Origin of the sequence: Deinococcus radiotolerans, from assembly GCF_014647435.1 — a bacterium.
Taxonomy (GTDB): Bacteria; Deinococcota; Deinococci; order Deinococcales; family Deinococcaceae; genus Deinococcus; species Deinococcus radiotolerans.
In genome coordinates, this window is record NZ_BMPE01000023.1 from 1 (window position 1) to 50824 (window position 50824).

Here is a 50824-nt window from a genome sequence, read left to right on the forward strand (position 1 = left end):
TGCTGTCCAAGTTTCCAGTTGGTGCGGTCGAGAATGAGGTCGACTGGGCCGGGCGGGAGAAAGGACATGGCGAATCGGGGGAACAGTGCCTCAGGAAACGGGAACTGGACGAACCGGCAGAGCCGCTGATATCGAGTCGTCAACGACCCTGGGAGAGCGACGTGCGTCTTCAAGCTGTACAGGACGACGGTCCGCGCCTGAATGACCGCCAGGATCAGTGCCGTGAAGACGACGAGGCGGCGAGCGTCCACAGGGAAAGCAGACCGCAAGGCGGTCTGCAAGGTATCGTGAGGTGGTCGGCTCCTAAGGGTTTTCATCGCAGAAATACCGTACAGGAGCCGACTTTCTGCTGCCTACTGCGCGTTTTGATGGGTAGTCAGGCGTGAAACACAAGGTATATGGCGGTTTCCGCTCGGCGGCAGGCAGACAGAACTTTGCGCGCATCAGGAGCTATATCTCGACGCTGGGCAAGAAGGGCCTGCAAGCAGATCAAGTGGCACAAAAGCCCAAACCATCCTTGACCAACACGCCATAGTCAGCGTGTTCACGGGGGGATACCCTCAATTCCAATTTCTTTATCTGATCGTCCTCTACTGAGCAGTTGCAGCAGATCTTTCAGTTGAGCCCAAACGCGGTTAAGGACGCTGCGTCAGGGTGTGCGGCGGACTCGTTGCTCTGCGTTTGCCGACTGAATGGTCGCGTGCATGACCTTCACCAGCTGGCGACCCTGGTTGGTCAAGTCTGGGTCGTCAATGGACGTGTCTGGCGTGATGTCGGACTTCGCCGCGTTCGCCAGCAACCCTGCGAGCTGCACATGACGAATGGCGTCATGAGCTGGATCCCCGGTGATCCGCAAGACATCCAGAACGTACGCCGCCAGCCCAGGCGTGTACGGCTCCTCGTACCGCTCGATTTCCAACCAAGGATAGTCGTCTACGAAGACAAGTTTGAGTCGGCGGCCCAGGACGTAATCGAAGTAGATGTGGCTCTTTTGCTCACGCCTGTGCCGCTGAAGTGCCTCCTGACCTTGAGCTGCGGTCATGGGCGCCGTTTCATAGGCGAAGACGCCTGCGTTAATGGGATACGCCGCGTTATAGAGCGCTGCCAGCACCGCACCCTGGTCAAGATCGCCAATAGGAACAAACCCGGCATGCGCTTTGGCCAGATGCGTAGCCACCCGCTCTGGCGTCCCGAACATATGTTTGTAGCCGTAATACTCCACAGTGCCACGAACCTCGCGCAGGTGCCGTGCCTGGACACCGGCCAAGTGTGTGGCCGTCACGTCATCGCCCTCCAAGAAGGCTCTGGCCCAGCCATGGGGCGGCTGCAACTCATTAAAAAATGAAGTCAGTTCTTCGAGCATCGCTACCACTTCAGGGTGCAGGCCTTCTGGGTGCGCCGTGTCCCGGAGCCACCAGGGAATGATGAGCGCGTCCCGATGCCGAAATGGCGGGTGGCCAGTCGGAAGGCGCGTCACGTAAGCAGCGGTAAACTCGGGCAGGGCAGGGGACGCCTTTGTGGTGGCCTCGCGGGCGAAGTACCAGTTCCGGTATCCGTGCAATGTGGCGACGGCCTCTAACGCCTTGGTGTGTTTGAGGGGCATCCCCAACATGGACAGGAACGTTTGCAACTGCCGGGCCTGCCGCTTGAGTTCGGCGGCATTCAGCGGTTCCGAAGCGCCTTGCATGGTGGCTGAGGCGGCCTGTTTGGCCTGGGCATCAGTCAGAAGGAGATCCGCGCGGCGCAGGCGAGCAATAAAGGGCGCGAGAGAAAGGTCGGACATGAAAACTCCTTGTGTCCGGAGAGTGTTCGAGGCCCCGCGATGTCGAACGTCCAGACGCAAGGAGCGGGTCTGAGGAGTTCAGAAGTAGGCTGCGGTTTGCCAGGCCAAAATGGCGCGGGGAGCTCGGGCTGCAGCGGCCCTTTGATCTCCACGATACACCATCGCCCCGGCTTTGAGAACCGCTCCCCGGATACGCTCGGCGCGTCTGTCGTGAAGTCCCAGGCCACCGAGGCTGACGTTCGGTATTCCATGCCGTAGCCTCCCTGGTATGGCGTTTGATCCCACAGACCCCGCCAGCTTAGAGGCCTTCCTCCGGGAGCAGATCAAGCGCGGTCGGGAACGCGACAAGCTGGACTTTAAGCAAGCCTGGCTCAGCGGGGCCGAGCAGCCGAAGAAAGGCGTGAACCAGCAGGCGAAACTGGAGCTCATCAAGGACATCAATGCGATGGCCAACACCTACAGCCTGGATTTCGAGGACTACGGCTTTTTGATTCTTGGCGTGACCCGGGCCGATAAACGCATCACGACCGACGTGCCCAACCTGCGCGACCCTGGCGTGGACAATCTGGAAGCGAGCATCGCGCAGTGGTTAGCGGAACATATGGAGCCGCAGCCCGATTTTTCCTTACACGCCTTTGAGGAACCGGGCGTGGGGACCTGGGGCGCGCTGATCATTGAACCCAATCAATCACCGCCGTTCGTATTCAAAAAGGACGGGACGTATCAACTGCCCTCTGGCAAGACGGACAAGATGTGGCATGAAGGGGAGTGGCGGCTGCGGCGCAATGCGGTAACCATCCGCCCGCAGCCCCGGGATTACACCGAAGTGCTGCGCATTCGGATTCAGAGCGCTATGGAACCCTTGCATCGGGAAGTCGCTGCCCTACGCCAACAGGTATACCAGCTTGAAGGACGCATACAGGGCCTGCAACAAGCTAATCAGGCGGAGATCGAAGTGGCATTGGAAACGTCTGGGCAGCCTGTGGATGCAGTGACCTTTACGACGGCGCGGCAAGCGGGCGAGGGTGTTCTGGCGGAATACCAGCCCAAAATCAAGGCACTGCACGAGAAGGTCGCTTCACGACCGCCTGAGCGGGCTGAACGTCTAGAAAGGCAGATGCGTACCCAGTATGGGTGGTACGACCTTGTGACGTTATTTGACGCTTTCTTGAAAGATCCCACTTCAGTCCACAGAGGTTCGTGGAATATGAGTGAACTGCTCCCATTCATGCACACTTGGAACTTGGACGTTCAAGAAAGTGACCGTTTATTTCCTCAGGCTGGGTATTACCGGCCTAATAACCGCGACTCGAGTCGCCCAATGGCGCTCCTGGGTCCAGACACGGCACGTGCAGAGGCCTATCTGGAACTTTTGACACTCAGCCGGGACTTGAAGCCGCAGGTCGAAAAGGCTGCAAACAGGGCACCGTACCGGGAATTTCAACTGCGATTTGCCAATATCAGTGCCGTTTCTGCGGGGGCACTGCGCTTCGAACTACGCTGTATCAGTGGCGCTTCGATCTACCAGTTCGCTCCTGGACCGAAGGGGAGTGGATCGGTCTTCGGTGCAACACTTACGAAGGACGCCCCAATGCGTCTTCCCGTCTTTGAAGGCGCCAGACCGGAACTGTTCCCCGGAGACGTGTGGATTCCACCAGTCTTTGCATTGAAGTTTGGCGAAGCAGCCAGCACCGTTCTTCTTGAAGGCACACTCTGGGCCGCTAATCTCCCGACGCCTAAAACCTTCCGACTTGACTTTCAGGCCACACCTACTGCCCAGACCGACTGATGCTGGCCTGCAGGGGCTTTGCTTGTCCGCCGCCATGTCATTTCTGTCCAGCCGCTAAGGTGAGTGGCATGCTTGAGCCGCGCCATCCCCGCACCCTACCCCGCCTCACGGTGAACCTTTCGGGCCGGACGGTTGTGCTGCTCATTGATGCCAACGTCATCATCAAGGACCTGCGAGCCGTGGTGAAGCAGCCTGGCGCGTCCCCCGCCCTCTTTGAGTTGCTTGACGCGCCGCACGGCCGCCTGGTCATGTCGGCCGGGGACGTGGCGGAAGTGGCCCCAGGCCTCACACGCCTGGAGCGCACCATCCGCCTGAAATTCCCTCAGGAGGCCGACGCCATGTGGCACCTGTGGATGACCCGAGTACAGGATCGGATGTTGTTTCTGGATCCGGCCGGGGTACCAGATACGACCCTCAGCGCGGCCGTGCGCGCGCCGAATCGAGACCCAGACGATGCGGACCTTGCCCTGCTGGGCTGGGTGCTTGATGCGGACGGCCTCCTGACCTATGACGGACAAGCGTTCGGTGGGCTGGTGACGACGATGGGTACCCCAGGCGTTGGGGGGCATGGCACGTATCTGTGCGCGTTCCGGGATGACCTGCGGGTGGATGAAATCGTGGCCATGATGGTGGGTGTTCCGCTGCAGGTCCTGGCCGTCGGGACCGTAGGGATTCACGAGGCCCTGAAAAAGCGGGGGGTCAGCCCCGCCCTGCAGGCGGTTGGGGCGCTGGGCCTGGGCGCCATGCTGGCCCTGTGGCCCGCGAGCCGGGCGGTGATTGGGCGGGCAGTGATGCAATATGGCGAACTGACCATGAGCATGACGCCCACCATGGAAGTCAGGAATCAGCTGCAAGAGGTACGGGCGCGGGTGAAGCCAGCGTGGCCCGCCACCGATGATCCGGTGATCCGCTGTGCCCGTTACCTTGTGCGCGTGCGGGGCACGCAGACCTGCACGGAACTGGTGACGCATCTCAAATTGCCGCTCACAGCGGGCGAGTTGTACGGCCGTCTGCAGGCTTACCCGGGGCTGTTCCAGGAGCAGGAGCGTCGGCGCTGGATTATCCGGAGGACTCCGATGACGTCGCCGTCCGCCCTAACTTGAGGCAGTAACTCGCGACGGTGGGTACCAGGCTGACCCAATGTCCCCCCACGCTCAGGCGAACGTCGCGCAGCTCGCGCTGCTGAGCACCCCGCTCACCGACGCCGCTGAGGCTCCTAAAACTGACATGCACAACCCCTGGATGAGTTTGAGAACGAAATCCTCGACATCTTGATCGTGGGTCGGAGGGGGTCGCAGCGCGCCGTGCCGCCCATGCGCTGGCGGCGCTGAGCGTGGTAGTCCCCGAGCATCGCCTCGCTGTACGGGATGAGCCGCACCCGCACGGCGTCGTTCAGGTGCACGCCGGTCACCAGTGAACCCTCACTGTGGCGAGGCATCCGGGCTGGTGGGTGGGCGCGTCGAGTTCGAACCCCCTGGTGCGCAGGGCGCTGGCGAGGTCCTCGGGCACGGGGTAGGGGAGATCCACGTTCCGCTCGTCGTCCTGCTCGAACGCGTTCATCAGCAGTTCCAGGCACGCCTGGAGGTGGTTGCGGCCCAGTTGCGCCCGGCGGAGCTCTGCGGCGCGGCGCACCTCCAGCGCGGTCGGGAGGCTGCTGATTGTGATCAGCGGGGTATTGGTGTCGCCGGTCATGCTTGCTCCGGGTCCAGGGCGAGGTGGGCGGCTTTCAGCTGCTCGCCTGACACCACCGCGCTATGCTCACACGACACCACGGTGTCAGTCAGGCTGGGGCGCCACTTGTGCTGGGGGCAGGCGGACAGCGGCTGATTGGGGTTGATCTCCCCCAGCACCACGCGGCCCACGCGCAGGTCCAGGCTCACGCGCTCGGCGTGCAGGCCGGGCAGGAGACGCAGCCGGGCGGGCTCGCTGAAGCTCGGGTCGTGGGCGGCGCCGCGCTGGTGCTGGGCCAGGACGCGGATGCCGGACGGGGCGAGGAAGGCAGCGACGAGCAGGGAGAGCAGGAACAGGGTCATGTGAGCCTCACTTGTGTCCGAGCGGGGGGAGGGGATGGTCGTCGAGGGGGGTCTTGCTGCGCGGCGTCCACCGGGTGGCAGGCGGGGCGGGCAGGAAGTACTCGAGGAGCACGCGCCGCGCGTCGCGCCAGCCCCAGGCGGCGTCGGCGTGGTACCCGGCGTGGCGCAGGTGCACGATCCAGGCGCGCTGGTCGGGGCGGAGGGTGCCGGTCAGGCTTTTGAGTTCCAGGCGCAGCCCGGCGCGGCCGTGGATGGGGTGGTCGAGGGCCAGGTCCGGGTACCCGGTGCGGGTGCCCATGCGCAGCAGCCGGGCGGCCTCGGGGCTGTAGCGCTGGCCGCTACGACTGACGCGCTGCTCGCGTTTGCCGCCGTTCGGCACGTGGAACAGGAGGGCCAGGGGCGGCAGGTCCGGGATGTGCGCGGCCGCCCAGACGATCAGGTTGACGTGGTGCCGTTCCTCGTCCCACGCCTGCTCGGGCACGTCAGTGCGCAGCCGCTGGGCGCGGTTGTCCTCACTCCGGGCCTCCTGCAGGAGGCGCTGCGCGGCGGCCGTGACGCTCACGACTGGCCCTCGAGGTGCGCGGCGACCCGCTGGGCGACCTCGTCGCCGTGCTCGGCGCGCACCGCGCGCAGGTGCGGGGCGATCACCTGCAGGTCCCACAGGGTGCTCAGGCGGATCTCGCCCGTGCCGGTCAGGACGTACCCGTGCCGGGCGCCGCGGCGGACGCTGCGGGTCCAGCTCTCCTGGCCGAGGTTTTCCCAGGTGCGGTACGCGAGGCTGGTGGGCCGCGCCGGGTCCTGCCCGAAGCGCAGGTAAGGCGTGCCGGCCCGCGCGCTGCGCTTCAGGACGCGGGTGATGGCCGTTTCGAGGTCGGTGGGTTCCTCATCGACCAGGACGCGCAGGAGGTGATGTTCGGGGCTCAGGGCCGCGTAGTTGAGGGGCGGGAGTGTGAACGGGTCGGTGGTCAAGGGTCAGTCTCGCTTGTGGGGGCTGGGGCTGGCCTCGCCGGAGCGGGGCGGACGCGGGGTGCGGGTGCGCTGCACGAAGTCCTGGCAGCCCGCGTCGGGGTGGGTGTAGAGGGTGGAGCCGTGTGAGGTGGCTAGGCCGCTGAAGTTGCGATGCGCCCAGTGCTTGCAGGCGCGGTACCCGTCGTATTCAGCACCGATGTTTTTCGGGGCGGCCTGGCCGTGCTGGGTGCAGTCGTGGCAGCAGCCGGGGCGTGGGATCACGTCTGCTCCGGGGTGAACGGGATGAGCAGGAACTGTCCGCCGGCGTTCGCCTGCCGGCGCTTCAGCGCGGCCTTTGCGTCCTTCTCGCTCCGGGTATCCGTGCGGCTGAACAGCGGGCAGGTCCGGTACCCGTTCGGCGTCCGGTACCGGAGGGAGGCGACCGGGTCACCGGTGGGCACCAGCCCGGCTTTCTTCAGGCCGGTGCGGCTGGCGAGGCTGGGCGGGCAGGTCTCGTACTCGGGCAGGTCGGACATGGGCAAACCTCCGTCAGGGGAAAGGGGGCCAGATCTGGGTCCAGTCGCCGTCCACGCCGAGGCGGACGATGACGCCGGTGGGGCGGGCGACCGCCTGGCTCTGCACGGGGAGGCTGGCGTTGCCGAGCGTGATGCCCGCGAGTTCAGCGGCGCCGCGGAGCAGGCCGATCGGGGCGAGATCCGTCCACGTGTCGGCCACGCCGCGCTCATCCAGGGCGAGCTGCGCGAGGGTGGTGAGGGCGGCCTCGAAGCGCTGCGCGTCCCACACGGTGTGGATCTGCCGCGCGGCGAGCAGGTTCAGCAGGGCGGCGGTGGCGGCCGCGCCGGACGTGTCCCCGGCGATGACCTGCGGGGCGACGTCCGGCAGGAACGACGCCCACCAGTGCGCCAGGGCGGCGGCGGGTGAGTCTGGGGTCACGGGTTGTCTCCAGGCGTGCGGTCACCCGGCCGGGGCGGGGCGGGTGGGGGAGAGGGTCAGTGGACGGTGGGCGCCCCAAGGAGGTGCCGGACCTGATCCAGGGTGCTGCGGCTCATGCCGAGGGCCGCGGCGATCGTCTGCCGGTTGTCCGCGGTGAGGGGCGCGACGTGCTGGAGCAGACCGAGGCGGTCAGGGACGCCCTGCCGGTCGCTGCGCATCAGTTGCACCTGCAGCAGCACCGCCGCGAACTCCGCCTCGCGGGGGCTGGCGGTCCAGGGCACCACGCGCGTCCCGGCGAGGCGCTCCGTGTCGTGCGGGGCGAGTTGGTCGGTCAGCGCGCGCGGCAGGGCGCTGATGCCCGGCCAGGTGCTGCCGGCCGTGAAGGTGACGGTGTCGTCCGCGCCGATGATGACGACGGCGCCCTCCAGCACGGTCCACGCGTGGGCCAGATCCGGCCCGCGGCGCTTTGGGTTGTAGGTCATGGGTGGGCCTCAGCTGGCGGTGGCCACCGGCTCGTACTGGCGGTGAAGGTCCATCAGGCTCAGGGTGTCACCGTCGAACAGCGTGACCTTCGGGCCGTCCACGGCCAGGATCATGACCACGTGTCCCTGGCGCTTGTGCCGCCACTGCTTGCCCTTGGCGACGTGCTCGGCCTGCGGGACGGGGATCTCCGGGACGTAGTCCAGGCGCTGGATGCGGCCCAGCTGGGCGTGCACGCTGCGGTCGATGGTGGACGTGTCGTGGTTGACCAGCTGGACGCGGTACGTCGCGGCGGTGACCAGTTCGACCACGCCGTCGATGCCGCCGATGCGGACGCCGTCGCCGGGTTTGAGCATCGGGTCGGTCCCCAGGGCGCTGGAGGCACCCTCCGCGGCTTTCTCCGCGCCGACCGCGCCGATCAGGCGGTCCAGGGCGCGGTAGAACAGCGTTTTCATGTTGGCCGCCTCGCGCTGCGCTTCGCGGCTGGCGGTCAGTCCGGCGAGGTTGATCTCGTCGGCGGTGAGGCGCGTCCACCACTGCGCGCGGGGCAGGTCTCGCACCGGGGTGTTCTCGTTCAGCGTCTTGTTGACCAGGGTGCCGCCGTACCGGATCAGCAGCGCCATCTCGTTACTCTTGCGGCCCCAGCTGGTGCGGGCGGCCAGTTCCGCCTGGGGGACCGGGCGGATCTCGCTGACGCTGGCCAGCGCCGCGGCCGCCGCGCCCGGAACCTGTGCAGTACTCGTGGCGGTATCGATCCGACCACCAGCGGTGCCACTGTCCAGATCCTGAGAGGGCGTGTGACCCCTGGCCGCGCCAGCGGCCGCGCCGTCAGGCGCCTGCCCTTGATCCGTTGACCCTCCTGCCCCTGAGGAGGAGAAGGCGGCAGTCCCGGGGCTGGGGGGACGCTCCCCTTCTTCTTCTCTTTCCTTTCCTTGTTCTTCCCCCTTTTCTTTGAGTGTTCCACTGGTGAGAACAGGGGTGTTCTCAGTGTCGGAACAGGGGTGTTCTCGCATTGAGAACAGGTTTTTTCCGAAATTGGTCTTGGTGCCCAGAAAACCTGTACTCACAGTGAGAGCAGGTTTTTCTGCCGCTTCCGGAATACCTGTACTCACAGTGGGAACAGGTTTTTTCGGGCGGCCCGGACCCCGCTTCTGCGCCTGTTTGGCTTCGAGGCCTGCGAGGTACGTGGCGTGCAGGCGGCTCAGTTCATCGAAGTCGACCCACCAGATCTCAGGGCGCGACGTCTTCTGGTCACCGGGCTGGAAGCTGAACACCTGGGGCAGGGCCTTGAGGACGTCCGCCTTGGCCTCGTCGAGGCGGCGGGCAGTCCACTTGGTGATCGTGCGGGTGTACCGGGTGCTCAGGCGGGCACCCCGGTCCCCTTCGCCCGCCCAGCTGATGATCAGGTAGGCGAACGCGAAGGCGTCGGTCCCGGCGACGGGCATGAACTCGTCACGCAGGTAGTTGGGAATGATCGTGAAGCCGTAGTTAAAGCTGCCCTTCGCCTTGACGGCGAGGGTGGGGGTGGTGACGCCGTTTTCGGCGGCCTGTGATGCATTCACGGTGGTTCCTCGGACAGCCCACCTTCCCGGGTGGCGAGGGCCTGCGGCGTGGGTGCCGCTTCAGTCAATTGACCGGAGCACGTATGCCGTCTAAGATACGTGCAGGCCGACAGCCTCGTAAGAGGCCGTTTTGGCGCAGAGGGGTCTCAATCCATCCGCATCAGCTGTATCCCGCTCCGTGTTTCCCGACACGGGGCGGGTTCCTTTCAGGCAGATGTCAGCGGTGCCTTACCGGGATGATGCGAATGTATCACGCTCATGTGATCAAGGCTCCTTTTTCACGAGGTCCTGGAACTCCTCTGGCCAGCGCTGGGCGTGCCACTTCAACTCCCAGCGCAGATCACCCCCCTTCAGGCCCTTCAGGGCGTCCAGGCGGGCTTCCATCATCTGCGGGGTGAAGTTCGTCGGGTGCCACGGTGCGCCGGGCCGCAGCAGCACAGCTCGCACCTCGGCTTCGAACGCAGCGACGCGTTCTTTGCGAGCGTCCGCCTCATCCTTCGTGACCGGCGCGGCCGGACCTGGCGGGGCGAACACCGGCGGATCGGGATCTTCCGCCTCGAGGCTCGGGGTGACGATCAGGTACCGCGTGCCGCTGTGGTTGTCTAGGCGCACGTCGTGCAGCGTCCAGCCGACCGCCTCGGCGACCGTTCGGGCTTCCTCCGGGCTGGGCTCCCCGCCGCGCGGGCGGGATAGGACCATCCGGTCGCCGTCAACGTCGGCGATCACCCGGACGCGCAGGCCGTTCGGGAGGTTCACCGGCACCTGCTTCGTGTCCCGGCGCGCCTCGGCCATGGCCAGCGCGAGCTGCTCGGCGAGGCGGTTGGCGCCCGCTTCCGCCTTGAACGTCTCGGGCTCGTCGAAGAGCGTCACGGGGGGCCCTGCCGGGTCAGGGGGTTCGCCTCGCGGTCCACCAGGGCGCGCGTGGCGTCGAGCAGCAGGGCCTGCCCGGCCGGGGCGTGCACGAACGCATGCACCCGGTCGACGTCCTCGTCGGGGTTGGGGTCGGTGCGGACCACCACCACGAGCACGGCCACGTTCGGCAGTTGTTGCGCCTGGACGAGCACGTCCTCCAGGCCGTCGATGACGCGCCGCACGCTCACGGCTCGGTCGGGTCCTGGGGCAGGTCCTGCAGGAGCTGGTCGACCTGGCGGTTCAGGGTGACGGTCTGCCAGACGAACAGGCCGAGCGCGCCGCCCATCGTGCCGATCAGGAACGCGACCAGCAGCAGCAGCGCGTACTGCCACGCGGCCAGCACCACCACCTCGCCGGTCACGCCTGCACTCCGCGCGGGCCGGGCGTCAGGTCCGCCAGGGCGGCGTCCAGCGCGTCGAGGCTCAGCACGCCGTACGGGTCCTCGATCAGGCCTTCCTCGGCGAGGAGCATGGTGCTGAGCAGGCTGCTCCTCGCCACCAGGACCTGCGCGGCGCTCATCGGCTCGGGCAGCTGCTGATGCGCGCGCAGGTGGTCGCGCAGCGCCTCGAAGGCTCCCGTGGGACTGCCGTGCTCCCCGGCCAGTTGGAGGGAGACGTTCAGGCTGCCGGCCAGGGTCAGGGCGGTCGAGCGGACCGGCAGGTCCGGGTGGGGGGGCGGGGTGGTGGGCTGCAGGGTGGGCATGGGTCACCTCGGGGATGGGTGAAGCCCCAGCCGGGTGGCTGAGGCGGTCTGGGTCAGGCCGGGTGGTCAGGCAACGTCACATAATCCGTATTACGTGATGGCGTTACCCGGTCCGGCGGTTTGAGGGGGGGACGCTGACCTGCAGGTGGGCGGGGCCGCGGCCGTGCTTGATCTTCAGCACGTACCCCTGCGCTTCGAGGTGCGCCCGGGCGTCGGGGGTGAGGGGCAGGTCGAGGGAGAACGTGTCCTGCCCCCGCCGCAGCGCCCGCTGGAGTTCGTACTCGGCCCGTTCGAGCTGCGCGTCGGTGGGGTTGATCCCGCCCTGCTGCGCGCGGGCCTGGGCGGCCGGGGTGACGGTCACGGTGCGCGTCATGAGGCGTCCTGGGTCTGCCGGGCGGCCTGCTCGAACAGCTGGGCGGGTGTCTGGTCGAGGCGGCGCAGGTCGGCCGCCCACAGCCAGACGTCCTGGCCCGGCGGGATCTCGTGGCGGCGCCGGAGGTCGGCGCGCAGGCGGTCGAGTGGCGCGGGCGGTTCGGGCACGTCGAGCAGCTGCACCCCTGGGCCTTCGGCGTCCACGCGCTCGGCGTTCTGGCTGTTCACGCGGGTGTAGCGCGCCAGGAACGTCGGGAAGTGCTGACGCATCCAGCCCTCGCTGACGTGCAGCATCCCGGCGTTCAGGGCGTCCTCGTGGGTGAGGTCACTCAGGCGCACCAGCCGGACGTGGGTGGGCTGCGCGGCGAAGCGGGCGAGGTGCGCGCGCAGCGTGTCGGGCTTGCGCCAGCGGGTCGGGGCGCGCCCGAAATCCCAGCGGTAGTCGCCTTCCTCGTCGGGCTGGTACCCGGTGCGCTGGAGGTCCTCGATGCTGCCCCGGATCAGTTCGGACAGCAGGGGCTCACGCACGGGCAGCCACTCGGCGCGCGCGTACCCGTCCGCGCCGTAGTCCACGGCCACGTGGCCGGCCTTCCAGGCGCCGACCCGCCAGCGTTCCTTGATGGCCACCGGTCGGCCGACCTTCAGGGCCGGGCGGAGCACCAGGACCTCGTCGGGCAGGTGGAACGCCACGGCCGCGCTGTCCGGCTCGGGGACGGCCTGCACGTCGGCGGGAACGGGCGTGCCGTCAGGCGTGTGAAGCGGCCGGCTGAAGTGCGTGACGGCACCTGCGGTTTTCAGCTGGAGGATGAGGGGTGTGGTCAACCGGAGGCTGTTCATGCGGTCTCCTGTGCCGCCCAGCTGAGGCTGGGGCGGGGGGGGGCGGTGTGGGGGGCTATGCTGGGCGCATGTCGCTCGCGCTCGTGCAGCACAACCTGGAGTTGCAGGCCCGCGCCGACCGGGTCGCGGCGCTCGAACCCGAAGCGCGGCGCCGCGAGGCGGTGCGCGCCGCGCGGGACTCGGACGTGGAGGCGCTGTGGGCGCTGGTGGAGTCGTTCCTGGTGACGCAGGGCCAGCGGGGCGCGCGGGTGAGTCACCACACCCTGTCGAGTTACCGCACCGGCCTGCAGGTGTTCCTGGACTGGGCGGGCCCGGCGGGCGTGAGCCTGCTGCGCCCGGGCGGCAGTGACGGGTACCGATTTACTCGGCACCTGGAGGGCCTGAAGCTGGCGCCGTCGAGTGTCCGCACGCGCCTGGCGGCCGCGCGGGCGCTGTACGGGGCGCTGCGCTGGAGTGGCGCGACCGACGCCGCGCCGTTCACGGACGTCCGCACCGCGCCTGATCCGACGCCGCGGCACGAGAAGCGCAAGCCGTACAGCGACGCGGACCTCGCGGCGATGCTGCTCGCGGCCGGGCCACAGGAGACGGTGATCGTGCTGCTCGGCGCGCACTGCGGGCTGCGCAACGCGGAGATGCGGTCCCTGGCGTGGGGCGACGTGCACCTGGAGGGTGAGGCGCCGTTCGTGAACGTGCAGGGCAAGCGCGGGCGGCGCCAGGACGTGGCGCTGTCCCGCTCGGCGGCCGCGGCGCTCCGGGCGTGGCGGGGGATGCGGGGCGCGGTGAAACCGAGCGACCCGGTGCTGCTGATCCGCTCGTCGCGGAACGTGGGCCGCGCGGTCGAGCGGGTCTGCCGGGCCGCGGGCGTCACGTACGAGGGCCGCGAGGTGCACGGCCTGCGCCACAGCGCCGGCACAAAGGTCTACGTGGCGACCAACGACCTGCTGGCGGTGCGGGACACGCTGCGCCACCGCACCATCGACAGCAGCGAGATCTACGTCGATTACGCCCGCGCGCAGAAACCGAAGGTCAACGCGGACTGGTGAACGCCCGTCGCCCGGGTATGACATCGTACTCGGCGGAGGGAAAACTGCATGTCAAACTTCACGAGCTGGTGGCAACGCACTCCGAAGGCCAATAAGCAAGTGCTGCTGGTGCTCTGCTACACGTTCATTGCAACGCTTGGCATCAACATAGGCCGGGCGTTGTTCCAGGCCCTGCACGGCTGACCCTCATCGATAGGCGTGGCGTGGCATCTGCCACGCCACGCTTCTCTATCAGCGCCGCCTGCGGCCTTTGTTCTTCGGGCCTTTCTTGCCCGCCCGGACGGCCGGGCGGGCCTGTGGGGGCTTGGGTTTGGCCTGGGGCGGCTGGGGCGGGGCGGGCGCGGCCGCGCGGGCTGGTTTGGGGGGCGGCCGGTCGGGGATCTCGCGGCCGCCGTGGATGGGGCCGTGCTGGCCCCAGAAGTCGATGCTCTCGTTCGGGTGGGGCGCGCGGACCTCGCTCTGCGCGACGACCAGCATGAAGGTGCGCGGCGCCTGGCCCGCCTCGTGATGCGTGAACGCCCAGGCGTACGCGGTGACGCCCGGCACCAGGCGGTGCGTGCCGAGTTCTGAAGGTGCGATGGGCCGCAGGACGCGGGTGGGTACGCCCCGCTCGATTCGCACCACGAACACCTGCAGGTGCGCGATTGCCTCGCGCATCAGGGTCAGGCCGTCACTGGTGTGACGCGGGGGCAGCTGGGTGGGCGTGAAGTGAATGCGCGCGAGGTCCATCCGGGGCAGCAGGGCGGACAGGAGTACGGGACTGATCATGGACGGCCTCTCTGAACGGGGCGGCGGGCGGGGCGGTCTGCGGGGGCACCTCCAGGGGTGGACTGGCCAGGGTGGGCCGCTGGCCTGCGGCGGGTGGTCGGGCGGCAGCGGCGGTGGCCGCCTGAGCCCGGTGCGGGAGGGCGGGGGGCCCTCCGGAGGGGAGCGTCAGCGGATGCGGAGCAGACGCAGCACGCGGCGCCACGGCGTGAAGGTCTGGACTTCGCGGGGGAGCGGCACCAGGCGGGTGTCGCCGGGCGGATCTGGCGCCTCGGGCCACGTGACGCGCAGCTGCCCAGTGGGCTCGTCATCGAGCAGCTGGTACGTCACGCGGTACCCGATGCGGTGGAATTCGAACGCCAGCCGGACGACCTGCTCCGGCTGGACGTGCAGGTCCAGGAACGTGGTCCTGCGCGCGGCTTCGAGCACCTCGCCGTGCAGGAGCTGCTCGAACTGCGCGGCGATCTGTTCGTCGGGCGTGAGGAGTGGGTTGTGCGCCTGGTGGATGCGCGCGGCCTCCTGCGCCGTCAGGTGCGGCTCGTCCTGCGTTGTCTTGATGAGCGCCATAAGGTCTCCTGTGGGTCCCGGTGGCGGGAGTCGAACCCGCGCGGTCCGGCCTGGACCGGGATAAACCCCCCGGTGACGGGGGGTGTGCCATGGCTCAGTGTCGTCTGGGCGGGGGGCTGCGGGAACGGGGGTGGGGTGTGTTCAGCGTGGATCTCCGGTGCCGGGTTTGACCCCCCGGCGGGGCGGTGGGGCGGCCTGCGGGCCGTCGCGTATGGAGGGGCCGCGCGGTGCTGGGGCATGGGCGGGCGCCCTCCACGGGCGAGCATCAAGAGGTGGGGCCGCCCTCGTCGGTGGGCGGCCCCTGAGGACCGTGCAGCCTGGGGGCTGCGGCGCTGTGCTGGAGGTGGGTCCGCGCGTTTGCCCAGGCGGGTGGGGTGACATCCCGGTGTGCAGGGCCGCCAGGGGCGGTTCGCTGCGGGTGGGGGGGCTGTCCACGGGCCGTGCACCAGGGGGTGCGTGCCTGCCGGTCCATGCCCGGCTCAGACTCCTGCGCGGCTGATCGGCGCGGGCGGGACGCCTGCTCACTGCGGACCGGTGCCGCCGGTCGCGGGACGCACCTGACCCACGGCGTCATAGGCGGGCTCAGCACTTGTCGGGCTCCCCCGTGCACGGGAGGCGCTGAGCACCCCAGATCTGGGGGCGGGGCTCGCCAGGGCCCCTCTTTGGGAGTTCCGAACCTGAGTCCCGGCGCAGGAGGTTCGCGCGGTCAACCGGGGGCCGGTGCAGGAGGCCGCTTCGGTGTCTCGCTGGTCGCCGCTCTGGGGAGCGGGGGGAAGGCCTGGGCGCACGGTGCGCCTGGGCGGAGGTGATCACGCCGCTGCCTAAGCGGCGCCGATTCCGTCTCCGACTTACCAGGGTCGGGGGGAGGCGGTGTGGAGCGGGCCGGACTTGAACCGGCAGCCCACCAGCTGGGGCCGCTCCGTGACGCGCCCGGTCATCTGGGCGCGAGGGGTGAGTGGATCGGGGCGGCGTATCGCGCCGCTTCGCGCGCCCAGTTCGGCCGGGCGCCAGCCCACGCTTTGCTGCTCTCGGCCGCGGGGTGGCCTCTAAAGTTCGCCGCGCATGCCGGGTCGAGCCTGACTCGGGAGTTCGCGGTGGGGGGGTACTTCAGCGCAGCGGACCGTCGGCTGTGGGCTCCAGCAGGGTGCCTTCAGGGGGGTGTCGTGGTGGGTGTGGCCATCCGCTCGGCCATCCAGTCACAGGCCCTGAAGCCCTGCTGTCACGAACCTGGACGTTCCTGCCCGGCCCGCGGATGGGGCTGGGCGCTCGTCGGGTGACGCTGCGGGGATCTGGCGATGTCATGCGTCTCGCACGGGGTGCGTGCTGGTGGGCGTTCGCCCTGGAGTCCCGTCGTTGCGGCGGTCGGGTTATCGCCTGAGGAGGCATGAAAAAGACCCGCTGGGCGCGGGTGCGTTCAGGATCGGGTTACGGACCACCCAGGTGTGGCAGCCCTTGGAGTCGCAGCATGCGGTCGACGATCATGACGGCACCTGATGCTGAGGGGATGGTGCCGATGCGTTCGCCGGCGCGGGTACGGGTTCAATCAGGTCGTCGATGGCCACGCCGTAGTAGGCGGCGATGCGGTTAATCGTGTTGTACCGGAATTGTTCGGTTTTCCGGCCAGCTTCAAGACCGGCCAGTGTGCGCTTATCCAGTTTCAGTTCGGCGGCGACATCGGCCGGGTCTTTTGAGCCGCGTAATTCCACCAGCTTCAGGTGTTTGACGCGCATCTCTGGTGACAGTGGCATGCACAGAGTGTAGGGTTACCCGCCACTATTGGCAAGCGTGACTGTGTAGGTTCACCCGACATAACGGGGGAAGTCTACCCCCAGAAACAGGAGAAAGTTGACACTTCTGCACGCGGCACACACACTGTGTGCACACGGTGTCCCACGACGCTGTTCCGGTGCCAGGGCGCGCCCGCGAGGTTGTTTTATGCCGAAAAGTGCGCGATATCGAAATAGAGGGGCAGTCACGCAACGCCCCGCTGTCATTGCAAATGGGGTAGACCGGGGCCAGGCTTTACGCCACTGGCTCGATCTGCACAAGATGTCGATCAGCGCGTTCGCCGAAGCGATGGGTATCCACAGATCCACACTGAACGACTACCTCTCTGGCACCATCGATATCGCCTCTATCTCCCCGAAACGCGCCGCCGCGATGATTCTGGCTATGGGCGTCTACGACAAAGACGCCTGGGAGATCCTTGGGTTGGAGGGTGAGGCGCGCGAATCGTTCAAGACGTACCGTCCGGCGCCAGCTGGCCATGGCCCCAGCCAGTCGACCGACGAACCGATCACCCTGCCGACCCCACTGCTGGGCGAGCAGCCGCTCCCGGCCGGGGCAAAAATTTACCTGGACCCTGCCGCAACCGACAAGGTCCAGGTCATTCGATTGGAAGATGGGCGGTACTACAGCGTGACGGCCCTACTCCTCCAGCGTGCCGGTGGGATTCACCTGGGCGGCCTCGTGCGCGTGGATTTCTAACTGCTCAGCGCGGAACGCGACCATGCGCGTGGATCGGATGTAGTGCTCCGCCTGATCGCGGTGCTGCTCGGTCTCGAACTCAGCAGTGATTGACTCTGCACCATAAAGACGACGAAAGAAAAAACGTTGCGCCAGATCATCCGCCTCAGCGGGGGTGAGCGGCGTCAGCAGGGTAAATGGCATGAGTCACCTCGTACTGCACTTTAGGTGCTCTGCCAACAGGGCGCGTACCAAGCGCGTACCAAACAGGCGGTCAGTAACAGCGTGGGCAGTCGTCCTGAGTGGTCACCGTCCCTGAACCCACGATGGGCTGAGTGCAATCACTGATGATAAGGACTCGTGCTGCGGTCGCAAAACCCGAGAAAGCCAGCATCGCGACGGTGAGGGACATCCGTATGGTTTTCACATCTCAGAGTAAGAATTCTCAAGCTCATTTGCAAACACAGATTGCGCGTCCGGCGTGAGGAGCCCCCAGAGATGCCGGTACGTTTTTGCCCATGCCGCCGCGCTGGGATGGCCGTCCTCCACAGCGCCCCCGTGCAGCAATTCCGCGTACCGCAGTGAAACGCCGATATTGACCACGCCGGGAAAGCCCCGCAGCGCCTCCAGCAATCGACCCTTTTCCGACCGGCTGATCTCGATCTTCTCCTTGTGCCGGGCACCTTCCAGCACGAGGGCCCGGCCGGTCCGACCCGGCAGCTTGATCCGGTGAGGTCCTTCGATGACCGCCTGGCCCACCAACAGAGGCAGTTGGGCGAGGCCGGTGAATACCTCGGAGAACGGCCCGAGCGCCATGGTGACGTACAGGGCCGGGTCCGTTCTGAGGACCTCGTCGGCGACGAATCCGGCGTGTCTCAACCTCATCATGGCGCCGGAGAGTTCGACGAGGGCCTGATGAGCACTTTTCGCCTGCCGGTCCTCAAGTGCCGCGACGGCGCGGTACACACTCCACAGGACAGCCTGGGCTGGGGTGTTGGGCCGGGTCGGCCCCAGGATGGCCAGCACCGTATCGGACATGCCCTTGACGTTCAGCAGGCTCCGGCCTTCGATGATCCTGGCGTACCCCTCGAAGGGTCGGCCGCGCAGATCCCGTAGCTTCACACCAGCACACTGCTTGGCTTCGCGGTACGCCTCGGCCAGCCGGTGGTAGGGCAGGGCTGGATCGATCAGGGGATCATCCGCCAGCCGGGCAGGGGGCAGGTGCATCAGCGCGTGCAGGAATTCCCGCTGGGCGGCGTCTTGCGGGCCGTCGAGGGTTGGCATGCCGAGGGAGCGTAGGGCGTCTTCCGGCGCGCCCAGTTCCAGCAGTGCCTGCGCCCGGAGGCGCTGCGCCCAGCGCTGTGTGCGGTCAGAGAGGTCGGGCTGCATCATCAAGGCGTCGAGGCTGGGCAGGTCGAGGTCGCCGATGTGCTCCCGCGCGCGGTGCCAGTCGAACTGCATGGCCTGAACGCGCCGCCTGGTGCCGAGCGCGCGGCCGAGCGTGATGGCCGCGCGCAGGTGCTCGAGCGCTAGGTGCGGCCGGTCGAGGTTGAGCGCCGCAATGCCGATCATTGCGTGGGCGCGACTGGCGTCCTCCAACTCCAGCGCGTCGATACCGATCGGATCGGGCGTGGCCTTCAGCACCTCCTCGTAGGCGCGCTGCTCAATCCGGATCATTAAGCGCGTGCCGCGGGTGGGGACGGTCAGCAGCTGATCGAGTTCGTCCTCAAGCTGAAGCAGGGGATAGCTCGGGTCGTGCGCGAACAGGATCTGCACGCGGCGCAGTCGACCGAGTTCCGTGGTGGGCGCGACGGCCAGTGCGGCGAGACTCTCTGCGCGATCGCTCAGAAGGTCGTCGAACTGAGCTGGATTGTGCAGGGCATCCAGGAGCACGTCTTCGCCATTTTGCCGGACTGAGCGACTCCTTTCCGCGCAAATGTGTTTTGACGTTCGGTCATTCACAATAATGTCTGGTGAGCCGTCAGTGGGCATGCGCGCATTGTATGCATAATTTGCACACTGTGTCGGGCTACCGTACACTGTGTGCAAGCCAAAAGGCGTCCCCCACTCCATCCGCCGGCTAGCGAAATCAGGGAGTGGGGGAAACGGAGACAGGATGCACCACGCAGACCCCGCGCGCAAGGTCACGCCAACGCTCATCCCCACAGAGCAGCTTCCCACCGGTGCCCTCACCGGCGTGCTGATTGGCGGCGTCGCCGTCTACCGCACGAGTAGCACCTGGGTCGTCGACCCGGCCCACACCGCCGCCGCCTTCGCCCAGATCCGCGCGGATCTGCCCGCGCAGGACGGCGAGCACGTGCGCAGCGGCTACCTCGGCGCCGCCCGCTACAGCGGCCTGTTCACCGACCGGCAGGCCAACGCGCTGAGCGCCTACCTGCGCCCCCTGGTCGCCGCCGCCCGCCGCGCCACCCGGCCCGCCCGCGACGCCAAACGCCAGGCCCGCGCCGACCGCGCCCAGATCCTCGTCGATACCGCCTTCCCCGACCGGTGCGCGTGACCGCGCCGCTGCTCGGCAGCGGGTGGAACCCCACCGTCTGGTGCACCAACCCCCGCTGCCGCCGCCCCATCAGTCCCGACCTCACCCGCTGCCCGCACTGCCACGCCCAGCAGTCCCCCCGACAAGGAGCCCCGCGATGACGCACGCCCAGCCCGTCCAAGCCACCCCCGCCCTCCGCCTCACCGAGCTGACCCACAAGGCGCCAGCTAATACGACACCGGTCTGCGACGGCTGCCAGGTGGAGCCCGTCACGCACCCCGGCTACTGCGCCCGCTGCCGCCCCCTCACCAAGAGCGGCCAGGGCCTCGGCCGGGGCGCGATCGGCATCATCCTGGTCATGATCAGCAGCGGCGCCGAACCGCTCGCACTCGCGCTGCTCGGGATGCTGATCGGGGTCCTGCTGATGTCCTGGGGGGCCGCGCGCCTCGACGGCGTGCGCACCCCCGACCTGCTCGCCGCCCTCGCCGAGCAGCTCATCCTGCTCGCCGCCCGCGTCAAGGCCAGCAGCCTGTGAGCCGCCAGCAGGTCACCCACCGCGAGGCCACCGGCCTGATCCGCGCCCGCGCGCGCGCCCTGCAGCGCCCGCTGAGCACCCTGCGCGCCCAGGCGCAGGGCGGCGGCCTGATCACCCCCAGCGGCTACCTCACCCACTGCGGCGCCACGTACGACCTCACGCCCACCTGCGCCTGCGTGCGCCGCTGCACGCCAGAACTGCACTGCCGCGCCTGCCGCGGCACGGGGCAAGCGTGAGGGTCTGACCCGCAACGCCGAGCGCGTCGCGGCCCTGCTGGGCCGCACGCCCGGCCAGCCCTACACCGCCACCGAACTCAGCGAAGCCCTGGGCGGCCTCACCCGCGCGCAGTGCCGGTCCGCCGCGCAGCACCTGGTCCGCAGCGGCGCCGCACAGCAGCGCGTCAGCACCCGCGCCGCGGTCCGCCGACGCAGCGCGGAATACCTCGTGCCGGCTGTGCCTGCCCCCGAGGTGCCCCGTGACGCCTGCCCTGCCGCGAACAAGCCGTCACACGCTCGGTTCAGGTGAGGTGTGCCACGCCCGCCAGGCCGCGCTCCGTCCACCAGACCTCAATCCACGGTTCGCTCCGCTCAAAGGTCGTGAGCAGGAGCCGCTCCCCTCGGCTCTCCCGTGTGTCCCACGCTTCGTCCGGCCAGCCCCAGGCCCAACCCCCCAGCTGCGCGGTCACTCCGCCTGCCCACAGAGGGTGCGCGGACCGCAAGCGCTGATCCAGTCCGTCGAGTGTGGGATGCCGGTACGCGCCGATATCACTCCTGGCCAGCAGGGCTGCAGGGGTCTCGCCAAGAAGCTCCGCCATCCACGCCTGCAGTGCAGGCGTGCCAGAGCGGAACAGGGCATTGATGTGAGGCAATTCGATCCCTGGGTGAGCGTAGAGTGGCGTCCCGCCACTCATGTCGAGGGTTGCCTCAGGATTGTGCAGGAGAAGCGGCTCCACACTTTGCTCGTAAAGGCTCAGGCAGCCTGGGAGTGGCACGGGCAGCCGTCGCGCATCAATGCTGAGCCAATGGTCGAAAAAGGCGCCGTCCTCGAGGTCGTCCTCATCCGTGACGACCAATTCGGGCGGGAGAGGCACGCTCGGCGTCCCGCCCCAGAGGGCGACTGGCGCGCCCTCCCCGGAGGGCCGCAAAAACGTGACGGGGCGGGCCAGCCGCTGGGCTTGTCCCATCACATCGAGATGGGCGGGTAGGGCCAGGTCAGCGGACATGCCCTGAGTGTAGAGGAGCCGCCTTAAGCGGAGCGAGTTGATGGTGTCGTGACTCACCCCTGCGGCCCTGTTCTGTCCTCAGGCGCTTATGTGCTTCCAATGGTAGCAGCGTCCCGCTTAACGGCCTCAGCGGTCAGCGTCTCACCAGACGTTTCCAGCACGAAGGGAACCCCCAGCTCATGAAAGTGCGCGTGGCCGCACTCGATCTTCAAGTTCTCCGAGTTACGGAGTTTGGTCGAGTCCTTGGTGCTCTTGGTTTCGCAGACGAAGTACAGCTTCTCCTGCCCGGCGTCCTCGATCACGACCGCCCAGTCCGGCTCATAGTTGCCCAGCGGCGTGGGCACAACGAACCACTTGGGCAGTTTCACGAACAGCTTCACGTCTTCACGCCTATCCAAAGCCTGAGCGAATTGCAGCTCAACAGTGGAATCGTATGCGACAGCATCGTAGATTCCGTGTTGAACGTCCAGCGTCTTGCTGAGGTACGTTTCCAACTCGCCGCTCTCGAACTGCGTCATGTCGTAGTTCTCACCGATGCGCTCGTATTTGATGCCGTCCACCATTGCCCCCTGCAGGACGTACTTGATGCTGTGCAGGGCCATGTCCAAAAACTTCTGCGGGTTGAGCCTGAAGCTGTCCATGCGCCCGCTCTTTTCTAGAACGCTCACCAGCGTTGAACGGGTCAACTCCGTTTCGCGCTGCAGGTGACCTAGAACGTCCGGCATGAAGGGCGTGTAGCCTCGAATGGACGCCTCACCGCTACCGGTCAACGTCACTGAGCCGCCGTCCTTGAACGTGTCAATGCGACCCCGCTGCACACTGTAAGCGGGCGCATGAACAGCAGGTAGTTTGCGAATCTGCTCGGCGGCCTCCTCGATGAACTTCGGGGTGTTGAAGTTGACCTTGTAGCGCGTCTTGGGCTTAATTCGTTCCCACAGCGCCTGAAAGTCCTCGTCCAGCAGCACTTCTTTTTTGAACTTGATGGTGCGCCGCTCGCGGGCGTTCTTGGTGATTTCCCTGGTCGCCTTCTCGCCCGTGTCAGCCTCAATTTCCTGCTGCAAAGCCCCAGCAAAATCCTTGTAGGACTCGTTAGCGACGATCAGTAGGCGGTTCACCTGCTCATCAGTCGAACGCTCGCCGTTCTCACGCACCGGCAGCCGCAGCCCACGCCCGATCTCCTGACGCTTCTTCACGTCAGAGCGGCTCTCGTTCAGGGTGCAGATCTGAAACACATTGGGGTTGTCCCAGCCCTCGCGCAGAGCCGAGTGCGAGAAAATGAAGCGCAGAGGTTCGTCCAGAGACAGGAGCTTTTCCTTGTCCTGCATGATCTTCTCGTAGGCGTCTGCGTCTGCCTGCGAGTCGCCGCGCGTGTCCTTGGCGTTGCCGCTACGATCCTCCGCAAAGTACCCAGCGTGTACCTGATCAAGCGCGGGAAGCTTGAGTCCCCTAAAGCGCTCCTCCTGGCTCAGCTCGGTGTAAGCCTGCTCGAAAAACCGCTTGATCTTGGCATCCTCGCCCCGGTAGTTCGCCACGCGGTCAATGAAGAACAAAGACAGCACTTTCAGACGCTCTCCGGCGGGTAGCCGTGACAGGCGCAACTCGCGGCGCAGATGCTCGCGCACCGTCTCGAAGATCTGCGCCCGCATCAGGTCGTCCGGGTTCACGCCAATGGTCTGACCCGGCACCAGAAACTGACCGTTGCCGAACTCGATGCCGTCGTCTACAGAGATGTCCGTCACCGTAAAATCACGGTACACCTCGCGTCCACCAGACAATGCGAATAGGTCACTGTCCTTGCCGATAGTGACCGCCCTGCGCTTGATGCCAGGACTTCCCTTCAGATTTGCCCAGGTATCGATCTCCACCTTCGCCTTGACGGTGGCTTTGCCGGGCGTGACCGACACCAGCTTGATGTAAGGCTTGTTGAAATCCTCGGCGTCCAGCACGGACAGCACTTCAATCTGTTTGACCAGCCTCAGGTCATAGGCCTGCACCGGCCCCAGCTTATAGACGGTGTTGAAGGCTGTGCGGTGGGTCGCGGAATAGCGCATCAGCGCCGACGGGCGCATGCGGGCCAGACCGCGCCGGGCCTGATCACCCTCGAAGTTCTGCGGCTCGTCCACGATGACTACTGGACGCACCGCCTGAATAAAGTCGATGGGTGCCAGACCATTCAGATTGTCGTCCTGCCGGTACAGCAGGTTGCTGTCCTTGTCGAAGGCCGACACGTTGATAATCAGGATTTGAATGTCGCGGCTGCTGGCGAACTGCCGGAGTCTGGACACCTGGCGGGAGTCGTAAATCCAGAAATCCACCGGCACGGCCCCATACAGCAGCTTGAAGTGATCTTCGGTCAGGCGCAGGCTGGATAGGACACCTTCGCGGATGGCGATGGACGGCACGGCAATCACGAACTTGGTGAGGCCGTACTGCTTGTTGAGCTCGTAGATCGTCCGCAGATAGACGTAGGTTTTGCCCGTCCCTGTCTCCATTTCCACATTCAGGTTGAGTGTGACAGGCGGCTCGCCCTCAGTGACTGTCTCTATCAGAGCCTCACTCTGCGGCAGACCGTTCCGCTCCTGCACGGCCTGAATATTGGCGAGCAGGTCTTCTCCGGTCAGCGTAACCACGTTCCGCACACTGGGCAGCTCGAACAGCGCGTCGTCCGTGAGGGGAGCGCCCTGGTCCGACACTCCCGTCAACTGCCCTGCAAACACGTCCACGACGCTCTGCACAGCGTCCAATTGGTAGGTCTGGTTGGGGTCAAACTTGATCTTGACGGTCACTGCCTCACACCGTCCTGAACTGAATGCCGTGGTCGCGCATCTCGGAGACGATGTTCATCTTGACCGCATCGGGGTTTTCGGATTCGAAGGCCACGTCCAGGCACACCACCTGCTCGGGCTTGGGCGAATGGGTGAGCATGGCCCGCAAGGTGCCTTCGTGGATAGGCCGCGCCAGGCAGATCAACAGCTTGCCGCCCTGTACGCTGTACACATGCTGCCCGCCGATCCGCACCACCTCGTACCGGCTGGACAGCGGCAGGCCTGCCCGAAGCAGAATCTCGAACAGTTGATCCTCAGTGCTGCGGCCCTCCAGCACGTTCTGCTGCAAGGCCTTCATCATCTCCATCTGATCTTCGGCGTGGGGGTCGTACTGTTTGAAGTTGCTGGTATCCCAGCGGAAGGCCCGGAAGCCGAGGTCAAGCGCACCTTCCATGCCCAGCGAGCCATTCACGGCTGCCCTCTTGGCCTCTCCTACCTTCCGCACCCGCGCTCGCGTGACGCTAGTGATGGTGGGGTAGTTGGTGTTGTTGAGCGGTTCAGGGAGTTGGATGAGGATAAATCGACGATTGCCCCCATCCTTCATGTTTGCCTCGAATACGGCCTGCCCTGTGGTCCCCGAACCAGCAAAGAAGTCCAACACAATGTCGTCTTGCTTGGTTATTTGCTCAATTATTGTTTGTATTAGCACTACCGGCTTAGGAAAGTCAAAAGCCCTCTCTCCAAAGATTTCAGTTAAATCGCGTGTCCCATTGGTAGTAAAGCCCACCACATCATTGTCGAGAACCGAAGAGAATCCTGTGTTCTCGCGCTGAATATCCGCGAGAAATTTCTTTTCACGTGGCCGCCCCTCTGGTTTTGAGGGAAAGAGGATGCGACCTTCTGAAATCATTTGTCCCATGCGCTCTCGCGACTTTGACCAGCCCCTATTAGGATTTGGTGGATAGCAGATGCCCGTTGCCGGGTCAACAATGTCGTAATGCAGATTCGGACGCTGTTCAGCAGTCGCCAGACCTGAAAGATCAATACTTGCCCAGGGGCCACGGGGGTCATTGTCTGGATTGGTGTATTTGCTCTTATCTATCGATTCGCCCCTGAAAACAGAGCTGTCAGATCTGCCATAGCACAATAAATACTCATGATCAGTCGAAAAATTGTTCTCATTACGGTTATCTGCCCGCTGCCTCCGTTGCCAAATCAGGGTACCAATGTGATTCTCTGGCCCGAAAATCTCATCCATCACTAGGCGCAGGTTCGCTACTTCGTTGTCGTCAATGCTGATGAAAATCACACCGTCGTCGCGGAGCAGGCTTTTTGCCAGTTGCAGCCGGGGGTACATCATGTTGAGCCAGCGGCTATGCAGGCGTCCGCCGCTGCCCTGGTCGGTGGTGGTGGCGTTACCGTCCTCGTCTACCTGTCCACTGAAACGCCGGTAAGCGCGGGCACCGTCCCGGAAATCGTCGGGGTACACGAAGTCATTGCCCGTGTTGTACGGCGGGTCGATGTAAATCAGTTTGACCTGACGGTGATAGGCGTGCTGAAGGAGCTTGAGCACCTCCAGGTTGTCGCCTTCCAGAATCAGGTTCCCGGTGGTGTCGAACTCCAGGCTCTGTGCCCGGTCGGGGCGTAGGGTGGCCGTGGTGCCGTTCTGAAGGGCACGGACAGCATCGGCCCGGCCTGCCCAGGTGAGGCCGAAGCGTTCGCGGCTGGTGTCCACGCTCTCGCCCAGGAGTTCCTGGAGCTTGGGGAGGCTGAGTTTGCCATCGGCGAAGATTTCCGGGAACTGGGTTTTTAGAACCTCCAGCCGCTGCTGGAGCGGATTGGGGCTGATGGTGGGGAGTTTGGTCATGCTGGCAGGCAGTCTAGCGACTTACTCCGAAGTGGCGGCTTGTAAAGCCGCCACGCTAGGCGCTAGGCCCTTATGCAATACGCAGACAACACCCTTCCTGACCTCATAAACAGCGCTGAGCACATGTTGTTGCAACATATGCACGGCGGGGGGTGCCGACCTGAGCAAGAGCTGCGGGGGGCTTGGTGATGGGGCGGCAGAGGTCCATACGGCAACCATCGACAGCCGGAGCGGGAAGACGGCTGAAAGCGGCGGCGTGCGTGGCTTCGATCGCAACAAGAAGGTCAACGAGCGCAAGCTGCACATCCTGGTCGACCCCCTGCGATTGCTCATCCAGGCTGTGAAAAGCCAGTTCCCGACGCTGCGAAAGATCTGGGCGGATCAGGGTACACCGGCTAATTCAAACGCTGGGCCAGCCACGAGCTCAACGTGGATCTTGAGGAGGTGTACCCGTGGTGGCGCCCATTGAAGTGGTACGCCCCGGATCTTTTTGAGGCGCAAGTCATCGGTCCAGAGGCGTTCCACGTGCTGCTCAGACGTTGGGGTGTGGAGGGTTCCTGCGGCTGGATGGGCCGAAACTGTCGGTAAGCCAATGACGTTGAGACGCTCCCGAAACAACAGAGACGTGGTGTTCCCTCGCCACGAGCCGCCTTGTTTTGCGTCGCCTGATGGCCCTTTGATGTCCGTCGAATGAATTCCAAAACGCACTGTGGTGCCCTGCGCACTTGATGTGTAAAAGCTCACGCACTGGTCTGGGTGTGGTTTGTTCTGCCTTGCTGCACACACGGCACACACCACCCTATCCGCATAAATTGACATCATAAGAGTATGGAAACCACCTTCCCTGTTCACGACCGCCACGCCCACGTCCGCACCGCGCTCAGCGACCCGCTGGTCCGCGCCCCCCTGGGCCTGAAGCGGCAGCCCGGCGATCAGGCCCGCGCCAAGCGCCTGCTGCGCGAGGTTCGCGCCGCGTACGCCCTGACGCACCACCACCTCGCGGCGATCTGCACCGTGCAGCCCGCCCATCAGCCCGTGGTCCGCGAGGTCGTCGGCGGGGCGCGCCGGTTCATCCTCGAACAGAACCTGCAGGAGGCTCTGGCGCTGGCCGCGCGGGTGAAGACCCTGCCGCTGACCCGCGCCGGCGTCAAGGCCCGCCTCGAAGCGCTGGACAACGTGGCGGTCGCGCAGGAGGCCGCGGAGATCCTGGACAGCAACCCCATCGCCACGACGCTGCCGGAGCTGATGCGGGAGGTACAGCTGCTCTGCCCCGCGGCCGTGCAGGTGTCGGTCAACTGGACGTCCCAGGCCCCGGTGACGCCGGTGCTGGTGCGCTGGGTGCGCGCCCTCCGGTCCATCGAGCTGCTGGCGGGGGGCGTGCCGATCGGCACGGTCCGGTACTGAGGTTCATCGTGGGGGCGGGCCGGGGGCAGCTGCTGCCCGGCCCGCCCCCACACACGTTCGACACACCACGCATCCCGCATTTAACGGCATCATAAAACCATGATTCCAGCCCTCGAATCCGACCTGCACCGCCTGCTCGTCGCCGCCCGCGACTTCGACTTCAACGCCTGGGTGGACACCCTGCGCCAGCGTGACCGTCACCTGATCGTGCTGCACACCCTGATCGCCTCGGTCGGCAACGGCGGGTTTGCCCAGTGGGTCGGCTGGGGCTACCGCGACCACCAGGAGGCCGTCCTGCGCGTGGCGCTGGCCCGCTTCGCCGAGCACTGCCCCGAGCAGCGCGCGGCCGTGACCGAGATCCTGGCCCTGATCGACCAGACCCACCGCTTCGCCCCGCCCTCGCTCCACCTGCTGTCCGACGATCAGGCCGATGACCTGGCCACGCTCGACGACCGGTTCTATGCCCTCGCCGACCACCTCCGCGCCGCGCTGGGGGAGTACCTGCTGCGCTGGCCGTGACGCCCTAGATGCCAGTTAAAACTCCCGTCTGTGCTCACGTATCGCAGGAACAGCGGACAGCAAGCGACCAGATGCAGGACATAGGCAGGGGGCCTGCACGTTTCTCAACCCATCAGGGTTCATGTCAATCTGCCCTATGGGCACCGATATCCTGGAGCATTACGAGCGCTTTCAGAACGGCCATTGGGAAGCGGTCGATTTCCTTCAACGTGGTGAAGGGCCATCCTCGTCCCGTCTTGCCTTCATTGATCGGAATTACAACTTGTTTGGCATCCTCTCCAACGTTCGTTCGGTTTACACGGTAGCCCCCATCGCCCGTTCCCGCGGTTTGCCGACAGATGTCAGTTCGACTGTTGCCGCGCGCTGGGCCGCCGTCGCGTATGACGATAGCCTCTTCGGCTTGTCCTGGGTCGGGCTGGATGAACTGCTGGCCTTTGATTGGGAGCAGACCATCTCCAGTGAACTCAAAGAGTATCCACCGCTGATCTGTCGAGAGGCTGCAGGACGCTTTTATCAGGACACGCTGCCGTACCTCCGGGCACAGGTCGATGATCCAGCACATCTTCGAATCGTGTTCTGGTTTGGTTGAGCAGGGTCACGTTAGACCCTCAGCATGGTTGGCCAACAGAAAAACGTGAGGCGTAGAGCATGCCAGGACGAAGGTGAGGGGCGTCAAGCGGAACCGCGGACCGCAGCGCGATCTGCAAGACATCGTGCGGGTGTCGGCTCCGGGTTTTCATCGCAGAAATACCTTACTGGAGCCGACTTTTTTCATGTCCTCACGAGTGTTGAAGGGTAGTCAGAACGCCTCCCCTCATCCGCACCGGCCCGACCTTCTGGGGTGGGCCGGTGTCCTGTTGCCCCACACGCCTCATGCGCAGGGCATGGTGCCCCTGCGGCGTTCCAGGGGCGACTGTTAGGCGCGGGGTGGTCTGGCGGGCCCTTTCCGGCCCTGCGGCGCGCGTTGTGGTCTCCGGCGCCCCTGCCGCGGTCCCCGACAGGGGCGTGCCCACACATCATTCCGGACCTGCAACGGGGAAAGCGTGCACGGCAGCGGCTTTTTGCCACACACGTTTGCCACACCACGCCCCCGCATATTCTGACATCATAGATCTATGAACGAAGCCATCAAGACCGCCCTCGCCGAAGCCCTCACCGCCGTTGAAGAAGCCGAAACCGCCGCCCAGGCTGGCCAGTTCGACGAAGCCCGCGCCCTGCTCGACGTGGTCGAGGCCGGACTGAGCGCTGGCGAGACCCGCAACCCCGCCCTGATGAACCGCCGCCTGAAGATCATCCGCACCCAGGCCCGCGTCGAGGCCCTGCTGCCCGCCGCCGAGCCCACCACCGCCCCCGTGGTCGAGGCCGCCCAGCCCGAAGCGGAAACGCCCGTGCAGGACGCCGCCCAGCCCGGCGCCACCGACGAGGCCGAGCCCGCCGCCGAGCAGGACGCCGAGCCCGCCCCCGCGCCGGTCGTGCTGCCCGAGCTGCCCCCCGTCGCCCAGGCCGACGCCCCCGCCAAGGTCCGCGGCGTGGCCCCCGCGCACGTCCTGCCGGACGACGGCTGGGACCGCGTCGCAGCGGCGCTGCGCGCCCAGGGCACCGACGTGGAGGCCTGTGAGGCCGACGCGGCCCGCCACAAGCGCCTGCAGGGCGAGGCTGAGGAGAAGCGCGACAGCTGGCGCGCCCGCGTCGAGGAGCGGTTCGCCCTGCAGGCCCAGCTGGAGGTGTGCGCCCTGCGCGGCGACTACGCCGGGGCGAACGCCGCGTGGGACCGCCTGTTCGATGTCGTGACCGCGATCCGCAGCCGCGAGGGGGCCGCGCGCCGCCGTGGGCTGCCCGAGGCCGCCGATATGCGCCCGGTGTTCGAGGCGGCCAACGAGGACAGCAAGCAGGTCCGCGTGTGGGCGCGCGGCCCGAAGGGCACCGCTGCGGCCTGAGCCTCTCCCCTGCCCCTGCGCCCCGGTCCGGCGCGGGGGTTTTTCGCGGCCCACACACGCTTGACACACTAAACTGTCCGCATAATCTGGCATCATTAGGCCATGAACGAAACGCTGACCCTCGCCGACCTCCGCGCGGCACTCGCTGCCTTCCCCGCCACCGCCCCGGTGAGCCTGCTGTTCCCGCCCAGCGTGACGGTCCGCGCCTTCCAGCTGGTCGTCACCGAGCAGGCCGCGGCGCTCGTGGCGGTGCCGGACAACCACTGCTGGGACGCGACGGTGGCCGACGTCCTGGCCGAAATCGCCAACGAGGAGTTCGGCCTGCCCTGCCCCCCCTACGCCCTGCCGGTGTACCTGCAGGCCCTCGACGGCGGCGTGTTCGGGGTGAAGGTCGAGGACGTCGCGGTCCTCAGCGCCTCGCCCCTGCAGTTCTGACCCGCCCCAGCCTGCGCCCCTCGCACCGGGGGCGCGGTTTTCTGGCGCCCACACACGATCAACACACCATCATACCCGCATATTTTGGCATCATATAATCATGATGAACCCCTGCAGCTACGCCTTCCACGACCTGACCGCCCCCGACGCCTTCGCCGAAATCAGCGCCGAGATCCACGTCGAACTCATCCCGGAGCCCGGCGCGGTTCGCGCCGTCGCGTACTGCGGCCGCGAGCAGATCTGCGCCGTGACCCGCCTCACCGCCGACGCCGCAACCGAGGACGTGCTGGAGGACGCCGAGTACGACCTGCGCGCCGCCATCAGCGAAGCCTGCGCCTGACCCCCGCCCCCGCGCGGCCCCGCTCCAGGGGCATCCCCCCACCGCCCCGCTCCCCCGCCCCCGGAGGCCCATCATGTCCATCCTGTTCCCTGTCCTGACCCCCTACGCCGGTTCGTTCTGCGCCGCTGCCGGCGAGCCTCTGCGCGGCACGACCGTCACCCACGAGCGCGGCGGCGAGGTTGCTTACCTGATCGGCGCAACCAGCCACCGCGCCTCGCGCCTGGCCGTCCTGGTCCCGCTGGGGCTGCCCCGCGCCCAGGTGGACGCAGCGCTGCGGGCCAGCCTGAACGGCGCCCTCCCGGGCCTCGGCAGCGCGCCGGACGCGCTGGAGCCCATGGCCCACCTGCTGCGGTTCTGCGCTTCGAACGGGGAGGCGGGCGACCTGCTGGGCGTGCAGGTGGTCCAGGGCCGCGTGAAGCTGACCCTGACGCCCTTCACCGTTCAGTCGCAGCGGCTGGTGGCCGGGCTGGAGCCTGGGGCGCGCGGGCAGTTGCTGACGCTGCTCGGCACACACGATGGACACACCACCTATCCCGCATAATCCGGCATCATAGACCCATGCCCGATGCCCTGACTGTCCGCGCCCTGATCAAAGCCCTGCAGGCCCTCGACGACCGCGGCCTCGGCCACGCCCCGGTTCTGCTCGCCCCCACCCGCGACGGCGCCGACCACGGCGTCGCCGGGCAGCCCGAGGAAGGCCTGGCCGAATGGGCCGGGTACGGCCCGCAGCTCGACGGCTGGGCGGCCGCCGTCGTGATCACCCTCGCCTGACCCGCCCGCCCCGGCTCCGGCCGGGGCACCCCCATCCCGGAGGTCCTGATGACTGTCCCCCCTGCCCCTCAGCCCCCGCTCGCGCAGCAGCTCGCCTTCACCGGCCCACTCGAAGGCGCGGTGGCGCACGTCCTGCGCTTCACCGACCCGGAGGCCGGCACGCCCACCCTGCTACTGTCCACGTCCGCCGACCTGGGGCAGCCCGTGACCGTGCACGTGACCCGCTACGCCACCGACGACCTGGAGGTGACCGGCAGCCACCACGGGCAGCCCGCGCACCTCGGGTTCTTCACCGTGCCCGGCCTGCGCGACCGCTGGCAGGCCGAACTGGACGCCGCCGCCCAGGCCCGGCGCCAGGAGGACCTGCTGCGCCAGCCTTGGACGTTCGTGCACCCCCTGACCCCCTGACCAAGTTTCGCATCAACAGTTCAGAGCGTGCTGAACAGCGGTCGCGCACGCAGGCCTGTGCTGGCATTCCGGGCAGGTGTACTCGGTCATCCCGGCAGTGAATGCTCACATGGCCCGTATTCAACATCACCGCAACATAATCCCGCTCGATATGCCTCACTTGAACTCAAATTCGACCGGCTCAGACACGGCATTCCCCGCATAATCGAACACACTGAATTCCAGCTCGAACTCACCCTTCGGCAGCTCCTGCTGCTCCGCACCGAGCTCCGACAGGCTCTCATCCCTGATCTTCAGCACCGCCTGCTGTAAGGCGAAATCAAACTCGTCCGTCTTCGCATCGTAGGTCCGCAGGTAGAACTGCAATGTACCCCCCGCCTCCACATCAATCCCGATCGGGGAGTCCCCGCTGTTGTCGAGTACCCCAATCACCTCGCCGTCTTCATTGAACTCCACCATCACGTCGAACGGGTCCTCACCAGGAGCTGTGTACTGCGCATACGCCGTCAGAAATTCATCGTCTGGTTCTGCGTGATCCGCCGTGACATACGTGCTGTGCACACCGTCCGTCATGGTCCAAGCCTGAGGCATCCAGTCGAACTCGTACTCCCCGCCGACCAGACGCGTGTAATACACGTCGCCGTAATCGAAGTACGCGTCCGGCCCGTCCTTCTGGTACAGACTGGCCATCGCGGCGTACACGTCCGCCCCGGCAGCCCCGAATTCGAAGTGGGCACTGCCGTCCTTGTTGACGCCCGTCATGGCCGCGTTCTTCAACTGGGGTGGTGTGGTATCTCCCTGCACGGCTGCCGTCCACGCGCGCTGTAGTCCCACCCATCCGGTACCCGCATTCATGGGCAGCGCCGCATACCGCTGCAGGGTCCCGACGTCCGGCACAGTGTTCTGATGAGTCGGGAAATACACCGATAGCGCTGACGCTGCCAGGCGCTTCTGCCCAACCGATTTGGCCACGACCAGTTGCTTGATGGCGGCGGAAAGGGCCGCCGCCTGCCCCTTGAGCGTCGCGTCCGGCGTGTACTGCCCGACCCTATCCGCGAAGTGTCCCAGATCAACGTAGGGACGGGTGGTACCGGGGCGCCCAACGTTGCTGAAGTCATACTGAATGGCCTCTCCACGGGCGCGCCAGAGGTACCCGGCTGACTGGGGCGAGGCAAACGCCCTGGTCAGGCTGGTCGCGAACGTGGAGAGGGCGGCCTGCGCGGCGGGCCAGCGACTCGTGTCGTACGCCGCATGAACACCGTACAGTTGATCACTCGGGCTGGATCGGTGCTGCGCTTCCCAGAACTTGACTTCCTGCGCGCCGAAGGTGGTCATGTCCTGCTCAGGCGTACGGTCGAGGGCCTGCAGGGTCGGTGCGTAGTTCCAGCCGTCCCCGTAGTCGATTTCCGCATCGGCGATGTACAAGCGGGTCAGGGGCGCAAACTGCGCGACGAGTTCTGCGCCGCCCATCAGGCAGGTATCGAAAGCGAGGAAGTCCAGGCGTTGGATACCCAGGATCTGCAGACTCTGGCCCGTAGCGCGGCTGAACGATTCGGGCGTGAGGCGACCTGGCTGATCTTCGGACACGCCGGGGCCGTGGGTATCTCCGCCGAAGCCGCCGTCCCACTGTCCGCCGTGGTCCCACATGATCAGCCCGTGGTGCGCGGACGGGTAAGCCGCGTAGGCCCAGGTGAGGAAGGACGCGACGTTCTGCGGATCGTCACTGTTGAGTTCAGGAAGACGCTGGACGGGAACGCGCTTGCCGTTCTCAATGACGCCACGCTCCACGCCGGGGCTGGCGCCACCTTCGTCATCGTTCCGGTCAAGCTGATAGACCAAGCGAACGTTCTTGAGCGGCCCGGCCGAGGCCATTTCTTCCAAATCGGTCAGGGCACTGGCGTCGAGGTTGTGATCCGCGTCGAGATAGACGGCGACCGTCCACGGAACCGGAGTCTGCTGCGCGGCGGCAGAAGTGAGGTACAGGGCAGCGCTCAGCATCAGGAGTGAAACCAGTTTCATTGCTGCCGTCATATCAGGTGTCCAGCAACGAGACGATCAGGCTTAGCGAAGCCCCCGCCGGGGGTAGCTCCAGCGGAGGCATGATGCGCAACCCTGAATCTGGTCAGTCGCGGCGGCGCAGGCGGGTGGGCAGCTCCGCGATGATCCGTTCACGGCCCTCCGGCGTCAGGAGCTCCTCGAGCAGCAGCTCCACGACGTGGTGATGCTCGATCGGCCAGCCCTGCGCCTTCAATCCGAACACCAGCTGGTCGAGGGCCAGCTTGTACTTCGGCTGCACGCGGGTGCCCAGGTTCGGGTTCTTCCCGCCGCTGCGGCTGGCCGTGCCGCCGTCCCAGGCGGGCAGATCCAGGCCGCCGGTGGTCGGGGCGGGTGCCGGTGCCGGAGCGGCCTTCGCCGGGGCCTTCCGGGTCGTCTTGGGCCGGGCCGGGCTGGGCTGCTGGGCCGCCTCGACACCGGCCGCCGGGCCGCTGGGCTGCTCGACGCTGCCCTCCTCGGTGGCCAGGCCCTTGCGCAGGGCGTCCAGACCGCCCAGCAGTCCGCCGCGCTTGCCGGTCATGCCCGCGCCCCGATCCGCGCTTCGAGCTCGCGGGTCACCTCGATGTAGTCCTGCCAGCAGCTGCGCGCCAGTTTGTTGCCGCGGACGTCTCGCACCAGCACGCCCTCGTTTGCCGCGTCGACGAACGCGTCGCTCTGCCGGATCTTGCCTTCGAGCAGGGGCATGTTCAGGCTGGTGATCGCCTCGCGGCCCTCGCCCACGCGGACCTTCTTGACGCGGGTGAGCATCACGGTGAACTGATCGTCGGTCACGCCGTGCTCGCGCAGGACGTTCACGGTCTGCTGCGCGCCGTCGATGCTGGGGATGTCCGCCTGCACCGGCAGGACCAGCTGGTGGCAGGCCTGCGCCAGTTCGACCAGTTCCACGGTCTCGGGGCCGCCGCGGCTGTCGATGATCACGACGTCGTAGTCGGCGGCGCGGGCGAGGCTGCGCTCGCTGCCGACCGTGAAGGGCAGGTGTCCGCGCGCCGCCCAGGTGGTGGCGGTGCGGATGCGGTCGCCGTCCGCCAGCAGGACTGTCTTGCCCTGCTCGGCGAAGCGCCCGGCGATGTGCACGGCGCTGGTGGTCTTGCCCACGCCGCCCTTGAGGCTGGCCATGCCGATGAGGATGGGACCGCGACTCACACGCGCTCCGGGATGCACTGTGCCTCGGAAAACTCGGGTATCACGCGGCCACGGTAGCACGCCTGAATGCCGTCCTGCACTCGTGTGAGCACGCTCACGCGCTCCCGCTGCGGCCCTTGCGCGGCGTGCGCCAGACCGGCTGGAGTTCCCGCAGCCCCAGGGCGCGCAGCACCTCCAGGCCGTTGGTGGTGAGCAGGCTGGTCTTGCCGGTGAGGAACTTGGTGGCGGCGGCCCGCAGGGTGTGGTCCGGCGGAGGCGGCTCGCGGTCCAGGTCGGCCAGTCCGGCGCGGCGGGCGAGGTCCTCGCGGGTCATGCCGATGTCCACGGCCCGGCGGGCGGCGGCGTAGGTCAGGCGGCCGCGGATCGAGGTGTCGGTGCCCAGGCGCAGGTCGGTCGCGGCGCTGAGGTTCGCGGCGCGGGCGCTGGGCGGCACATCGACAGGTCCCCAGACGGGGCGGAGTTCCTGCAGGCCGAGCACGTCGAGCAGTTTCAGGCCGCCCTTCGCGAGCAGGCCCAGGCGGCGGCCGTCGAGCATGCGGGCGATGTCGCTGAGCTGCTGGCTGGTGGGTTCGGGGGTGTCGTGGACGCGGCGGGCGAGGTCGTCGCGGCTCAGGCCGAGGGCGGCGGCGCGTTCACGGGCGGCGGTGGCCAGGGCGGTGAGGAGTTGCTCGCGGTCCGGGGGGATGGGCGGGGTGGGCGTGGCGGGAGGCGTCATAGAGAGCATCATGCCCACAGCCCCGCATAAAAAGCAAACTTACACAGGCGGAGCACACCTGTTTTTAGCGTCCCAGAGCAAGAATCAGTCATGAGAAATGCGGATATTTCCCGAGACAGACGCGACGAGTTGACCGGGCTGGAGTTCACGGCGGTGTTGCCGGGCGGGACGGAGGTGCCGGCCCGGGTGATCGGTGCGGAGCGGGACTGGCCGTTGATCTGGGTGCAGGGGTTCGAGCCGGCCGAGTACGCCTGGGTGACGCCACCGCGCTTCGCCGGGCTGGGGTGCCGCTTCCCGTTCGAGCCGCCCACTCACAGGTTCCACACACCATCCCGTCCGCATAAAACGGCATCATAAGAGACAAGAAAAGGGCGCGGGTCCTCCGCCAAGATTCGCCGCGCCCAACCCCACCCCCGTCAAAGGAGCAAGGCCATGCATAACGATACCAAACCCCGCAATATCAGCCGCACCTGGACCGTCAGCCTCTACGGCCGCTACGAATCGGGCAGCGCCAAGGTCAAGCTGGGCACCCACACCGTCACCCTCTCCGCGGACGGCCGCGGCGACCGCTGCGCCAGCATCGACGGCCAGTCCGCCACCGTGGCCGCCGCCAACGCCCTGCTCAACAGCGGCAAGCGCGACGGCACGGTCAAGCTGGAGCGCGAGGTCCGCATCGGCCTGCCCAAACCCGCCGCCAGCCGCCTGCACCGCGACCTCGCCCTGATGGGCATCCTCGCCGGGAACCACTACGCCGTGGCGACCGCCGCGCTGGGCCGCGTGATCAGCAGCCTCACCGAAGTCCAGCCCCACGAGGCCGAGTCGGTCCGCCTGCACGCCAGCCGCCTCGCGCAGGGCCTCGCGTGAGCGGGCGCTGGGCGCACCTGCACCCCGTGCAGCGCAACTACGCCCTGGCCCGCGAGGAGGTCAGGCGGGTGGCGGTCGACGTGGCGTTCGTGCAGGACCTGATCACCCTGCGCCTCGATCACGGGGAATGCACCGAGGACCAGTGGGCGGCGCTGATGGACCAGGCGGACGACGAGCTGGGCCTGACCGCTGCCCGCGCGGCCCGGGACGCGGCGCTCGACGCCCTCCTGGTCTGGGGCCGCGACCATACCGAGCAGCTGGTGGCCCGGTTCCGGCGGCGCTTCACCGCGGCGGACGTGGCCGCGATGGACCGGATCTTCGACGTGTTCACGCGCCGGCGCGAGCTGGGGGAGATGCTGCTGCGGCTGCCGGTGGAGCCGTGACGATGGACCTGGTCGCCACGGGCAGCCGCCTGGGTGCTGCGTCGGCGCACATGGGGGTCTTGGTGGGCCCCCGGGTGCGGGGACTGGCGCCACACGGGGGCCCGCTGGAGCGTGCCTCTGGTCAGGTGAACAGCATGCGGCGGAGAGAGGCCAGGGACTACCTGCGTTCTACGAGCATCAAGGCATTGCCGTCCACATCCATCACCCGAAGCGCGCGTAAACCTGGATGTACATCCATGATCTCATCGGCCTGCCCCCCCAGTGCAAGCACGCGTTCGCGGGCCACACCCAGATCTGTCGTCACGAATGAGCAGATGGGATGTGGGGCCGGGGCGAAGCTGAAATGCGGGTCATTGGCGTGGGCATCGAGGGTGATCCATGGGCGCTCATGAGTCGCATTCAACGTGTAGTAGTGCCGGTCCAGCGCTTGTTCATCCAATGGGAGGTCGAGCAAGGCGGAGTACCACTTCGCTGAGCGTTCGAGGTCGCGCACGTGAATGAAGAGGCCGTCGAGGATGGCTGTAGGTACGGTGGCCTGGGTCACGACCGCACTGTAGTCGAGCGTGGGTGGGCACAGTCGGGGACAGGCCTCACGTCCGATGCCGAGCTACCAGTTGTGCGTGAGCCGTCCAGAGCGAACTTCATACTCTATGCGGCCTGAGTCCCCCCGCCCCCTGCTGCCGGGCCCGCGCGTCATGCCGGGTCCGGCAGCCTTTTGTGCGGCCCTGACACACAAACGACACACTACGCCGCCCGCATAAAATGGCATCATATATCCATGAGCGAGATTCTCTCCCCCACCGGCCGCCGCACCATCATCAACGCCCTGATCACCCTCCCCTGCGCGGCCTTCGCCTGGGACTGGCAGGCGCCCGTGCAGGTGCGCGCCGCCGACCTCGACGTGGCCATGACCGTCGCCCCCGAGGGCATCTCCGCGTTCCTCGCCGCCGACCACTGCCAGAGCCGCTTCGGGTACCGCGTCACCCTGCACACCGACGAGACCGGCCTGCGCATCGTCGAAGCCAGCAGCACGCCCGGCGACCAGCTCGAACCCCACGCCTACCTGCTGGAGGCCTGGCGCGTTGCGCCGCAGTGGTGCGAAGCGGCCGCGCAACGCGCCGGCGTCCCCAGCTGGGCCGACCTCGTGCACGGCCTGAAGTTCAAGCCCGTGAAGCACCTCACCCGCCACCTCGGCCTGTGCGCCACCCTGCCCAGCTTCGACAGCGTCACCCTCTCCGGCGCGACCGACGGCCTCCCCACCAGCCTCGTGGACTTCGACGTCGCCTTCAACCGTGAACACCTGTCCGTGCGGAACGGCCGCGCCGCCTGAAGCCTCCTCCGCCGCCCCGCGCGACCAGCCGGGGCGGCCGCTGCCCCCCAAGGAGTCCCCATGCCCAGCTACCGCAACGCGACCGTCCACGCCCCCGACCCCTACGTGACGGACGGCACCGTCTTTTTCATGTCCGCTGAAGGTGAGTGCCTGCACCTGCCCGCCACGCCCGCCGCCGTCACCCAGCTCGCCGAGGCCCGCCGGGAGCCCGGCCACGTGACCGTGTTCGTCGAGGGCGGCATGATCACCGGCGCGCTGTCCCTGCCCGGCCGGACGCCCACCGACTACGTGTTCCTGCAGGCCGCCTACAGCGTGGCGTTCTCCGCCCTGCAGCTGTTCTCCAGCACGGAGGTGCGCGGCGCCACCTGGGCCGAGATCAGCCGGCAGTTCATGCCGTTCCAGGCGGTCCGCGACGCGCAGGGCGACCGCCTGGTGGGCACCACCCGGGACGGCCGCGTGACCGCGGTCCTGGATGACGGGCAGGGCCGCCTGCCGACCAGCACCCGCCGCTTCCGCCTCCAGGTGCAGGGCGCGCGCGCCAACTTCTGGGGCTGGTTCCTGGACGGCCGCTACTACCCCCGGCACGAGGAGGCCAAGGCGCAGGCGTTCGCGGCCGCGATGACCACGCTCAGCGATCCGGGCACCGAGGTGCGCCTCGCCCGGTTGGAGGACGCCCTGGCCCGCCTGCTCCCGGATCTGCGCCACCTGCTGCGCGTCCTCGAAGCCGAAGCCGCCGGGAAGCCCGAGGTGCGCGACGCCCTGCAGGCGGTCGGTCGCGGCGCGCTGCTGGTCGACGCGGCCGTCTCGCAGGCCAGCGTGGCGCGGCGCCTGCTGCCCCAGACCCCTCCGGCCATCGCGCCCGCCGCAGAGCCCGTCACGGAATAACCCCCGGGCGCCCCTCGAGCACTCAACCACTGAAGCGCCGGGCCTCCCGATCAGGAGGCCCGGCGCGCTGCGCTCGGCCGCGTTACAGGGTGTCTTTCAGGGTGCTGGCGACCTTGAAGGCGACCTTCTTACCTGCCGGGATCTGGATCTTCTCGCTGGTGCCGGGGCGCACGCCGGTGCGGGCGGCGGTCGGGCGGACGCTCAGGGTACCCAGGCCGGGCAGGCCCACGCTCTGGCCGTTTTTCAGGCCGTCCACGATGCCGTCCACCAGGGTGTCGAAGGCGTCACCAGCCTGCTTTTTGGTCAGGCCGGTCTTGTCGGCGATCTGATCCACCAGCTCGGTCTTGGCGATCTTCGAGGTCGGGGACTTGGTGGCGGATTTTGCAGCGGCGGGCTTGCGGGTGGGGGTTTTTGTCATGTCCGCATCCTGCGGCCTGTCCTGCACGCGCCGCAAGGCACTTTGTTCAGCGCCGGACAATCTCAGCCCGCGTGTGCCACGCGCCCCTGCCGCTGCGCTCGGAGCGGGCCGCCCGGGCCGCCCGGCGCTCAGCAGCCCAGGCAGGGGTCGCTGAGCTGCACGCTGATGCACTCCGGGCAGAGCTGGAGCGCGCGGCCCGTGCCGGTCACGCCCAGCGCCGCCAGCATCAGCGCGGCACCCAGCAGGAGGCGGCGGGCGGGGCTGGCCACGGTCAGGGTCATGCCCGCAGCGTACCCAATCAGCGCCGCAGGTCCAGCTGCCACTGCAGCGGCCCGGCCCCTGCGGTGCCGGTCACGCGGGTCGGCGTGACGTGCGCCTTCATGGTGCCCCACGCCGCGCCGTTGGCGTCGATCAGGTCACCGGAGAGGTACGTGCCGGTGCTCTCCGGCACCACCTCGCCCCGCATCCAGAACGTCCCTAGCGACGTGACTAGCACGACCCGCCGCGGACTGCCCAACAGGTCCACCTCCAGCGTTAGGTCGGCGCTGCCGACCGGGCTGGTCCCGGCTCCCCGGAACGTGCCGTTGGTCAGGGCGCTCGCGACCGGCGCAGCGGCGGCCCCCTGCCCGTTCTGGCCCAGCAGGGACGGCAGAACGTAGAGGCCGCCGCCGATCAGCAGGCCGGTGAGCAGCACCCCGCCCCAGGTGCCGGCCGAGCGGTTCGGCGCGGCCGCGACCGGCACTGCTGCCGGCAGGCCGGCCACTGCGGGCGCCGCTGGCCGAAGGAACGCGCGGCGAATCGCGGCCTTCTCCGCGGCGTGGCGGATCTCGTTGATCACCAGGAGCACACCCAGGCCGATCAGGGCATAGAGCAACTGGTAGGGGTGGTCCTGCACGAAGCGCGCGACGTCCGTCATGCGCGCAGGGTACCCGCGCCCAGGCCCGCGCCCCTGCTCATCTGCGCGCCGCCCCCGGTGGGGACCTCAGTCCTCGGTGGGCCAGTCCTCCGGGCAGGGCTGTACGAACGCCACGTCCAGCCAGTACTCCGCGTCGTCCACGCTGCGGCCGTCCGTGATCAGGTCGTCGCGCCAGGCGCTCCATCTTGATGCACCTGGGCGTGCGCGCGGGGTCCTTGAGGGCTGAGTCCCAGCGTTCTCCGGCGGCGGCGCGGGGGACGTTGACGGCCGCACGGCGTTGCGCTGATCGGCTCCGCTGATGTATGCGGCGAGCCCGCCACGTCGCAGTGCCATCAGGACGTGGCTCAGTTCCTGCGTGCCCTAGAGAATGGGTCAATCTGCGCTCAGTCGTTGGTCCGGCCAGTGACGCTCAGGCGGCGACTTTCACCCCGTGGGCTGCTTGCCACTGGCGAGGCCAGCGTCAGGCATTCTTGCCGCCCCTTCTCGCTCTCGGCGACAACACGGGCGTCACATGCCAGCGCTTGCCACCTCATGAAAAAGCCCCGCCGAAGCGGGGCACCATTCACGACAGGTGATCAGATCAGTCGAACGCGTGAGCGGGTGTCCTGCATGCCCAGCGGAATCACACTCGGTCCGGCGGGACCCTGAGGCCCCTGGGGGCCCTGCGGTCCCACTGGCCCCTGCGGACCCTGAGGCCCTTGAGGCCCTGCCGGACCCTGCGGACCTGTCGCTCCCGTCGGTCCAGCGGGACCCTGCGGCCCAATCGGACCCGTCGCGCCTTGCGGGCCAGCGGGACCCTGAGCACCCGTCAGGCCCGTGTCACCCTTCGCTCCCGTGGCGCCGACCGGACCCTGCGGCCCAACCGCACCCGTCGCGCCTTGCGGCCCAGTAGGACCCTGAGGCCCAGTCAGCCCGGTGTCCCCCTTCGCTCCAGCCGGACCGGTCGCTCCGATTGGGCCCTGTGGTCCTGGGGCACCCGTGTTGCCTGTGGCCCCCACTGGCCCTTGAGGGCCAGTCAGTCCCGTGTCGCCCTTCACGCCTGTGGGGCCGACAGGACCCTGCGGACCAGCAGCGCCCGTGTCACCTTTCGCACCCGTGTCGCCAGCTGGGCCCACAGCGCCCACCGGGCCTTGAGGCCCCGCTGCACCCGTGTCGCCTTTCGCACCCGTGGCACCGGCAGGGCCTTGCGCGCCCGTCAGCCCGGTATCCCCCTTCGCGCCCGTCGGCCCCTGTGGACCAGCAGCGCCCGCGTCACCTTTCGCTCCAGTGGCGCCCGCTGGGCCTACAGCACCCACCGGACCTTGAGGCCCCGCTGCACCCGTGTCGCCTTTCGCGCCCGTGGCACCGGCAGGCCCTTGTGCGCCCGTCAGTCCGGTGTCCCCCTTGGCGCCCGTCGGCCCCTGTGGACCAGCGGCGCCAGTGTCACCTTTCGCTCCAGTGGCGCCAGCTGGACCCACGGCACCCACCGGGCCTTGAGGCCCCGCTGCACCCGTGTCACCCTTCGCGCCCGTGGCTCCTACAGGGCCTTGTGCGCCCGTCAGCCCGGTGTCCCCCTTCGCGCCCGTCGGTCCCTGAGGTCCAGCGGCGCCCGCGTCGCCCTTCGCTCCAGTGGCGCCAGCTGGACCCACGGCACCCGCCGGGCCTTGAGGCCCCGCTGCACCCGTGTCACCCTTCGCGCCCGTGGCTCCTACAGGGCCTTGCGCGCCCGCATCGCCTTTGGCGCCCGCTGGACCCTGGGGGCCGGCAGCACCGGTCTCGCCTTTCGCGCCGGTCAACCCGGCCGGACCTTGCGGCCCCGTTGCCCCCATCTCACCCTTAGCCCCGGCTGGGCCCTGAGGGCCTGGTGCGCCGGTGGCACCCTGAGCCCCAGCGGGACCCCGCGCGCCCGCCGGTCCCTGTGCACCGCGTAGCTCTGGGAGTGTGCGGGGATCAACGAGGACCAGCTGTCCACGGCGGACGACGAGCACCTTGCCTTCATCCTGAGCGGAGAGGGTTAAGCCTGCGGGCGTGGGGACGACGGTTTCGGCGCTCTGCTGCGCGGAGGCACTGAAGCTCAGGCCCAGCGCGAGCAGCGTGGTCAAAATCAAGGGTCGACGGGTCATGACGGTCTCCTGAAGCGGAAGAGAGAATGAGGGGCGGTGTCGTTCATACGCGTCTCCTTTACGGTGATGCCCGCACTGAAGCGGGGAAGTCGGGGTCCACTGTTGGTGCTGTTACTGCGGTGGATCGTTGAGAAGGTCACGGCACGGGCGCCACGATGGCCCGCGTCGCCGCGCCCGTGCCGCCCGCGGTGCGGACGCTGGGCAGCGCCAGGTCACCTGTCAGGGGACTGCCGCTGAGCACCGTGATGGTGCCCCCGATGGCGGTGGCGCGCGCCTGCACGCTGGCCCCGTTGTCGCTGAGGAGGCCCTCGAGGCTCTGCGTGACGCGCGTCTGGCTGTCACTGACCGGAATGGCGGTAAAGCTGAACGCGTACGGATCATCCTGGGAGCTGGCCTGGAGTGGGATCTTCATGCCGATGACCATGCGGTTGGCTTCGGTGCCCGTGGCGAGCGTGCGGCCCGCCGTGCTGCTGTTCAGGACCGTGAACCCGTACGGCAGGAGGCCCAGCATGCCGGCTGGCGTGTACAGGTCGCCTTCAGGCAGGTACTGCACGGTGTCGTCCGTGTTGGGGAGCACCTGGAGGGTTCCCGTGGTGGGATTGACCGTGCTGGCCTGAGCGGGCTGGGTGTTCAGCGCCAGCGTGTCCGCTTCAGCCGCGGTGTACGCCGGAGCGCCCGGGGCGCGGATCAGGGCGCTGATGGCCGTGTCGTGCGTGGCACTGGGGAGGCTGCCCGTGGTACGCACGCCCAGGAAACTGACGTTGTTCAGGGCGGCCGAGCTGGTCACGCTGACCACGGAGTACACGTACCGGAAGCCCGCGGTGCGGGCCTGACCGGACGGGATGATGTCCACGCTGCCCCGGCCGAGCACCCGGACGGGCACAACCGTGCCCTGCTGGTCGCTGAGGGCCTGCTTGGCAACGGCAGAACTGAGCTTGACTGCGAAGTCGGGCGTGCCCAGACCGGTGAAGGTCAGGGTAAAGGGGTGGCCAACCGGGGCGAGGCCGGGGGATGGGAGGGAGGGTCGAGCGCACGCGCCGAGGAGCAACGTGCCCAGCAGCAGGGGAACAATTCGCTTCATGGCCGCTCCTATCGGGCTCGGAAGACCGTGACGGTGAAGTCAGCGGGCGTGGGTGAGCTGACCGTGACGCCCCCCTGCTGGTTGGCGTTCACCCGTGTCCGGAGGTAACTGGTGGCGGTCTTTTCATAGGCGAGCGTCAGCGGCGCGCCGCTGGTGAGCGTCCGGGTGGCCGCGGGGAACCCCCCCAGTCCACCGTAGACCGAGCGGTAGTTCCAGCTTGGCGCGCTGAAGATCGGGGCGACGCCCGCGACAGCGTCGTCCACGTAGGTCGCCACAGCCCAGTCATTGAGCCACGTGACCGGGTCCGCGCCGATGACCCCCTGGAGGTTCGCCAGGCCCGTCGTCGTGGAGTTGATCAGCGCCGTCCAGAAACTGACTTCGGTCTGACCTGTCGTGGTGACGTACCGGTCGGCCGCGTAGCGCAGGAAGTTCCAGGCCGCGCCTCGCGCCGCAAGAGCTGGGGTCCCGGTCGGGTTCGTCCAGTAGGGTCCAGCCGTGTTGGGACCCTGGAGGAACGCGCGGTAAATCGTGAAATTCGGATTCGCGTACGTGTTGAACGCGGCCACTCGTAGACTCGCATTCGACCCGGTGGTGAGGTTCGACAGGACAATGTTCATGCGCGGTGTCAACGAGGGTGTAATGACGGTGCCGTTCGTCGCCACCGCCGTGGCTTGATAGAACGTGAGTTCCATGGCGATATCGCTGAGCCCCTCGAGCAGCCAGGGCTCTTCGAGCGGCGCGCCTGTGACTCGAACGCGGCGGGAGTTGTTGATGATCCGCCCCAATTCACGGGCACTGGCTTGAATCGCTGAGCTGACCGCAGTGGCCACGGGGACCACGTTGCTGTTCACCGTTCCAGTAAGGTCAGCGGCTTGCAGGTAGATGATCTCGCCCTCATTGCTTCCCAGGCATGAGGTGATTGGTTGTGCATCGCGCGCATCAGAAAAACCGGTGATCCGGGTCGTACTTCCGGGTGCATTCCGCGCGTTGACTGCGGAGGTGAAGAACAACACGACGCGGTTGCCGTTGTTATCGGCATCGGTCGGGAGTCCGAAGCCGCCCGTGACAGCCGGCCAGATTTGATTCGTGAAACTGTTGACGATCCCTTGGTAATCGTTACCACCACCCTGGGGGTTGACGTCAGGGATGCCGCCGGCTGGGTTGGCGTTATCCGAAATCAGCACCACGTTCTGCCGCACGAAGCGGACGGTGCCCGTGCGGAACTCTGGCGGTGCGGTGCAGCCGGACGCAGTGTTGACGGTCACCTGATCCCCGACGGTCGGCGTGCCTGAGGGCAGCACCTGCGGCCGAATCTGATGTGCACTGGTGGGCGTCACTGGACTGGGTGAGGGCAGCGTCCACGAAGATGACGCGGCGTTCAACACGGATTCGCCCACGGACAGACCCGTGGGGCTTGAGGCGCCCACAGAGAGCGTACCCACGGGGGCGACCGTGTTGGAGGTCGTGACCGTGAGTGATCGACTGCTCGCCGTCGACGTGTTGAACGGAAGGATCACGTAGTCGGCACCACTGGCCCCCCCATTGAGGCAGGACGTGGCGTTGGCCGGAATCCGCGCGGTGCCCCCGACCGCCAGGTCAATCGGCGCGATGCCCCCCAGGAGCGTGCCTGTTGGCGCACTGGCGGGCCCTGCAGTGCGCACACTGCAGAAGAGGGAGCCGCTGGCGCGGGTGGACCCAGGCAGGGTTTTGATGACCGGTGCGCCCAGGCGACCCACAGCGGCCTGGAAGGCGGCCTGGTTGCTGGGCAATTGAGCCTCGGGGGATTCCGTGATACTGGTCTCGCTGTCCTGCACGGGCACGAAGGTGAGGGTGACGGTGTACGGATCGTCTTTCGCCTGGGCCTGCAGGGGCACCTTGATGGCCAGCGTGACCGTGCCCGTATTCGTTCCAACGGGAATGGTGCGGCTGGTTCCCGCGTGGCTCACGAAGCCGTACGGCAAGACGCTGCCGGTCTGGCCGGTGGGGAGGGTCAACCCGCTGACGTCCGATTCGCTGTAGAGCTGGAGGGCGTCCTCCTCGCCGGAGACCAACGCGGGGGTCTGCGCGAAAACATCCTGGGTGACGGGACTGGACGGGTCGATGGCCGTCGCGAGCGCTGGCAGTTCTGCAGAGGTGTAAGGCGTGGCGGTGCCCCCGGGGTACTTCTCCAGCGTGAGGACGGCGCTGTCTCCAGGGTTGCCGGTGAGGGCCGCGCCCAGGAAGGTGAGGTTCGTGACGGCCGCCCCAGTGATGCTGACGGGGAACGTCACGTGGAGATAGCGGAAGCCCGCCGTGCGCGGTTGGCCAGGCGGGATGATGTCGGTGCTGCTGCGCACGGTGGGCGCGGTGCCGACGGTGACGCCACTGGGACTGGTGAGGGCTTGACCGGTGAGCATGCGCGCTGACGCAGTGGGCCGGGCGCCTCCCAGGCCTGTGAACGTAATGGCGACGGGCGCCCCGAGCACGGTGCGGGTGGGGGCAGGGGTGGTTGGTGATGGCGTGGGCGCCGGACTGACGGGGGTGGGAGGTTCGCTGGGCGTTTGTGCACAGCCGGCGAGCAGCAGGGTGGTCAGCAGGAAGAGCGCGGGAATACGCATGTCGATGGGCCTCCTGGGAAGCGTGAGGCAGGGTGGATGTCAGCGCCGCGCGGATGATGGAAGCAGTGGATTCCTGATTGAGTTTAAAAACTCACACTCACAGATTTCCGACAAGAGCCAGCGCACCCGCCGGATGAAGCGTCCGGTCACACACTCAACTGCAGGTCCGTCCAGCCGCCCGTGCCGTACGCGTCCGGGCCGTCGCCCTGCAGCAGGCGCCACTGCCACGTGCCACCCTCGCGCGTCACGGTTGGTGCCCATCACCCCTGAGGTGCGGGGCGCATGGTACAGGGTGCGCTCCTGCGTCGAGTTGGAGTCAGCAGGTAGGGGGCGACCAGGCGTGAACAGCGTCCTGCCGACAGGCTAGCGGGCTGGGGTGGGCGGCGCGTCCTGCGGCGCCGGATCCGGTGCGGGCTGAGGAGCAGGGGTGGCCTGGGCCGCGGCCGGGAGGCCTTCGCGCAGCAGCTCGATCAGTTCTCGGTTGGCGTCGTCGTGAGGGGACACCCTGGCAGCATGTCACCTTGAGCCTGACACCATTGCCTCAGATCTGCCGGTCGGGCGTCGGCCGTCCGCTGCGCCCGCTTGGCTTCCCAGATGAAGTGCCGGGGCAGGTACACGTCTGCCTTCCCGAAGTCGGTGGAGCCGACCTTACTCACGCCCGCCTGGTACGTGAGCCCTTCCGGTGCGCCCGGCTGCCCCGGTACCGGGCCGCCCACCAGGCGGGCCACGTCGGTGTAGTGCTCCTGGTAGGCCTGTTCTTCGGTGACCTCGAAGGCCCGGGTGCGCCATTTGGCCGCGAACTCTTGGGGATGCATCAGGGCGCAGTATCGCGCGGGGCCCGTGCACGCGCTGCGCATCTTGCAGGGCCGCCGCTGTGCCCCTGACGGGGGCGTGAGCAGGTTCGCGCGCTGCCGTCCCCGGCCGCTGTCATGCTGCGCCCATGGAACTGCTCGGGCTGACCATCGCGCTGATCTTCGTGGACCTGTGCATCGGCGCGGGCGCCGCACTGGCCCCCCGCGCCCTGAAGCTGCTGGGCAAGGCCCTCACCACTCCGGCCCCCAGTCCGAGCAGCGCCCCGCGCCAGTCCCCCCGACCCAGCGCCGCCAGCTGGTCCGCCCCAACGGGCACGGCGACTGCTGGCCGGCACGCGTCGCCCGAGTCCAACCCGGGAGGTGACCCCTTCCGTGGCCGCGTTGCTCCGCCCTCCCCCGTGGAGTCCAGGCCCACACCTGAAGGCGTGCCTGAGACACTGCCCGTGACGATCAAAGGGTACTTCCTGGCGCGCAGTGAGGCCTCATTCATGGCGACGCTGGAAGCCAGCCTGCCGGGCAGCTACCGCGTGTTCCCGAACGTGCGGCTGAACGACCTGTTCTTCATCACGACTCGGCACCCTGGTCAGCAGAAGGGCACGTACGCCCGGCTGCGGGACAAACACGTGGGGCCTATTGACCAACGGTATATGGCCTTCAGTCAAGTCCAGTGAAGGACGAATTTTGGAGGATGCGGGTGGGCACACATTATAAGCTGTGTTGTTTAATAGATAATCGGGATCTGGTTGGGCAGATTAAACGATTCCTCTATTCTCTAAGAGATAGAAATATAAAATACAAAGTTTATTGTGATAAAGAGGAATCATTGAATAGCGATTGGGAAAGCTTTTTTGAAGAAATTAATGATTTTTATGTCGATGTTATTTTCCCTAGAGGCGCCATAAGATTAAATTTAAAAGATTTGCAAAGCGAATTGTTTTTACATAGCTACTTGCATTCAGCGACCATATATATCGAATCTGGATACAGTACTGAATTCGTTGGCTTCAGAGATCAAATGATTCGACTGGCTGCAACGTTACATCCATATCTTGCCTTTTCGTGTAGCAATGGGAGTCAATTCGATTATATTTCTAAATCAGATCGAGGATTCGTCCCTGCCAAATACTATGATACTGTTTTGGCCTTCAAATCATGCTTTAGTGGCTCTGCATCCGACATGGATGCGTTTTATGATTCCGAATTTATTGATGATTACATCTGGGTGTCAAGCCCAAGACGATTGGGTGGTGAAGAGCCCTACCGTTTCATCGACGTCAATGGCGACCACAGAGAGGACCGCGGATTAAAAACAATATTCGACGATGCGCGCGACCGACATATGAAGACATTCTTGAGAACTATGCGAATCTCAGAAATGTAATCTGCCCGGTTACAGCTCCGAAAGGGTAAGAATCTGGCCGCTCCAGGGATTGTCACCGTATTTGGTATCCACCTGCCCTGTTCCCCTCAGCCGCCGCCAGTGCCACGTGCCCTACAACCGGATCATGGTGACCACCACGCCAGATGCACGGGGGGTGATACAGCGTGGTCTCCTTCGTCAACATGGAGTCGGTCGGTAGGCGTACACCGGGCGTAACCTTCACCCCCGCACTGAAGTGGACCGGTGCAGATTTCTGGTGGTCACCTGACTTTCGAAACCACCTCTGCCAATCAAAGACTTCCGAGCTTGAAATGTTCACATGTTATACAAATAAATCGTATGTCCATCCTCATCATAAATTTTCGCGTCGATATTTTTCAATCTTTGCAAAGATGCATGGCTCAACGCTATTTCATTGTTTTTTAAATACAAGATGCAAACATACAGGACTTCAAAGTTATCATTGGACATCAATTCCTTCTGGACGTAGTCCGTGATATTCGATACTTTAAAATCCACCATAAATTCCAACAGGGAATTGATCATAATTCCAAATCTAAAATGTGGCGCTCTCCTCATTAATTGCATTGATATATGATGTCCCAGGCTATCAAGCGCCATATAAATTATATTTGTCCAAGAGGTATATAGAGACTCGTATTTTAATAGAAAAGTCAATTCGTCGAGATCACACGACACTTCATCTATTTCGCTCCTCACGCGAGCTTCAGCCCCCAAAAATGAACTCATATATTCATCCAGCATTGAGTCTTCATGCTGGACCTTAGGATAAATATTCTCTATTGTCCCCATTGGCTTGCGGGATATGCTGATAATATCGGTAATATCCATACTACCTCCTGAGACCACATAATGGCCGATCATGGTTTCCATGCGCCGGTCAACACCATCTCCACGTGGCTCTTGAGGTGGTGTATCCCTGGCGACACCCATTGAAGTGGTACGCCCCGGATATTCCTGAGACGCAATCCACCGATTCAGAGGTCTGCCACGTCTTGCCCAGGCACTGGGTTGTGTCGCGTTCCTTCACCTGGACCGGCCGGAACTGCCGGTTGGCCAAAGACGTTGAGGCGCTCCCCGAAACAACAGAGACGTCATGCGATCTTGCCATGAGCCGTCTTGTTTTGCGTCGCCTGACGGCCCTTCGATACTTATCAATGAATTCCAGAACGCGCTCTAGTCCAACAGTTTGATGTCCAGACGCGCCCCAGCCACACTCCACATGCCAATCACCGGAGTGGGCTCCAGTCGCGTGGCGCGGGGCAACAGCCCCAGTCCAGCCGCCCGGAGCAGGTACGCCAGGGCGGGTCGCACGCCGGCTAGACCGCCCTGGCGAACGACATCCCGGGCGACCGTGACCATCCCCGCCCGGCCACCCTCATGCGGCGTCCGGGCGTGAAAAGTGAGGCCCGCTTCCGGTCCGCTGGTGATGAAACACGTGACCGTCACACCAGATTCGAGTTCCAGTTCCTGCAGCAGGATTCGACTCATCTGGAAGTGCGCTTCCATGTCGAGGTGCCACGTCAGGTCGGCCTGTTCGGTCATAGGGGCGGCATGGCGGGATTCGGGAAGGACGTGGGAGACACCATGGTGGGCATGATGACTGACCGGGCGTGCATCTCGGTAGCCCCCTGCCAACAATCCGGGGAGAGGCCATGCGTGGAGGCCAGTGAAGTTCCATGCAAAAACGCCCCCACCCCAGCGCTCAGGCCAGGGTAGGGGCAGATGGTGAGATCAGTAGCGAGCGCGCCGCCGTGGCGGCGCGTCAACCACGACTTTCACGATGAAGCCTACGATGCACAACAGGCCGATGAGGCCAGCCACGACATTGAGCCCCGAGGTGACCCAGACAATCATCGTCAGGACCGACATCGTGATTGCCCCAGCCCCATAAGCCATCCAAGTTCCGCCCGGCTGAAGACGTGTGCGGTACATGCCGTGCAGCAGGCCGCACGAGATGGCAATCATGCCAAGGCACAGTAGGAGAAGTCCCGTGTTTCGAGCCAGGAAGTTCAGTGATTGATCCGGATGCAAGAGGAAAGTTTCCATGCACCAGGATTACAGAAAATCGCAATCAATTAAAGCAGATCTGACATCCTTGATTTCAGAAGCGGCAAGTTAGATAACAATCAGATGTCAAAACGCTGACTACCCTTCAAAACGGGACATGAGTGTGCTCAAGTTGCGCCAGGATGCGCCGGACGGATG

At 66.4% G+C, this 50824-nt stretch carries 65 protein-coding genes and 1 pseudogene; 25 read left to right on the top strand and 41 right to left on the bottom strand.

The features are described 5' to 3' along the window. Both IEY63_RS19535 and IEY63_RS19540 read right to left on the bottom strand, forming a co-directional pair. Positions 1-317 (bottom strand): annotated as a pseudogene (locus IEY63_RS19535) (IS4 family transposase); the annotation flags it as partial. Between the two features lie 332 nt (positions 318-649). Further along, on the bottom strand, positions 650-1783 hold the full coding sequence (locus tag IEY63_RS19540; protein ID WP_189070679.1) for a glyoxalase superfamily protein: 1134 nt from the start codon (positions 1781-1783) through the stop codon (positions 650-652). A gap of 268 nt (positions 1784-2051) precedes the next feature. On the opposite strand from IEY63_RS19540, the gene IEY63_RS19545 reads away from it, so the two are divergent. The 3 genes from IEY63_RS19545 to IEY63_RS22530 all read left to right on the top strand — a co-directional run bounded on the left by IEY63_RS19545 (position 2052) and on the right by IEY63_RS22530 (position 4847). After that, positions 2052-3572 (top strand): RNA-binding domain-containing protein, encoded by a 1521-nt coding sequence (locus IEY63_RS19545; RefSeq protein ID WP_189070680.1) that lies wholly within the window; start codon positions 2052-2054, stop codon positions 3570-3572. Positions 3573-3640: 68 nt separating this feature from the next. Continuing rightward, the gene (locus IEY63_RS19550) at positions 3641-4675 is read left to right on the top strand and encodes a PIN domain-containing protein (protein ID WP_189070681.1); all 1035 of its coding nucleotides are present in this window, start codon (positions 3641-3643) and stop codon (positions 4673-4675) included. Between the two features lie 37 nt (positions 4676-4712). Then, positions 4713-4847 carry a hypothetical protein gene (locus IEY63_RS22530; RefSeq protein WP_268239682.1) on the top strand — a complete coding sequence of 45 codons (135 nt, stop codon included), beginning with the start codon at positions 4713-4715 and terminating at the stop codon, positions 4845-4847. A gap of 132 nt (positions 4848-4979) precedes the next feature. On the opposite strand, the gene IEY63_RS19555 is transcribed toward IEY63_RS22530, so the two are convergent. From IEY63_RS19555 to IEY63_RS19625, 15 genes are all read right to left on the bottom strand, one after another. After that, positions 4980-5264, bottom strand: a complete 285-nt coding sequence (locus IEY63_RS19555; protein WP_189070682.1) for a hypothetical protein — start codon at positions 5262-5264, stop codon at positions 4980-4982. Continuing rightward, positions 5261-5605 carry a hypothetical protein gene (locus IEY63_RS19560; protein WP_189070683.1) on the bottom strand — a complete coding sequence of 115 codons (345 nt, stop codon included), beginning with the start codon at positions 5603-5605 and terminating at the stop codon, positions 5261-5263. The genes IEY63_RS19555 and IEY63_RS19560 overlap by 4 nt, the downstream gene beginning before the upstream one ends. A 7-nt stretch (positions 5606-5612) precedes the next feature. After that, positions 5613-6167, bottom strand: coding sequence for a VRR-NUC domain-containing protein (locus IEY63_RS19565; RefSeq protein ID WP_229784821.1), 555 nt, complete (start codon positions 6165-6167; stop codon positions 5613-5615). After that, the gene (locus IEY63_RS19570; protein ID WP_189070684.1) at positions 6164-6574 is read right to left on the bottom strand and encodes an MBL fold metallo-hydrolase; all 411 of its coding nucleotides are present in this window, start codon (positions 6572-6574) and stop codon (positions 6164-6166) included. The genes IEY63_RS19565 and IEY63_RS19570 overlap by 4 nt, the downstream gene beginning before the upstream one ends. Before the next feature lie 3 nt (positions 6575-6577). Continuing rightward, positions 6578-6835 (bottom strand): hypothetical protein, encoded by a 258-nt coding sequence (locus tag IEY63_RS19575; RefSeq protein ID WP_189070685.1) that lies wholly within the window; start codon positions 6833-6835, stop codon positions 6578-6580. Beyond that, positions 6832-7089, bottom strand: a complete 258-nt coding sequence (locus IEY63_RS19580) for a hypothetical protein (protein ID WP_189070686.1) — start codon at positions 7087-7089, stop codon at positions 6832-6834. The genes IEY63_RS19575 and IEY63_RS19580 overlap by 4 nt, the downstream gene beginning before the upstream one ends. A gap of 13 nt (positions 7090-7102) precedes the next feature. Continuing rightward, positions 7103-7507, bottom strand: a complete 405-nt coding sequence (locus IEY63_RS19585; protein WP_189070687.1) for a hypothetical protein — start codon at positions 7505-7507, stop codon at positions 7103-7105. Positions 7508-7563: 56 nt separating this feature from the next. Continuing rightward, positions 7564-7989 (bottom strand): hypothetical protein, encoded by a 426-nt coding sequence (locus tag IEY63_RS19590; RefSeq protein WP_189070688.1) that lies wholly within the window; start codon positions 7987-7989, stop codon positions 7564-7566. A 9-nt stretch (positions 7990-7998) separates the two neighbouring features. Beyond that, positions 7999-9549, bottom strand: coding sequence for a hypothetical protein (locus IEY63_RS19595; RefSeq protein ID WP_189070689.1), 1551 nt, complete (start codon positions 9547-9549; stop codon positions 7999-8001). A gap of 264 nt (positions 9550-9813) precedes the next feature. Continuing rightward, positions 9814-10419, bottom strand: coding sequence for a hypothetical protein (locus tag IEY63_RS19600; RefSeq protein ID WP_189070690.1), 606 nt, complete (start codon positions 10417-10419; stop codon positions 9814-9816). After that, positions 10416-10649 (bottom strand): hypothetical protein, encoded by a 234-nt coding sequence (locus IEY63_RS19605; protein WP_189070691.1) that lies wholly within the window; start codon positions 10647-10649, stop codon positions 10416-10418. Before IEY63_RS19605 ends, IEY63_RS19600 begins: the two co-directional genes overlap by 4 nt. Beyond that, on the bottom strand, positions 10646-10822 hold the full coding sequence (locus tag IEY63_RS19610) for a hypothetical protein (RefSeq protein ID WP_189070692.1): 177 nt from the start codon (positions 10820-10822) through the stop codon (positions 10646-10648). The genes IEY63_RS19605 and IEY63_RS19610 overlap by 4 nt, the downstream gene beginning before the upstream one ends. After that, the gene (locus tag IEY63_RS19615; protein ID WP_189070693.1) at positions 10819-11163 is read right to left on the bottom strand and encodes a hypothetical protein; all 345 of its coding nucleotides are present in this window, start codon (positions 11161-11163) and stop codon (positions 10819-10821) included. The genes IEY63_RS19610 and IEY63_RS19615 overlap by 4 nt, the downstream gene beginning before the upstream one ends. Before the next feature lie 103 nt (positions 11164-11266). Then, positions 11267-11536, bottom strand: a complete 270-nt coding sequence (locus IEY63_RS19620) for a hypothetical protein (RefSeq protein ID WP_189070694.1) — start codon at positions 11534-11536, stop codon at positions 11267-11269. Continuing rightward, entirely contained in the window at positions 11533-12372 is an 840-nt protein-coding gene (locus tag IEY63_RS19625; protein ID WP_189070695.1) for a hypothetical protein, read from the bottom strand. The genes IEY63_RS19620 and IEY63_RS19625 overlap by 4 nt, the downstream gene beginning before the upstream one ends. 68 nt (positions 12373-12440) lie before the next feature. Here IEY63_RS19625 and IEY63_RS19630 point away from each other — a divergent pair, with 68 nt between their 5' ends. After that, positions 12441-13415, top strand: coding sequence for a site-specific integrase (locus IEY63_RS19630; RefSeq protein WP_189070696.1), 975 nt, complete (start codon positions 12441-12443; stop codon positions 13413-13415). 48 nt (positions 13416-13463) lie between these two features. After that, complete coding sequence (locus IEY63_RS22535; protein WP_268239683.1) at positions 13464-13598, top strand: hypothetical protein; 135 nt, start codon at positions 13464-13466, stop codon at positions 13596-13598. 48 nt (positions 13599-13646) lie between these two features. Here the strand turns inward: IEY63_RS22535 and IEY63_RS19635 are convergent, their stop codons facing one another. The 3 genes from IEY63_RS19635 to IEY63_RS19645 form a co-directional block, all read right to left on the bottom strand. Continuing rightward, complete coding sequence (locus IEY63_RS19635; protein ID WP_189070697.1) at positions 13647-14183, bottom strand: hypothetical protein; 537 nt, start codon at positions 14181-14183, stop codon at positions 13647-13649. Between the two features lie 165 nt (positions 14184-14348). Next, positions 14349-14747 carry a hypothetical protein gene (locus IEY63_RS19640; protein WP_189070698.1) on the bottom strand — a complete coding sequence of 133 codons (399 nt, stop codon included), beginning with the start codon at positions 14745-14747 and terminating at the stop codon, positions 14349-14351. A 1478-nt stretch (positions 14748-16225) separates the two neighbouring features. Further along, positions 16226-16495, bottom strand: a complete 270-nt coding sequence (locus IEY63_RS19645; protein WP_189070699.1) for a helix-turn-helix domain-containing protein — start codon at positions 16493-16495, stop codon at positions 16226-16228. A 187-nt stretch (positions 16496-16682) separates the two neighbouring features. Here IEY63_RS19645 and IEY63_RS19650 point away from each other — a divergent pair, with 187 nt between their 5' ends. Next, positions 16683-17234, top strand: coding sequence for a helix-turn-helix domain-containing protein (locus IEY63_RS19650; RefSeq protein WP_189070700.1), 552 nt, complete (start codon positions 16683-16685; stop codon positions 17232-17234). On the opposite strand, the gene IEY63_RS19655 is transcribed toward IEY63_RS19650, so the two are convergent. Next, on the bottom strand, positions 17175-17417 hold the full coding sequence (locus tag IEY63_RS19655; protein WP_189070701.1) for a hypothetical protein: 243 nt from the start codon (positions 17415-17417) through the stop codon (positions 17175-17177). The genes IEY63_RS19650 and IEY63_RS19655 overlap by 60 nt on opposite strands. Positions 17418-17636: 219 nt before the next feature. Next, the gene (locus tag IEY63_RS19660; RefSeq protein WP_189070702.1) at positions 17637-19205 is read right to left on the bottom strand and encodes a hypothetical protein; all 1569 of its coding nucleotides are present in this window, start codon (positions 19203-19205) and stop codon (positions 17637-17639) included. Between the two features lie 124 nt (positions 19206-19329). On the opposite strand from IEY63_RS19660, the gene IEY63_RS19665 reads away from it, so the two are divergent. From IEY63_RS19665 to IEY63_RS19675, 3 genes are all read left to right on the top strand, one after another. Beyond that, entirely contained in the window at positions 19330-19731 is a 402-nt protein-coding gene (locus IEY63_RS19665) for a hypothetical protein (RefSeq protein WP_189070703.1), read from the top strand. 136 nt (positions 19732-19867) lie between these two features. After that, a complete protein-coding gene (locus tag IEY63_RS19670) occupies positions 19868-20245 on the top strand; it encodes a hypothetical protein (protein WP_189070704.1) in 378 nt (125 codons plus the stop codon). Further along, entirely contained in the window at positions 20242-20481 is a 240-nt protein-coding gene (locus tag IEY63_RS19675; RefSeq protein ID WP_189070705.1) for a hypothetical protein, read from the top strand. Before IEY63_RS19670 ends, IEY63_RS19675 begins: the two co-directional genes overlap by 4 nt. Positions 20482-20762: 281 nt before the next feature. Here the strand turns inward: IEY63_RS19675 and IEY63_RS19680 are convergent, their stop codons facing one another. From IEY63_RS19680 to IEY63_RS19690, 3 genes are all read right to left on the bottom strand, one after another. Beyond that, positions 20763-21467 (bottom strand): hypothetical protein, encoded by a 705-nt coding sequence (locus IEY63_RS19680; protein ID WP_189070706.1) that lies wholly within the window; start codon positions 21465-21467, stop codon positions 20763-20765. 86 nt (positions 21468-21553) lie between these two features. Then, positions 21554-24253: a restriction endonuclease gene (locus IEY63_RS19685; RefSeq protein WP_189070707.1), complete on the bottom strand. Its 2700-nt coding sequence runs from the start codon at positions 24251-24253 to the stop codon at positions 21554-21556. Positions 24254-24257: 4 nt separating this feature from the next. Continuing rightward, positions 24258-26099, bottom strand: coding sequence for a site-specific DNA-methyltransferase (locus IEY63_RS19690; protein WP_189070708.1), 1842 nt, complete (start codon positions 26097-26099; stop codon positions 24258-24260). A gap of 828 nt (positions 26100-26927) precedes the next feature. Here IEY63_RS19690 and IEY63_RS19695 point away from each other — a divergent pair. The 9 genes from IEY63_RS19695 (at position 26928) to IEY63_RS19735 (ending at position 31913) form a co-directional block, all read left to right on the top strand. Then, positions 26928-27503 carry a hypothetical protein gene (locus tag IEY63_RS19695; RefSeq protein WP_189070709.1) on the top strand — a complete coding sequence of 192 codons (576 nt, stop codon included), beginning with the start codon at positions 26928-26930 and terminating at the stop codon, positions 27501-27503. Between the two features lie 99 nt (positions 27504-27602). Beyond that, a complete protein-coding gene (locus IEY63_RS19700) occupies positions 27603-28022 on the top strand; it encodes a DMP19 family protein (protein ID WP_189070710.1) in 420 nt (139 codons plus the stop codon). Positions 28023-28158: 136 nt separating this feature from the next. Beyond that, entirely contained in the window at positions 28159-28611 is a 453-nt protein-coding gene (locus IEY63_RS19705) for a hypothetical protein (RefSeq protein ID WP_189070711.1), read from the top strand. 526 nt (positions 28612-29137) lie between these two features. Then, entirely contained in the window at positions 29138-29959 is an 822-nt protein-coding gene (locus IEY63_RS19710) for a hypothetical protein (RefSeq protein WP_189070712.1), read from the top strand. Between the two features lie 102 nt (positions 29960-30061). After that, a complete protein-coding gene (locus IEY63_RS19715) occupies positions 30062-30394 on the top strand; it encodes a hypothetical protein (protein ID WP_189070713.1) in 333 nt (110 codons plus the stop codon). Positions 30395-30494: 100 nt separating this feature from the next. Continuing rightward, on the top strand, positions 30495-30734 hold the full coding sequence (locus IEY63_RS19720; protein WP_189070714.1) for a hypothetical protein: 240 nt from the start codon (positions 30495-30497) through the stop codon (positions 30732-30734). Positions 30735-30807: 73 nt separating this feature from the next. Further along, on the top strand, positions 30808-31275 hold the full coding sequence (locus IEY63_RS19725; protein ID WP_189070715.1) for a hypothetical protein: 468 nt from the start codon (positions 30808-30810) through the stop codon (positions 31273-31275). Positions 31276-31292: 17 nt separating this feature from the next. Beyond that, the gene (locus IEY63_RS19730) at positions 31293-31505 is read left to right on the top strand and encodes a hypothetical protein (RefSeq protein WP_189070716.1); all 213 of its coding nucleotides are present in this window, start codon (positions 31293-31295) and stop codon (positions 31503-31505) included. 48 nt (positions 31506-31553) lie between these two features. Beyond that, the gene (locus IEY63_RS19735; RefSeq protein ID WP_189070717.1) at positions 31554-31913 is read left to right on the top strand and encodes a hypothetical protein; all 360 of its coding nucleotides are present in this window, start codon (positions 31554-31556) and stop codon (positions 31911-31913) included. A 156-nt stretch (positions 31914-32069) separates the two neighbouring features. On the opposite strand, the gene IEY63_RS19740 is transcribed toward IEY63_RS19735, so the two are convergent. The 4 genes from IEY63_RS19740 to IEY63_RS19755 all read right to left on the bottom strand — a co-directional run bounded on the left by IEY63_RS19740 (position 32070) and on the right by IEY63_RS19755 (position 35826). Further along, positions 32070-33932, bottom strand: coding sequence for a clostripain-related cysteine peptidase (locus IEY63_RS19740; protein WP_189070718.1), 1863 nt, complete (start codon positions 33930-33932; stop codon positions 32070-32072). A gap of 103 nt (positions 33933-34035) precedes the next feature. After that, a complete protein-coding gene (locus tag IEY63_RS19745) occupies positions 34036-34488 on the bottom strand; it encodes a hypothetical protein (RefSeq protein WP_189070719.1) in 453 nt (150 codons plus the stop codon). Next, on the bottom strand, positions 34485-35111 hold the full coding sequence (locus IEY63_RS19750; RefSeq protein WP_229784822.1) for a nucleotide-binding protein: 627 nt from the start codon (positions 35109-35111) through the stop codon (positions 34485-34487). The genes IEY63_RS19745 and IEY63_RS19750 overlap by 4 nt, the downstream gene beginning before the upstream one ends. 94 nt (positions 35112-35205) lie before the next feature. Then, positions 35206-35826: a hypothetical protein gene (locus IEY63_RS19755; RefSeq protein WP_189070720.1), complete on the bottom strand. Its 621-nt coding sequence runs from the start codon at positions 35824-35826 to the stop codon at positions 35206-35208. Between the two features lie 90 nt (positions 35827-35916). Between IEY63_RS19755 and IEY63_RS19760 the strand changes: the two genes are divergently transcribed. From IEY63_RS19760 to IEY63_RS19770, 3 genes are all read left to right on the top strand, one after another. Then, positions 35917-36183, top strand: coding sequence for a S1 domain-containing protein (locus IEY63_RS19760; RefSeq protein ID WP_189070721.1), 267 nt, complete (start codon positions 35917-35919; stop codon positions 36181-36183). 75 nt (positions 36184-36258) lie between these two features. Further along, positions 36259-36690 (top strand): hypothetical protein, encoded by a 432-nt coding sequence (locus IEY63_RS19765; protein ID WP_189070722.1) that lies wholly within the window; start codon positions 36259-36261, stop codon positions 36688-36690. Continuing rightward, on the top strand, positions 36687-37073 hold the full coding sequence (locus tag IEY63_RS19770; protein ID WP_189070723.1) for a hypothetical protein: 387 nt from the start codon (positions 36687-36689) through the stop codon (positions 37071-37073). The genes IEY63_RS19765 and IEY63_RS19770 overlap by 4 nt, the downstream gene beginning before the upstream one ends. 157 nt (positions 37074-37230) lie before the next feature. Here IEY63_RS19770 and IEY63_RS19775 read toward each other — a convergent pair whose 3' ends face one another. Then, the gene (locus tag IEY63_RS19775; protein ID WP_189070724.1) at positions 37231-37617 is read right to left on the bottom strand and encodes a VOC family protein; all 387 of its coding nucleotides are present in this window, start codon (positions 37615-37617) and stop codon (positions 37231-37233) included. Between the two features lie 234 nt (positions 37618-37851). Between IEY63_RS19775 and IEY63_RS19780 the strand changes: the two genes are divergently transcribed. Together IEY63_RS19780 and IEY63_RS19785 are read left to right on the top strand one after the other, a co-directional pair. Then, complete coding sequence (locus IEY63_RS19780; RefSeq protein WP_189070725.1) at positions 37852-38403, top strand: hypothetical protein; 552 nt, start codon at positions 37852-37854, stop codon at positions 38401-38403. Between the two features lie 60 nt (positions 38404-38463). Then, entirely contained in the window at positions 38464-39288 is an 825-nt protein-coding gene (locus tag IEY63_RS19785) for a hypothetical protein (protein ID WP_189070726.1), read from the top strand. Positions 39289-39370: 82 nt separating this feature from the next. On the opposite strand, the gene IEY63_RS19790 is transcribed toward IEY63_RS19785, so the two are convergent. From IEY63_RS19790 to IEY63_RS19830, 8 genes are all read right to left on the bottom strand, one after another. Further along, the gene (locus IEY63_RS19790) at positions 39371-39706 is read right to left on the bottom strand and encodes an HU family DNA-binding protein (protein WP_189070727.1); all 336 of its coding nucleotides are present in this window, start codon (positions 39704-39706) and stop codon (positions 39371-39373) included. A gap of 128 nt (positions 39707-39834) precedes the next feature. Further along, entirely contained in the window at positions 39835-39987 is a 153-nt protein-coding gene (locus IEY63_RS19795) for a hypothetical protein (protein WP_189070728.1), read from the bottom strand. Between the two features lie 17 nt (positions 39988-40004). Continuing rightward, complete coding sequence (locus IEY63_RS19800; RefSeq protein ID WP_189070729.1) at positions 40005-40622, bottom strand: hypothetical protein; 618 nt, start codon at positions 40620-40622, stop codon at positions 40005-40007. A gap of 66 nt (positions 40623-40688) precedes the next feature. Then, positions 40689-40955, bottom strand: coding sequence for a hypothetical protein (locus IEY63_RS19805; RefSeq protein WP_189070730.1), 267 nt, complete (start codon positions 40953-40955; stop codon positions 40689-40691). Between the two features lie 1905 nt (positions 40956-42860). Further along, positions 42861-43805 carry a hypothetical protein gene (locus IEY63_RS19815; protein ID WP_189070731.1) on the bottom strand — a complete coding sequence of 315 codons (945 nt, stop codon included), beginning with the start codon at positions 43803-43805 and terminating at the stop codon, positions 42861-42863. 8 nt (positions 43806-43813) lie between these two features. Further along, positions 43814-46201 carry a hypothetical protein gene (locus tag IEY63_RS19820; protein ID WP_189070732.1) on the bottom strand — a complete coding sequence of 796 codons (2388 nt, stop codon included), beginning with the start codon at positions 46199-46201 and terminating at the stop codon, positions 43814-43816. Positions 46202-46765: 564 nt separating this feature from the next. Continuing rightward, positions 46766-46906: a hypothetical protein gene (locus IEY63_RS19825; protein WP_189070733.1), complete on the bottom strand. Its 141-nt coding sequence runs from the start codon at positions 46904-46906 to the stop codon at positions 46766-46768. Then, a complete protein-coding gene (locus tag IEY63_RS19830; RefSeq protein WP_189070734.1) occupies positions 46873-47217 on the bottom strand; it encodes a hypothetical protein in 345 nt (114 codons plus the stop codon). The genes IEY63_RS19825 and IEY63_RS19830 overlap by 34 nt, the downstream gene beginning before the upstream one ends. A 125-nt stretch (positions 47218-47342) precedes the next feature. Here IEY63_RS19830 and IEY63_RS19835 point away from each other — a divergent pair, with 125 nt between their 5' ends. After that, on the top strand, positions 47343-47885 hold the full coding sequence (locus IEY63_RS19835; protein ID WP_189070735.1) for a PDDEXK family nuclease: 543 nt from the start codon (positions 47343-47345) through the stop codon (positions 47883-47885). Beyond that, positions 47882-48595 carry a hypothetical protein gene (locus IEY63_RS19840; RefSeq protein WP_189070736.1) on the top strand — a complete coding sequence of 238 codons (714 nt, stop codon included), beginning with the start codon at positions 47882-47884 and terminating at the stop codon, positions 48593-48595. The genes IEY63_RS19835 and IEY63_RS19840 overlap by 4 nt, the downstream gene beginning before the upstream one ends. Positions 48596-48910: 315 nt before the next feature. Here IEY63_RS19840 and IEY63_RS19845 read toward each other — a convergent pair whose 3' ends face one another. The 3 genes from IEY63_RS19845 to IEY63_RS19855 form a co-directional block, all read right to left on the bottom strand. Next, the gene (locus IEY63_RS19845) at positions 48911-49549 is read right to left on the bottom strand and encodes a hypothetical protein (protein WP_189070737.1); all 639 of its coding nucleotides are present in this window, start codon (positions 49547-49549) and stop codon (positions 48911-48913) included. A 243-nt stretch (positions 49550-49792) separates the two neighbouring features. Beyond that, entirely contained in the window at positions 49793-50161 is a 369-nt protein-coding gene (locus tag IEY63_RS19850; RefSeq protein ID WP_189070738.1) for a hypothetical protein, read from the bottom strand. Positions 50162-50350: 189 nt separating this feature from the next. Then, complete coding sequence (locus IEY63_RS19855; protein WP_189070739.1) at positions 50351-50665, bottom strand: hypothetical protein; 315 nt, start codon at positions 50663-50665, stop codon at positions 50351-50353. Positions 50666-50824 lie beyond the last annotated feature (159 nt).

Bases quoted from the DNA above. Each gene is read 5' to 3' on its own strand.
- IEY63_RS19540 (WP_189070679.1), bottom strand. From the start codon at position 1,783: ATGTCCGACCTTTCTCTCGCGCCCTTTATTGCTCGCCTGCGCCGCGCG.
- IEY63_RS19545 (WP_189070680.1), top strand. From the start codon at position 2,052: ATGGCGTTTGATCCCACAGACCCCGCCAGCTTAGAGGCCTTCCTCCGG.
- IEY63_RS19550 (WP_189070681.1), top strand. From the start codon at position 3,641: ATGCTTGAGCCGCGCCATCCCCGCACCCTACCCCGCCTCACGGTGAAC.
- IEY63_RS22530 (WP_268239682.1), top strand. From the start codon at position 4,713: ATGTCCCCCCACGCTCAGGCGAACGTCGCGCAGCTCGCGCTGCTGAGC.
- IEY63_RS19555 (WP_189070682.1), bottom strand. From the start codon at position 5,264: ATGACCGGCGACACCAATACCCCGCTGATCACAATCAGCAGCCTCCCG.
- IEY63_RS19560 (WP_189070683.1), bottom strand. From the start codon at position 5,605: ATGACCCTGTTCCTGCTCTCCCTGCTCGTCGCTGCCTTCCTCGCCCCG.
- IEY63_RS19580 (WP_189070686.1), bottom strand. From the start codon at position 7,089: ATGTCCGACCTGCCCGAGTACGAGACCTGCCCGCCCAGCCTCGCCAGC.
- IEY63_RS19590 (WP_189070688.1), bottom strand. From the start codon at position 7,989: ATGACCTACAACCCAAAGCGCCGCGGGCCGGATCTGGCCCACGCGTGG.
- IEY63_RS19615 (WP_189070693.1), bottom strand. From the start codon at position 11,163: ATGCCCACCCTGCAGCCCACCACCCCGCCCCCCCACCCGGACCTGCCG.
- IEY63_RS19620 (WP_189070694.1), bottom strand. From the start codon at position 11,536: ATGACGCGCACCGTGACCGTCACCCCGGCCGCCCAGGCCCGCGCGCAG.
- IEY63_RS19625 (WP_189070695.1), bottom strand. From the start codon at position 12,372: ATGAACAGCCTCCGGTTGACCACACCCCTCATCCTCCAGCTGAAAACC.
- IEY63_RS19630 (WP_189070696.1), top strand. From the start codon at position 12,441: ATGTCGCTCGCGCTCGTGCAGCACAACCTGGAGTTGCAGGCCCGCGCC.
- IEY63_RS22535 (WP_268239683.1), top strand. From the start codon at position 13,464: ATGTCAAACTTCACGAGCTGGTGGCAACGCACTCCGAAGGCCAATAAG.
- IEY63_RS19635 (WP_189070697.1), bottom strand. From the start codon at position 14,183: ATGATCAGTCCCGTACTCCTGTCCGCCCTGCTGCCCCGGATGGACCTC.
- IEY63_RS19640 (WP_189070698.1), bottom strand. From the start codon at position 14,747: ATGGCGCTCATCAAGACAACGCAGGACGAGCCGCACCTGACGGCGCAG.
- IEY63_RS19645 (WP_189070699.1), bottom strand. From the start codon at position 16,495: ATGCCACTGTCACCAGAGATGCGCGTCAAACACCTGAAGCTGGTGGAA.
- IEY63_RS19650 (WP_189070700.1), top strand. From the start codon at position 16,683: ATGCCGAAAAGTGCGCGATATCGAAATAGAGGGGCAGTCACGCAACGC.
- IEY63_RS19655 (WP_189070701.1), bottom strand. From the start codon at position 17,417: ATGCCATTTACCCTGCTGACGCCGCTCACCCCCGCTGAGGCGGATGAT.
- IEY63_RS19660 (WP_189070702.1), bottom strand. From the start codon at position 19,205: ATGCCCACTGACGGCTCACCAGACATTATTGTGAATGACCGAACGTCA.
- IEY63_RS19665 (WP_189070703.1), top strand. From the start codon at position 19,330: ATGCACCACGCAGACCCCGCGCGCAAGGTCACGCCAACGCTCATCCCC.
- IEY63_RS19670 (WP_189070704.1), top strand. From the start codon at position 19,868: ATGACGCACGCCCAGCCCGTCCAAGCCACCCCCGCCCTCCGCCTCACC.
- IEY63_RS19680 (WP_189070706.1), bottom strand. From the start codon at position 21,467: ATGTCCGCTGACCTGGCCCTACCCGCCCATCTCGATGTGATGGGACAA.
- IEY63_RS19690 (WP_189070708.1), bottom strand. From the start codon at position 26,099: ATGACCAAACTCCCCACCATCAGCCCCAATCCGCTCCAGCAGCGGCTG.
- IEY63_RS19695 (WP_189070709.1), top strand. From the start codon at position 26,928: ATGGAAACCACCTTCCCTGTTCACGACCGCCACGCCCACGTCCGCACC.
- IEY63_RS19700 (WP_189070710.1), top strand. From the start codon at position 27,603: ATGATTCCAGCCCTCGAATCCGACCTGCACCGCCTGCTCGTCGCCGCC.
- IEY63_RS19705 (WP_189070711.1), top strand. From the start codon at position 28,159: ATGGGCACCGATATCCTGGAGCATTACGAGCGCTTTCAGAACGGCCAT.
- IEY63_RS19710 (WP_189070712.1), top strand. From the start codon at position 29,138: ATGAACGAAGCCATCAAGACCGCCCTCGCCGAAGCCCTCACCGCCGTT.
- IEY63_RS19715 (WP_189070713.1), top strand. From the start codon at position 30,062: ATGAACGAAACGCTGACCCTCGCCGACCTCCGCGCGGCACTCGCTGCC.
- IEY63_RS19720 (WP_189070714.1), top strand. From the start codon at position 30,495: ATGATGAACCCCTGCAGCTACGCCTTCCACGACCTGACCGCCCCCGAC.
- IEY63_RS19725 (WP_189070715.1), top strand. From the start codon at position 30,808: ATGTCCATCCTGTTCCCTGTCCTGACCCCCTACGCCGGTTCGTTCTGC.
- IEY63_RS19730 (WP_189070716.1), top strand. From the start codon at position 31,293: ATGCCCGATGCCCTGACTGTCCGCGCCCTGATCAAAGCCCTGCAGGCC.
- IEY63_RS19735 (WP_189070717.1), top strand. From the start codon at position 31,554: ATGACTGTCCCCCCTGCCCCTCAGCCCCCGCTCGCGCAGCAGCTCGCC.
- IEY63_RS19740 (WP_189070718.1), bottom strand. From the start codon at position 33,932: ATGAAACTGGTTTCACTCCTGATGCTGAGCGCTGCCCTGTACCTCACT.
- IEY63_RS19745 (WP_189070719.1), bottom strand. From the start codon at position 34,488: ATGACCGGCAAGCGCGGCGGACTGCTGGGCGGTCTGGACGCCCTGCGC.
- IEY63_RS19755 (WP_189070720.1), bottom strand. From the start codon at position 35,826: ATGACGCCTCCCGCCACGCCCACCCCGCCCATCCCCCCGGACCGCGAG.
- IEY63_RS19760 (WP_189070721.1), top strand. From the start codon at position 35,917: ATGAGAAATGCGGATATTTCCCGAGACAGACGCGACGAGTTGACCGGG.
- IEY63_RS19765 (WP_189070722.1), top strand. From the start codon at position 36,259: ATGCATAACGATACCAAACCCCGCAATATCAGCCGCACCTGGACCGTC.
- IEY63_RS19780 (WP_189070725.1), top strand. From the start codon at position 37,852: ATGAGCGAGATTCTCTCCCCCACCGGCCGCCGCACCATCATCAACGCC.
- IEY63_RS19785 (WP_189070726.1), top strand. From the start codon at position 38,464: ATGCCCAGCTACCGCAACGCGACCGTCCACGCCCCCGACCCCTACGTG.
- IEY63_RS19790 (WP_189070727.1), bottom strand. From the start codon at position 39,706: ATGACAAAAACCCCCACCCGCAAGCCCGCCGCTGCAAAATCCGCCACC.
- IEY63_RS19795 (WP_189070728.1), bottom strand. From the start codon at position 39,987: ATGACCCTGACCGTGGCCAGCCCCGCCCGCCGCCTCCTGCTGGGTGCC.
- IEY63_RS19800 (WP_189070729.1), bottom strand. From the start codon at position 40,622: ATGACGGACGTCGCGCGCTTCGTGCAGGACCACCCCTACCAGTTGCTC.
- IEY63_RS19805 (WP_189070730.1), bottom strand. From the start codon at position 40,955: ATGGCACTGCGACGTGGCGGGCTCGCCGCATACATCAGCGGAGCCGAT.
- IEY63_RS19815 (WP_189070731.1), bottom strand. From the start codon at position 43,805: ATGAAGCGAATTGTTCCCCTGCTGCTGGGCACGTTGCTCCTCGGCGCG.
- IEY63_RS19820 (WP_189070732.1), bottom strand. From the start codon at position 46,201: ATGCTCACCGGTCAAGCCCTCACCAGTCCCAGTGGCGTCACCGTCGGC.
- IEY63_RS19830 (WP_189070734.1), bottom strand. From the start codon at position 47,217: ATGCATCCCCAAGAGTTCGCGGCCAAATGGCGCACCCGGGCCTTCGAG.
- IEY63_RS19835 (WP_189070735.1), top strand. From the start codon at position 47,343: ATGGAACTGCTCGGGCTGACCATCGCGCTGATCTTCGTGGACCTGTGC.
- IEY63_RS19845 (WP_189070737.1), bottom strand. From the start codon at position 49,549: ATGGGTGTCGCCAGGGATACACCACCTCAAGAGCCACGTGGAGATGGT.
- IEY63_RS19850 (WP_189070738.1), bottom strand. From the start codon at position 50,161: ATGACCGAACAGGCCGACCTGACGTGGCACCTCGACATGGAAGCGCAC.
- IEY63_RS19855 (WP_189070739.1), bottom strand. From the start codon at position 50,665: ATGGAAACTTTCCTCTTGCATCCGGATCAATCACTGAACTTCCTGGCT.